Origin of the sequence: Pseudoalteromonas fenneropenaei (genome assembly GCF_042643375.1) — a bacterium.
Classification (GTDB): Bacteria; Pseudomonadota; Gammaproteobacteria; order Enterobacterales; family Alteromonadaceae; genus Pseudoalteromonas; species Pseudoalteromonas fenneropenaei.
Genome location: NZ_JBHRSD010000023.1, coordinates 56,617 through 106,562 on the forward strand (window position 1 = coordinate 56,617; position 49,946 = coordinate 106,562).

At 46.1% G+C, this 49,946-nt stretch carries 44 protein-coding genes and 1 riboswitch (1 of these 45 running past the window's edge); of the genes, 19 read left to right on the top strand and 25 right to left on the bottom strand.

Annotation, left to right across the window (positions count from 1 at the left end):
• The 10 genes from ACFOEE_RS13520 to ACFOEE_RS13565 all read right to left on the bottom strand — a co-directional run.
• On the bottom strand, positions 1-796 hold the 5' portion of the coding sequence (locus ACFOEE_RS13520) for a hypothetical protein (protein ID WP_377125122.1). It extends 110 nt beyond the left edge of the window; 796 of the gene's 906 nt are visible here — the first part of the coding sequence; it begins with the start codon at positions 794-796; its stop codon lies off the left edge, out of view.
• Position 797: 1 nt separating this feature from the next.
• Positions 798-1,409, bottom strand: a complete 612-nt coding sequence (locus tag ACFOEE_RS13525; RefSeq protein WP_377125124.1) for a hypothetical protein — start codon at positions 1,407-1,409, stop codon at positions 798-800.
• On the bottom strand, positions 1,402-1,938 hold the full coding sequence (locus tag ACFOEE_RS13530) for an RNA polymerase sigma factor (RefSeq protein WP_377125126.1): 537 nt from the start codon (positions 1,936-1,938) through the stop codon (positions 1,402-1,404). The genes ACFOEE_RS13525 and ACFOEE_RS13530 overlap by 8 nt, the downstream gene beginning before the upstream one ends.
• 133 nt (positions 1,939-2,071) lie before the next feature.
• Positions 2,072-2,980: a hydrogen peroxide-inducible genes activator gene (locus tag ACFOEE_RS13535; protein ID WP_377125128.1), complete on the bottom strand. Its 909-nt coding sequence runs from the start codon at positions 2,978-2,980 to the stop codon at positions 2,072-2,074.
• A gap of 142 nt (positions 2,981-3,122) precedes the next feature.
• On the bottom strand, positions 3,123-4,391 hold the full coding sequence (locus tag ACFOEE_RS13540) for an inorganic phosphate transporter (RefSeq protein WP_377125130.1): 1,269 nt from the start codon (positions 4,389-4,391) through the stop codon (positions 3,123-3,125).
• A gap of 38 nt (positions 4,392-4,429) precedes the next feature.
• A complete protein-coding gene (locus ACFOEE_RS13545) occupies positions 4,430-5,107 on the bottom strand; it encodes a TIGR00153 family protein (RefSeq protein ID WP_377125132.1) in 678 nt (225 codons plus the stop codon).
• A 140-nt stretch (positions 5,108-5,247) separates the two neighbouring features.
• The gene (gene phoU, locus ACFOEE_RS13550) at positions 5,248-5,949 is read right to left on the bottom strand and encodes a phosphate signaling complex protein PhoU (protein WP_377125134.1); all 702 of its coding nucleotides are present in this window, start codon (positions 5,947-5,949) and stop codon (positions 5,248-5,250) included.
• A gap of 41 nt (positions 5,950-5,990) precedes the next feature.
• Positions 5,991-6,818 (bottom strand): phosphate ABC transporter ATP-binding protein PstB, encoded by an 828-nt coding sequence (gene pstB, locus ACFOEE_RS13555; protein ID WP_377125136.1) that lies wholly within the window; start codon positions 6,816-6,818, stop codon positions 5,991-5,993.
• Positions 6,819-6,846: 28 nt separating this feature from the next.
• Complete coding sequence (pstA, locus tag ACFOEE_RS13560; protein WP_377125138.1) at positions 6,847-8,499, bottom strand: phosphate ABC transporter permease PstA; 1,653 nt, start codon at positions 8,497-8,499, stop codon at positions 6,847-6,849.
• Positions 8,500-8,513: 14 nt separating this feature from the next.
• Entirely contained in the window at positions 8,514-10,748 is a 2,235-nt protein-coding gene (locus ACFOEE_RS13565) for an ABC transporter permease subunit (RefSeq protein WP_377125140.1), read from the bottom strand.
• Positions 10,749-11,025: 277 nt separating this feature from the next.
• Here ACFOEE_RS13565 and ACFOEE_RS13570 point away from each other — a divergent pair, with 277 nt between their 5' ends.
• The 3 genes from ACFOEE_RS13570 to ACFOEE_RS13580 all read left to right on the top strand — a co-directional run bounded on the left by ACFOEE_RS13570 (position 11,026) and on the right by ACFOEE_RS13580 (position 15,203).
• Positions 11,026-11,538 carry a glycine cleavage system protein R gene (locus tag ACFOEE_RS13570; RefSeq protein WP_377125142.1) on the top strand — a complete coding sequence of 171 codons (513 nt, stop codon included), beginning with the start codon at positions 11,026-11,028 and terminating at the stop codon, positions 11,536-11,538.
• Between the two features lie 100 nt (positions 11,539-11,638).
• A complete protein-coding gene (ppk1, locus tag ACFOEE_RS13575; protein ID WP_377125144.1) occupies positions 11,639-13,726 on the top strand; it encodes a polyphosphate kinase 1 in 2,088 nt (695 codons plus the stop codon).
• Complete coding sequence (locus tag ACFOEE_RS13580; protein WP_377125146.1) at positions 13,719-15,203, top strand: Ppx/GppA phosphatase family protein; 1,485 nt, start codon at positions 13,719-13,721, stop codon at positions 15,201-15,203. The genes ppk1 and ACFOEE_RS13580 overlap by 8 nt, the downstream gene beginning before the upstream one ends.
• A gap of 68 nt (positions 15,204-15,271) precedes the next feature.
• On the opposite strand, the gene ACFOEE_RS13585 is transcribed toward ACFOEE_RS13580, so the two are convergent.
• Positions 15,272-16,546 (bottom strand): EAL and HDOD domain-containing protein, encoded by a 1,275-nt coding sequence (locus ACFOEE_RS13585; RefSeq protein ID WP_377125148.1) that lies wholly within the window; start codon positions 16,544-16,546, stop codon positions 15,272-15,274.
• Positions 16,547-16,704: 158 nt separating this feature from the next.
• Here ACFOEE_RS13585 and ACFOEE_RS13590 point away from each other — a divergent pair, with 158 nt between their 5' ends.
• Positions 16,705-17,478, top strand: a complete 774-nt coding sequence (locus tag ACFOEE_RS13590) for a transporter substrate-binding domain-containing protein (protein ID WP_377125150.1) — start codon at positions 16,705-16,707, stop codon at positions 17,476-17,478.
• Positions 17,479-17,484: 6 nt separating this feature from the next.
• Here the strand turns inward: ACFOEE_RS13590 and ACFOEE_RS13595 are convergent, their stop codons facing one another.
• Entirely contained in the window at positions 17,485-18,321 is an 837-nt protein-coding gene (locus tag ACFOEE_RS13595) for a 23S rRNA (adenine(2030)-N(6))-methyltransferase RlmJ (RefSeq protein ID WP_377125152.1), read from the bottom strand.
• Between the two features lie 206 nt (positions 18,322-18,527).
• Between ACFOEE_RS13595 and ACFOEE_RS13600 the strand changes: the two genes are divergently transcribed.
• The 6 genes from ACFOEE_RS13600 to ACFOEE_RS13625 all read left to right on the top strand — a co-directional run bounded on the left by ACFOEE_RS13600 (position 18,528) and on the right by ACFOEE_RS13625 (position 22,790).
• A complete protein-coding gene (locus ACFOEE_RS13600) occupies positions 18,528-18,752 on the top strand; it encodes a DUF904 domain-containing protein (protein WP_377125155.1) in 225 nt (74 codons plus the stop codon).
• Positions 18,753-18,789: 37 nt separating this feature from the next.
• Positions 18,790-19,068: a cell division protein ZapA gene (locus ACFOEE_RS13605; protein WP_377125158.1), complete on the top strand. Its 279-nt coding sequence runs from the start codon at positions 18,790-18,792 to the stop codon at positions 19,066-19,068.
• Between the two features lie 148 nt (positions 19,069-19,216).
• A complete protein-coding gene (locus tag ACFOEE_RS13610; protein WP_377125161.1) occupies positions 19,217-20,671 on the top strand; it encodes a LysM peptidoglycan-binding domain-containing protein in 1,455 nt (484 codons plus the stop codon).
• A 42-nt stretch (positions 20,672-20,713) separates the two neighbouring features.
• Positions 20,714-21,199, top strand: a complete 486-nt coding sequence (locus ACFOEE_RS13615; protein WP_377125164.1) for an FKBP-type peptidyl-prolyl cis-trans isomerase — start codon at positions 20,714-20,716, stop codon at positions 21,197-21,199.
• 11 nt (positions 21,200-21,210) lie between these two features.
• The gene (locus ACFOEE_RS13620) at positions 21,211-21,945 is read left to right on the top strand and encodes an SDR family NAD(P)-dependent oxidoreductase (RefSeq protein WP_377125167.1); all 735 of its coding nucleotides are present in this window, start codon (positions 21,211-21,213) and stop codon (positions 21,943-21,945) included.
• Complete coding sequence (locus ACFOEE_RS13625; RefSeq protein ID WP_377125170.1) at positions 21,942-22,790, top strand: amidohydrolase family protein; 849 nt, start codon at positions 21,942-21,944, stop codon at positions 22,788-22,790. The genes ACFOEE_RS13620 and ACFOEE_RS13625 overlap by 4 nt, the downstream gene beginning before the upstream one ends.
• On the opposite strand, the gene ACFOEE_RS13630 is transcribed toward ACFOEE_RS13625, so the two are convergent.
• The 5 genes from ACFOEE_RS13630 to ACFOEE_RS13650 are packed head-to-tail and all read right to left on the bottom strand — an operon-like array spanning position 22,787 to position 26,875.
• Positions 22,787-23,554, bottom strand: coding sequence for a YggN family protein (locus ACFOEE_RS13630; RefSeq protein ID WP_377125172.1), 768 nt, complete (start codon positions 23,552-23,554; stop codon positions 22,787-22,789). The genes ACFOEE_RS13625 and ACFOEE_RS13630 overlap by 4 nt on opposite strands.
• 55 nt (positions 23,555-23,609) lie before the next feature.
• Positions 23,610-24,125 (bottom strand): Lcl C-terminal domain-containing protein, encoded by a 516-nt coding sequence (locus tag ACFOEE_RS13635; protein ID WP_377125175.1) that lies wholly within the window; start codon positions 24,123-24,125, stop codon positions 23,610-23,612.
• 17 nt (positions 24,126-24,142) lie between these two features.
• Positions 24,143-25,789 carry an Lcl C-terminal domain-containing protein gene (locus ACFOEE_RS13640; protein ID WP_377125178.1) on the bottom strand — a complete coding sequence of 549 codons (1,647 nt, stop codon included), beginning with the start codon at positions 25,787-25,789 and terminating at the stop codon, positions 24,143-24,145.
• A gap of 12 nt (positions 25,790-25,801) precedes the next feature.
• Positions 25,802-26,134, bottom strand: a complete 333-nt coding sequence (locus ACFOEE_RS13645) for a hypothetical protein (protein WP_377125181.1) — start codon at positions 26,132-26,134, stop codon at positions 25,802-25,804.
• A 9-nt stretch (positions 26,135-26,143) separates the two neighbouring features.
• Positions 26,144-26,875 carry a DUF2982 domain-containing protein gene (locus ACFOEE_RS13650; RefSeq protein WP_377125184.1) on the bottom strand — a complete coding sequence of 244 codons (732 nt, stop codon included), beginning with the start codon at positions 26,873-26,875 and terminating at the stop codon, positions 26,144-26,146.
• 281 nt (positions 26,876-27,156) lie between these two features.
• On the opposite strand from ACFOEE_RS13650, the gene ACFOEE_RS13655 reads away from it, so the two are divergent.
• From ACFOEE_RS13655 to msrA, 3 genes are read left to right on the top strand one after another with little or no spacing between them, the layout of a single operon-like run.
• The gene (locus ACFOEE_RS13655; RefSeq protein WP_377125187.1) at positions 27,157-28,212 is read left to right on the top strand and encodes an efflux RND transporter periplasmic adaptor subunit; all 1,056 of its coding nucleotides are present in this window, start codon (positions 27,157-27,159) and stop codon (positions 28,210-28,212) included.
• Positions 28,213-28,216: 4 nt separating this feature from the next.
• Positions 28,217-31,306 (top strand): efflux RND transporter permease subunit, encoded by a 3,090-nt coding sequence (locus ACFOEE_RS13660; RefSeq protein WP_377125189.1) that lies wholly within the window; start codon positions 28,217-28,219, stop codon positions 31,304-31,306.
• Between the two features lie 11 nt (positions 31,307-31,317).
• Positions 31,318-31,848, top strand: a complete 531-nt coding sequence (gene msrA, locus ACFOEE_RS13665) for a peptide-methionine (S)-S-oxide reductase MsrA (protein ID WP_377125192.1) — start codon at positions 31,318-31,320, stop codon at positions 31,846-31,848.
• 115 nt (positions 31,849-31,963) lie between these two features.
• Here msrA and ACFOEE_RS13670 read toward each other — a convergent pair whose 3' ends face one another.
• Both ACFOEE_RS13670 and ACFOEE_RS13675 read right to left on the bottom strand, forming a co-directional pair.
• A complete protein-coding gene (locus tag ACFOEE_RS13670; protein ID WP_377125195.1) occupies positions 31,964-33,808 on the bottom strand; it encodes a TonB-dependent receptor domain-containing protein in 1,845 nt (614 codons plus the stop codon).
• Between the two features lie 36 nt (positions 33,809-33,844).
• A riboswitch (cobalamin riboswitch) is annotated at positions 33,845-34,020 on the bottom strand.
• A 96-nt stretch (positions 34,021-34,116) separates the two neighbouring features.
• Positions 34,117-34,599 carry a YajQ family cyclic di-GMP-binding protein gene (locus ACFOEE_RS13675; protein WP_377125198.1) on the bottom strand — a complete coding sequence of 161 codons (483 nt, stop codon included), beginning with the start codon at positions 34,597-34,599 and terminating at the stop codon, positions 34,117-34,119.
• 142 nt (positions 34,600-34,741) lie between these two features.
• On the opposite strand from ACFOEE_RS13675, the gene ACFOEE_RS13680 reads away from it, so the two are divergent.
• Entirely contained in the window at positions 34,742-35,104 is a 363-nt protein-coding gene (locus ACFOEE_RS13680; protein ID WP_377125201.1) for a VanZ family protein, read from the top strand.
• Positions 35,082-35,990, top strand: coding sequence for a ketopantoate reductase family protein (locus ACFOEE_RS13685; RefSeq protein ID WP_377125204.1), 909 nt, complete (start codon positions 35,082-35,084; stop codon positions 35,988-35,990). The genes ACFOEE_RS13680 and ACFOEE_RS13685 overlap by 23 nt, the downstream gene beginning before the upstream one ends.
• Positions 35,991-36,061: 71 nt before the next feature.
• On the opposite strand, the gene thiI is transcribed toward ACFOEE_RS13685, so the two are convergent.
• Together thiI and ACFOEE_RS13695 are read right to left on the bottom strand one after the other, a co-directional pair.
• Positions 36,062-37,534, bottom strand: coding sequence for a tRNA uracil 4-sulfurtransferase ThiI (thiI, locus tag ACFOEE_RS13690; RefSeq protein ID WP_377125207.1), 1,473 nt, complete (start codon positions 37,532-37,534; stop codon positions 36,062-36,064).
• Between the two features lie 176 nt (positions 37,535-37,710).
• Complete coding sequence (locus tag ACFOEE_RS13695; protein ID WP_377125210.1) at positions 37,711-38,367, bottom strand: TetR/AcrR family transcriptional regulator; 657 nt, start codon at positions 38,365-38,367, stop codon at positions 37,711-37,713.
• A gap of 242 nt (positions 38,368-38,609) precedes the next feature.
• Here ACFOEE_RS13695 and coaD point away from each other — a divergent pair, with 242 nt between their 5' ends.
• Complete coding sequence (coaD, locus tag ACFOEE_RS13700) at positions 38,610-39,092, top strand: pantetheine-phosphate adenylyltransferase (RefSeq protein ID WP_377125213.1); 483 nt, start codon at positions 38,610-38,612, stop codon at positions 39,090-39,092.
• Entirely contained in the window at positions 39,089-40,465 is a 1,377-nt protein-coding gene (locus ACFOEE_RS13705) for a capsule assembly Wzi family protein (RefSeq protein WP_377125216.1), read from the top strand. Before coaD ends, ACFOEE_RS13705 begins: the two co-directional genes overlap by 4 nt.
• A gap of 56 nt (positions 40,466-40,521) precedes the next feature.
• Here ACFOEE_RS13705 and ACFOEE_RS13710 read toward each other — a convergent pair whose 3' ends face one another.
• Both ACFOEE_RS13710 and ACFOEE_RS13715 read right to left on the bottom strand, forming a co-directional pair.
• Positions 40,522-42,735 carry a YgiQ family radical SAM protein gene (locus ACFOEE_RS13710; protein ID WP_377125219.1) on the bottom strand — a complete coding sequence of 738 codons (2,214 nt, stop codon included), beginning with the start codon at positions 42,733-42,735 and terminating at the stop codon, positions 40,522-40,524.
• A gap of 84 nt (positions 42,736-42,819) precedes the next feature.
• Positions 42,820-45,024: a putative bifunctional diguanylate cyclase/phosphodiesterase gene (locus ACFOEE_RS13715; protein WP_377125222.1), complete on the bottom strand. Its 2,205-nt coding sequence runs from the start codon at positions 45,022-45,024 to the stop codon at positions 42,820-42,822.
• A 508-nt stretch (positions 45,025-45,532) separates the two neighbouring features.
• On the opposite strand from ACFOEE_RS13715, the gene ACFOEE_RS13720 reads away from it, so the two are divergent.
• A complete protein-coding gene (locus tag ACFOEE_RS13720; protein ID WP_377125225.1) occupies positions 45,533-46,417 on the top strand; it encodes a TIGR03899 family protein in 885 nt (294 codons plus the stop codon).
• 53 nt (positions 46,418-46,470) lie between these two features.
• Here the strand turns inward: ACFOEE_RS13720 and ACFOEE_RS13725 are convergent, their stop codons facing one another.
• Positions 46,471-47,238, bottom strand: coding sequence for a TIGR04219 family outer membrane beta-barrel protein (locus ACFOEE_RS13725; protein WP_377125227.1), 768 nt, complete (start codon positions 47,236-47,238; stop codon positions 46,471-46,473).
• A 6-nt stretch (positions 47,239-47,244) separates the two neighbouring features.
• Positions 47,245-48,231, bottom strand: a complete 987-nt coding sequence (locus ACFOEE_RS13730; RefSeq protein ID WP_377125230.1) for a DUF2333 family protein — start codon at positions 48,229-48,231, stop codon at positions 47,245-47,247.
• 25 nt (positions 48,232-48,256) lie between these two features.
• Between ACFOEE_RS13730 and ACFOEE_RS13735 the strand changes: the two genes are divergently transcribed.
• Entirely contained in the window at positions 48,257-49,933 is a 1,677-nt protein-coding gene (locus ACFOEE_RS13735; protein WP_377125233.1) for a recombinase family protein, read from the top strand.
• Positions 49,934-49,946: the final 13 nt, after the last annotated feature.

Sequence of the window (49,946 nt, forward strand, 5' to 3'; positions counted from 1 at the left end):
CTATTACACCGCGGATCACAAAGCTAATATATTGATCTTTAGGTAAGCTCTTAAGTCCTGCACCATAATCACATAATGACTGACTCAGAACCTTGTCTAGAGTCGACTGAATGGCTTGCTGTGCCGCTTGCTGCTGTTTCTCTTGCATCGCCTTTTGCTCTTCTAAGCGCTTACGTATTGATTGCTGCTCACCATTCAGGGCTTTTTGCTGGCTTTGTAATTGAGTAATTTTCGCTTCTAACTCCTTAATGCGATTTTGCAATTCCGCCTGTTGGTCCTTTTCTTGCAGCCTTTGGTTGAAGCTCAAGTCGCGTTTCTCTCGTTCTAAATCACGAATATCACGCTGCACTTCACGCTCTTGCTCTGCAACTTCACGGACTTGTTCTGCTTTCTCACGCACCGCATCTAAAGCGGCACGGTATGCTTCACGAGACGCCTCAGCAAAGCCTTCACCAAATTCGCTAAACTGCTCAGAGATCACTTCAAAATTTTCTGGGTCGACTTGAATAAAATTGGTTACATCATTGCTATGCTTAAAGGCACTAAACCAAGTTTTGCTCGAAGAGCGCACACTGAGCTCAAATACCACGCCTTGGTTTTGCAGGTAATAGCCATTAATCTGCTTGACAGATTTACCGGTATCATGGCGCAGTGAACTCTCTAACACATTTTCAAAAATGCCCACATCACGGCTCATTTGCTCCATATCAATGTTGTCACTCTTCGCTTTCGCCTGTGCCAATAATGGCAAAGCTAACGAGATAGCCAAAATGGCTGCGGTACGTTGGAAGGTCATGTTACTGCTCCTCTAGCTTGGTCATATTGTTGGCTAAGCTTGTCATCGGCTGCTGCTCAACCTGCTCGGCCAAATCGTTCAATTGTAGTTTTAATAGCGCTTGATCTTGCGCGCGCTGGGTTTGTAAATAAGCCAACAAGCTCGACATATCTTCTTTGCGCTCTTGCCTGCTGGTCGATAACACATGCTGCACGGCTTCCAGCAGTTGCTGATTCTGCGTGCTTTGTTGTGTCTGACGAGCATTCATTAAAGTATCCAAACGAGTCTGCTGTGCTTGCAGAAGCGTTTGTTGTGCGGTCAATTGCGTCATCAAACTCTGATTTTGCTGCCACACCATAACACTCGAAGTGAGCGCCACAGCAGCAACACTTGCCGCTATTGCCAGAGGTAACCAAGTTTGTGTGTTGCGCGCTGACACTGGCGGAATAAACGTTGCCTCACGGTCCCACTCTGGCACAGGCTCTGGTTTAAACTCTGCGCTCATGGCCTGCCAGTTTTGCGCTTCTTCCATCATTTGTGCATAGTCAGGGTTCGCTTGAAGTGCAGCCAGCTCAGTTTGGCTAAGCGGCTGCTGCTCCAGCCATTTCATAAATAAGCGCTCTAAATCAACCATGGATCACCTCCAACTGCCCTTTCATTTTTTTCAATGCACTATATAAACGGGTTTTCACCGTGTTCACTGAGAGGTCGCACATTTGGGCAATTTCCTCAAAAGTAAAATGTTGAAAAAACTTCAGTTCTATTACCTGACGCTGTTCATGGGTGAGCGCCTGTAGAGCTTGGTGCACTTGTTGATTGTCTAACTGCGTTAACAATGCCTCTTCTTCACCTTGCACATGAGCTTCCGGCGCTTCTTCAAGTCCAGTAGTTGGTTTACGTTTACGAAAGTGGTCAACGCACCGGGCATGTGTGAGGCGAAATAGCCAAGTTTTAAATTGGCAATCACCAGCAAACTGTGGCAGCGCTTTAAATACGCTGACGAACACTTCCTGCATTAAGTCGCACGCGTCGTCGCGATTGCCAACCAAACGCAGGCAATGATTAAACACTATGCTTTCATGGCGCTTCACCAATGCCAGCCAAGCTTGTTTATCGCCTTGTTGTGCCTTGCGGATGAGTGCCGCTTCAGATGAAAAAATCACGATTGCCCTTCATTTTTCTTAGTTAGTCGTGACTTTGCTAAAAATAGTTTGGTGGGAAAATAAAAAATATCGCAACTTTTTACATTGCGCTTGAATATGAGCGGCCAGCACTGCGTACCGACCGCATTATAGCTTACGCGGCGCAGCGAGCCTGAACAAAGTCACAGACCTTATCACTGAACAAACGGAAATCACGGATCCGTCCTGTGGTTTTACGCCAGATCAAACCAATGTCACGATAGGCATCCCCTTGCGAGGGTCTTACCACCATGTTTTTACCAGCCAAAATCCCCGCATTAATCGCCATTTGTGGCAAAAATGTCACGCCATTTTGATATTCCACCATGCTCAGCAGAGTATGAAGATTGGCCGCTTCAAACGGGTTAATACACTCACTACGATTTAAATGACAAGCACTTAACGCATGCCCTGTCATGCAATGCTCACGCTCTAGCAAAAACACACTGTGTTCTGGTAGCTCATTAAAATCGACCACAGCTTTGGCTGCATCGTAGTCTTTATGGTGCACTAGCGAGAAGCGATCATGAGCAAGGATTTGGGTATGAAAACGTTCAGTATGGTAAGGTAAAGCCAACATAGCCATATCGACATGACCATGTTCTAGTTTATCTAGCAGGTTATCACTGGTGTCTTCAACCAGAATGAATTTCAGATCAGGAAACACTTCTTTGCAATATTGATAGAGGGGTGCCGCAATAAAACTGGCGATGGTCGGGATCACCCCTAAGGTGAGCTTCCCGCTCAGTGGGTGCTTGTAACTGCGAGTGAGCTCTTTGATGCTCATGGTATCATCAATAATTTTACGCGCCCGTACCACTACTTCTTCGCCCACATCGGTAAACATTAAGCTACGGTTCTCGCGCTCAATCAGCTGACAACCTAAGATCTCTTCAAGATTTTGAATGGCGCTACTGAGCGTCGACTGGCCGATAAAACAGGCAGTTGCTGCTTTACCAAAATGCTGGTGCTGATGCACCGCGAGTAGATATTGTAATTGTTTGATACTTGGAAGGTTATTCACAAATTTTTCGCACCTCAAATAAAAAGACCCCAGCACCAAAGGTGCTGAGATCTTTTCAAGCTAAAAGTCTGTTTAACCCCAACACCTAGCAACAGCTTGCCAGTGCGTGGGTAAGGTAGTCAAGCTTTAACCGCCAAAACCTTTATACGCCAAATACAGTGCGTAGTACGTAGAATATAACAATAGATAGTGCAGCACCAACTGGCAAGGTAATTACCCAAGAAACCACAATATTTCGGATCACCGCCATATTCAGCGCCGCGATACCACGTGCCATACCAACCCCTAATACCGCACCCACTAAGGTTTGTGTAGTAGAGATAGGTAAGCCAGTACCTGATGCAATAACAACCGTTGACGCCGCAGCTAATTCAGCAGCAAAACCTCGGCTTGGTGTTAAGTGAGTGATACCTTCACCAATTGTCTTGATCACACGCTTACCAAGTACTGCAAGACCAACTACGATACCTACGCCGCCTAAAGGTAAGATCCACCAAGCCAGCTCAGCTTTCTTAGCAATTTCACCATTGTGCTCAACAATACTCACTACCGCAGCCAATGGACCAATGGCGTTAGCAACGTCGTTTGAACCATGGGCAAAGGCCATACAACAGGCAGTTAAAACCATTAATACCGCGAATACTTTTTCCACGTTTTGGAACTGTGCTTTCTTGGTAGAAGACGGATCGATCTTCAAACGGCTAATAGCGAATTTACCAACCAATGCTACAACTACAGCAATAGCTACCGCCAGTAAAAAGCCCTCCGTAGTGCCCATTTGTAAGCCTACGTGTTTTAAGCCTTTCTTGATGGTCACTAACGCCATTACAAAGCCAGCTAAGCCCATGTAAATAGGAACGAAGCGTTTGGCGTTTTGCAGTGGTGCATCAGTATCAAAAATCAGCTTTTGCGCACTCATAAAGATGAGATAAGCAATAAATCCGGAGATAGCTGGGGTAATGATCCAGCTACCGACGATACCGGTTACTTTGTCCCATTGTACCGCGTCGCTGCCAACTGCCACCAACGCGAAACCAATAATCGCACCGATGATAGAGTGAGTCGTTGAGACTGGCCAACCTAAATAAGAGGCCAATAGCAACCAGACTCCAGCGGCAAATAGTGCGGAGATCATCCCCAAGACCATCAATTCTGGCACATCGATAAACGGTGTCGAACTGATGATACCGCTGCGAATTGTCGATGTTACTTGCCCACCGGCAAGGTAAGCACCCGCAAATTCAAAGATCATCGCGATAATAATCGCTTGTTTAATTGTCAGCGCTTTAGAACCTACCGAGGTTCCCATCGCATTAGCCACGTCGTTCGCGCCAATGCCGTACGCCATAAAGAAACCAACCACTGCGGCGATGATGACCAGCACAGAGCCATAGGATGCAATGATATCCATTGTATAACCTTAACCTTTTTTAAAAGAACTGCCTGATGTTAGCGAGCTAACATCATCTCTAATCTTGATCCCACACGCTCAGCCTGATCGGCCAGCGTACCAACCCATTCGATGATCTTGTACAAGAACATCGCATCGATGGGGTTCAATTGAGCTTCAATGGTTTGAAGTTCACGGCGGATTACGATTTGCATATCGTCTGTGTCTTGCTCGATTGCATCTAGTTCCACCAACATTTTCTCTACGAAGGTTACTTCACGGCCACGGAAGCCCGTTTCAAGTAGCTCGTCGAGTTCGTTGATAGCTTCTGATGCCATTTTAGTTGCATCAACACAACGTTTTACGTAGTCGAGAAAATCACCTTGGATAGACTCTGGGATCACCATTTCGCGACCAATAACACGGCCTGCGATGTCTTTCGCTTTGTTGGCAATTTTATCCTGATGGGTAATAAGGTCGAGCAGATCCGTACGCTCAACTGGCATGAATAAGCCACGTGGAAGTTGTAGGCGGACGACGCGTTTGAGCTCATCGGCTTCGCGTTCTAGGTTTCGAATCGTCTGATGTAATTCAGAAGCTTCTTTCCATTCACCTTTGAAGACATGTTCAAAAAATGGCACTAAGGTTTCTGACGCCTGGTGCACAATTTTGATATGCTCTTCGATTGGTTTAATAGGAGACTTAGCAAATACTCCTAAAAACGCATTTGTCGGCATAACTGACCCTTAAATCATATTTATATGCTTGCAGCATGAATTTTACAGCATTCAACCGGAATTTGAACGCTTTTTCTTAGGCGCTTTAGCCTACACTGCGCGAAATAAGCTGTTTTGATTTCGCGCAGGCCTTCATAACATCACAAAAACTTTTCGATATCTTCTTGAGATGTATGACGAATATCTTTGCCATTAACAAAATAAATGACATATTCAGCAATGTTTTGGCAGCGATCACCAATACGTTCCAAAGAGCGTACTGACCAGATCAAATCCATGATTTTTGGGATTGAACGCGGGTCTTCCATCATATAAGTCATTATTTGACGGGTTAATGCCTCGTATTCGCGGTCAATTTTAACGTCTTCTTTATGCACTTCGAACGCACGGCGGGCATCCATCCGAGCGAATGAATCCAGTACGTCATGCAGCATTTTCGATACCTGACGCCCCATATTCTCAACATTCACCAACAAATCTTGCTGATCTTTGGTGAATGAATCGAGTGCCACTTTGGCAATGCGCTCCGACTCATCGCCAATACGCTCGAGGTCTGCGATGGTTTTTGCAATCGCCACCACCAGACGCAAGTCACTGGCCGCTGGCTGACGCTTGGCAATAATGCGCGTACATTCTTCGTCAATGCTCACTTCCATGGCGTTGACGCGATAATCGTTTTCAGCAACCCGACGCGCTTTTTCTGCGTCATTACCAACGATAGCATCCAATGCTAAGTTCAGTTGCTGCTCAACCAAGCCACCCATACTGAGTACATGGTTACGAACATTTTCCAGCTCTTCGTTAAAGCGCCCAGAAATGTGTTTATTGATATTGTGTTCCATTTTCCAACCCCTTACTGATTGTACTTTTCAGGCTGAATGGTTTAACCGTAACGACCAGTGATATAGTCTTCAGTTTTCTTTTTCACTGGTGTCGTAAATAGCGTATTGGTGTCTGAATATTCAATCAGTTCACCCATATACATAAACGCAGTTTGATCTGACACACGCGCAGCCTGTTGCATGTTGTGTGTCACTATCACGACTGTGTATTTATTTTTTAAATCGTTGATCAGCTCTTCGATAACCAAAGTCGAAATAGGATCAAGTGCTGAAGTTGGCTCATCTAATAATAGCACTTCAGGCTCAATCGCTATAGAACGGGCAATCACTAAACGTTGTTGTTGACCACCCGATAAACCAAACGCACTGTCATGTAGACGGTCTTTAACTTCGTCCCACAGCGCAGCACCGCGCAGTGACTTTTCCACCACTTCATCAAGCTTACGTTTGTCTTTGATCCCTTGTAAACGCAGGCCATACACCACATTCTCATAAATAGACTTAGGGAATGGGTTAGGACGTTGGAATACCATCCCAACGCTACGACGCAAGGCCGCAACATCAACGCGCTTGTCGTAAATGTTTTCGCCATGCAGGTTGATTTCACCTTCGACACGGCAACTATCAACCAAATCATTCATACGGTTGATACAACGCAACAAAGTCGATTTACCGCAACCAGATGGCCCGATAAATGCCGTCACTTGGCCTTTCGGGATCTTCATATTGATGCTTTTCAGTGCCTGTTTATCACCATAGTAAAGATCTAAGTTTTTGATCTCTAATGCAGTCAGCTCAGGACTTAAATTCTCTAAATCAAGCTTTGTCTGACCGTTGGCTTGATTCACATGAGGCGCTACTGTAATCATTCTGAATACCTACTTAAATACTTTACGCTTAGTGTTCTAGAGCACGGAATTTTTCACGCAAGTGATTGCGGATCCCGATAGCTGTAATATTGAGTGCCACAATCACTGCTACTAATAGGAATGCAGTGGCATAAACCAGCGGACGCGCCGCTTCAACGTTTGGACTTTGGAATCCCACATCGTAAATGTGGAAACCTAAGTGCATAAATTTACGGTCTAAATGCACAAATGGGAAGTTACCATCAATAGGTAGCGTAGGCGCCATTTTGACCACGCCCACCAGCATCAAAGGAGCAACCTCACCCGCGGCACGGGCAACGGCTAAAATTAAACCTGTCATAATCGCAGGGCTTGCCATCGGTACGACGATACGCCATAAGGTTTCTGCCTTAGTCGCACCCAGCGCCAATGAGCCATGACGCACCGCACTTGGAATACGCGATAAACCTTCTTCTGTTGATACAATGACCACAGGCAGAGTTAGGATAGCTAAAGTAAGTGCCGACCAAATCACCCCAGGTGTACCAAAGACTGGACTTGGTGCCGCTTCTGGATAGAACAATTCATCAATTGAACCACCTAACATATAGACGAAGAAACCTAAACCGAACACCCCGTAAACGATAGACGGTACACCCGCAAGGTTAATGACCGCGATGCGGATCATTTTCGTGATGGCGTTTTTCGCTGCATACTCGTGCAAGTAAATCGCGGCTACGACACCAAAAGGCGTCACAATCACCGCCATTAACAGCACCATAAACACTGTACCAAAAATCGCTGGGAATACCCCACCTTCAGTATTGGCTTCACGCGGGTCGTCGCTGACAAACTTGCCTAACTGGACCACATAATGACCTAGCTTTTGCATAAAGCTCATGTCATTTGGGAACCACACGTCAAGTACTTGGTATAACGGTAAAGTGACTTCTTCACCACGCATATCACGCACTACTACTTCATCGCGCTTAGCCGCTTTACGCAGTTCAAATAACTGCTGCTCTAGCGCTTTATACTGCTCGCGTAGTGATGCACGTGCTGCCGCCAGTTCTGCGACGCGCTCATCAGTGAGCGCTTCATCTAACAAATAGCCACGCTCTTTTAAGCGCAAACGCTCAAGTTCATAGTTAATATGACCAATATCACCGTTTTGCAAATCAAGCGCTTTGTCGTTTAAATCTACCGCACGCGCGACCAATTCGTGTAACGTCTCAATCGGCTGGTCGGTGACAACTTTGCCATCGGCAATAACACGCTCAACGTAACCATAAAAGTTACCGTTTTTGCTACGTTCAAACACAGCCAAGGCTTTTGGCACGTTAAACGAAGCGATATCGGTGGTTAATACCCAACGGAAATCCAGTTCCACGTATTCGCGGTTACCAGTTTTTACCAATAAACGCTCAACGTGCTCTGCCTGATAATCACCCAGTTCAATGCCCGCTGCTTGCAAACGGCTGGTCGGCACCAGCTCTCGGTCATACACTTCACCGATCACTGTGTGCTTGCTGCCGTTATTGTCGTTGATCTGAATTTCAACCACTTGTGATGGCCAGAAAAACGATAAACCACGCCAGGCAATCATAATAAGTAGCCCAAGGACCGAAATTAAGCTGATGCTGACCGCGCCACCTGTCATCCAAATCCAAGGAGAGCCTGACTTAAACCACTGCTTTACCATGTCATGTCACTCCATTACATTGAGCTGTATTTTTCACGCAGTTGCTGACGCACAAACTCAGCGACTGTGTTGAAGATAAACGTGAAGACGAATAGTACGAAGGCCGCAAGAAAGAGGATACGGTAGTGCGAACTGCCCACCTCTGATTCCGGCATTTCAACCGCAATGTTAGCGGCCAACGTACGCATACCTTGGAAAATACTCCAATCCATAATCGGCGTGTTACCCGTTGCCATAAGCACTATCATGGTCTCACCCACAGCGCGCCCAAGGCCCATCATCACTGCTGAGAAAATACCTGGGCTAGCTGTTAGTAACACTACTCGGACTAGGGTTTGCCACTGTGTTGCTCCTAATGCCAATGAGCCATTAGAGAGGTGCTTAGGCACGCTGAAGACCGCGTCCTCAGCAATTGAGAAAATCGTCGGGATAACCGCAAAGCCCATTGCAATACCCACTACCAAGGAGTTACGTTGGTCAAAAGTAAGACCTAGTTCGTTGGTTAAATACAAGCGCACATTACCACCAAACAACCAAAACTCGAGTGTCTCGCTCATTGCAAATGACATCCAACCGATAAACAACACCACAGGAATAAGTACAATCGAGTGCCAGCCTTCTGGTACAACATGGCGCAAGTTTTCAGGCAATTTGGTCCAAGCAAATGCAGTTGCCAAGATCCCCAAAGGCAGCAAGAGTAGAATCGCCACTATCGCCGGTAGATTTTCTTCAATTAATGGTGCTAACCACAAACCCGCTAAGAAACCTAAAATAACTGTCGGCAAAGCTTCCATGATTTCAACGGTAGGTTTAACTACGCGACGTAATTCACTGGACATAAAATAGGCCGTGTAAATGGCCGCTGATAGCGCTATCGGCACAGCAAACAGCATCGCGTACATCGCCGCTTTAATGGTGCCGAATGAAATTGGCACTAATGAGAATTTAGATTCGAAATCATCGCTGGCTGAGGTCGACTGCCAAATGTAATCAGGCTCTGGGTAACCCTCATACCAGACTTCTTGCCATAGCGCAGACCAAGTCACTTCTGGGTGCTCATTATGGATAGTGAATACTTTTAAGCTGTCGTCGGCAATTAATACCGCTGCATTCGCGCGCGGAGCAACCGCAAACTGAGTAATCGCACCTTCACTGACTTTACCTTGCCACAAGTGTGCTTGACTGGTGGTGTAATACACGCCCAGTTCACCTTTGTTGGTCGTAGTAAAGAAAGTACGGCGATAGAACTCACTGTTAATGGCAATCTTAGCTTTTTTACTGCTTTCAAATGCACGTGCTTTAGTAAACTGACGTCCTTCATCACCATTTACTTCAAACCACTGTGACACTTCGCCATTATCATTGGCTATCATCAAAGAGTTTGCACCCGCTAATAACGACATCGACACCAAATTAGCATTTTCTTCGTTAGCAGCGAGCACTTGTAGTAATTCAACGTCACTGACATCACGGCTATTGAAAATATAAATCTGGTTAGCTGAGCGCACAAAAGTACGACTACCATCTGGACTAATGACAAGCTCATCAACTCGACCATCAATACTAAGCTCAGTGCGCTCCGCCAACCATTCAACTTCACCGCTGAACATGTTCTCTTCTTGCGTGAACGCAGCTAAGACCACGCGCTTATCGGCAGTTTGCGCAACCACTGCGGCACGCTCTTCAGTTAGCGTGAACGCCAACTTATTGATGGCATTAGCGCTATCATCAACCACCAGCGCTTGTTCCGCCAATGGATAACGTAAGGTCGGCGTCAACACACGTTTGTTATTTGGGAAAGTCACCAAAAAAGCCGGTTTAACAATTTGCACCTGACCATTATCTAGACCATAAGCAAACAATCCTTGATGCGGTGCTGATTTTGCGAAGCTCGTGATTTTGCCATCAAACTTAGCTTCCACCGACTGCAATAGTTTGCCTTGCTCTTTGCCGGCGACCGCATAAAAGTCAACCCTACCTTGGTTAGATAGCAAATAAGCAACTTCGGTCTGCTCTTCAATACCAATACCAACGTACTGAGTCGCATCCGTCAAACTGATCTCACTGCGCTTTTCCACTTTCGCTGATTCGAAAATCGGCTCAACCACATAGAGTAAGTAGAAAAAGATCAACAACAAGGCCACCAACACAAGCAACCCACCAGCAGAAATGCCGTACTGGGCAAAGCGGTCTTTGATTAGACGGCTTCTATCCGTTGTAAAAGACGGTTTAAGCGGATTGGAAGTCATCAAAACACCCTATTCTATGAAAACTGCGGCCATTATATTTCACCAAGATGACAGTTATGTTACAAGCGAGGTTTTATACGCTTTCTTCGTCCCTTTTTCTTCACTAAATAAATATTCAATTTTGTCGCATTTTATTTGCACTTTTTCTACATTAAGCCCTTAAATAAATTGGACAAAGTGCCGTCTCATGCTAATACTGAAAAGGCGCTAAGTACGCAATCTGCTGGCCTCCATACTCATCAAGGCCACGAATAATAATTAAATAGAGACACGCATCATGAAGCAGTTAGTTTTAACCATCATAGGGAAGGACCGCCCTGGGCTGGTGGAAGAAATTTCCACGGTCATTTTGCATCAGCACGGTAACTGGCTTACAAGTAACCTTAGCCATTTGGCAGGTCACTTTGCTGGGATTGTGCAGGTGGAGGTCGCCGAAGAGCATCTACAAGGACTACAAACCGCATTAGGGCAGTTAAGTGACCTTGAGATCAGGGTAGAAGCTGGAGAGCAAGACGTTCAGTTAGGCCAAGAGCTAGAGCGTTTAAATCTGGTGATCACAGGTAACGACAGACCAGGAATAGTGCAGGAGCTTGCTTCTGTGATCCGCCATAAAGGCGCCAATATTACACAACTGAGTTCCAAACAACGCAGCGCACCTAATTGGGGCGTGCCCATCTTCAGCGCCATGGCAACCGTCACTTTACCCCCAGGTATGAATAAAGATGCAGTTATCGACGCGCTTGAAAACATTACCAGTGACCTGATTGTGGATGTGGAAGAACAAGTTTAGGGTAAAAACGAGCACAAACGCGGTTAGTACCCGCGTTTGTCACAAAAGTGTCACGATTGACACCTAAGATGACATTGCGTGTAGTATCATGGACAGTAATATGAATGTCTCAACCCCTGCCCCCCTTGCCCACAATTATTTTGCCAAGGAATTAAGTTGGTTATCCTTTAACGAACGGGTATTACAAGAAGCTAAAGATCCAGTGAATCCGATTATCGAACGGATCCGTTTTCTCGGCATATTTTCCAATAATCTCGATGAGTTTTTCCGCGTTCGTGTTGCGGATATCCGGCGACGAATTTTATTAAATAATTTGCCTGAAACCAATTTCGACGAGGACGAAGTACTGATGGCAGCAGTACAAGAGAAAGTCCTTGAGCTTGGCAAAAAGTTTAATCAGATCTATCAACAGATCTTACTCGATATGCACGAGCACAATATTCACGTGGTATTACCCGATGAACTATCGGAGTATCACCTAAATTGGCTCAAGCGCTTTTTCCATGATCATGTGTTACAACACATGGCACCCATTTTGTTGACAGAAAATATCGATTATTCTGATCACATCAACGACACCATGACCTATTTGTTCGTGGAGATGATAAGCCAGAAGAATCACTATGCGTTTTTAGAGATCCCCACCGATCGCCTTAATCGCTTTATCGTGTTACCGCCAGAGAAAACCCGCCGTCATAAAACCATAGTGATGCTTGACGATGTGATTCGCTATTTTTTGGCGGACGTATTCAATAGCTTCTTCGAATTTAGCAGCATTCAAGGCTATTCGATTAAACTGACGCGGGACGCAGAATACAATCTCGACGATGAAATTGAGGAAGGTCTATTAGATAGAATGTCAAAAGGCCTCAAACAGCGGGTTTACGCAGAGCCTGTGCGGCTGGTGTTTGAACAGAATATGCCTGAAGAAATGCAAAGGGTGATGAAAAAACGCCTTGGCATTACCACTCACGATGCCCTCATCCCAGGCGGGCGTTATCGCAATTTCCGTGATTTTATCAGCTTTCCCAATGTCGGCCGCGGCTACCTTGAAAACCAGCCACTACCCGCATTACAGAGCACTGCGTTTGGTAAACATCCGAGCGTGTTTAAAGCCATTTCGGAGCAGGATATTCTGCTTTATTACCCATACCACACTTTTAACCATATGTTGGAGTTTGTTCGTCAAGCGGCGTTCGACCCCGATGTCACGCAGCTGAAAATCAATATTTATCGCGTAGCGAGTAAATCGCGTTTGATTTCATCCCTGTTGAATGCGGCCAAAAATGGTAAAAAAGTTACTGTGATGGTGGAATTGAAAGCCCGTTTTGATGAACAAAACAACATCGAGTGGGCCAAGATGCTGAGTGAAGCTGGGATCAAAGTGCTGATGGGGATCCCTGCCTTAAAAGTTCACTCTAAACTTTGCGTCGTGCACCGCAAAGAGCAGGGCCACATCGTCAAATATGCACACATTGGCACTGGCAACTTCAACGAGAAAACTGCCAAAATATATACTGATTTCAGCTTATTTACTAAGCATCCAGAATTAAGCGAAGAATGCGATACGGTGTTTCGCTATATTGAAAGCAGCTACCGCCAATATCACTTTGAGCATTTGATGGTATCACCAATCAATGCTAGAGAAAAAATTGGTCGCTTGATAAAGCATGAGATCAAAGCCGCAAATGAAGGCAAAACGGCGAAAATCACACTAAAGATTAATAACTTGGTGGATAAAGAGTTAGTCGACCAACTTTATGAAGCAGGCCGTGCTGGGGTAAAAATACGCATTATTGTGCGTGGCATGTGTTCATTATTGCCGGGCATTGCCAAGTTTAGTGACAACATTCGTGTCATTAGTATTGTTGACCGCTTTTTAGAACACCCCCGCGTGATGGTGTTCCATAATCAGGGCGATCCGCAGGTTTATATCTCTTCCGCCGATTGGATGACCCGCAACTTAGATCACCGTATTGAAGTGGGTACACCGATTTTTGACCCTAAGCTTAAGCAAGTGATTATTGATATCCTAGAAATGCATTTTAAGGATAGAATGAAAGCTCGAGTGATTGACGCAGAGCAGCGTAATAGTTATGTGCGCCGCGGTAATCGCAAGAAAATTCGCTCACAAATAGCCATTTATGACCTTCTGAAAAAATGGGAGAACACCGATCACCATGTCTGATTATCCAGCCATTGCCGCCGTTGACTTAGGCTCAAATAGTTTCCATTTAGTGGTTGCACGTGAGGTTGACGGCCAACTGCAGTTATTACACCGCGAAAAGCAAAGGGTGTTTCTTGCTGCCGGTTTGGATGAAAATGATAACTTGTCGCTCGAAGCCATTGAGCGGGCGGTGGCTATTCTCAATCAGTTTGCCGCTACTTTGCAGGGCTTCCCAGCAGAAAACGTTAAAGTGGTGGCGACTTATACTTTACGTAAAACTCGCAATATTCAGCAGTTTCTTAACTTGGCTGCAAAAGTCTTTCCGTATCGAATTGAAGTGATCTCTGGGCAAGAAGAAGCGCGACTAATTTACCAAGGCGTAGCACGCAATCTTCATGATACCCACCACCGGCTGGTGGTGGATGTCGGCGGTGGCAGCACTGAGCTTATCATTGGTAAACACCAGCAGCACGCGCTGCTGTCGAGTCGCAACATTGGCTGTGTAACCTTAAGCCAACGCTACTTTCAAGACGGCCGCATCAGCGACAAACGTTTTAGTAAGGCAGAGATTGCCGCAGAGCAAGAGCTTGAATCCATTGCTGCCAAATACTGTCAGCATGGCTGGCAAGTTTGTTACGGCACATCGGGCACAGTCAAAGCCATTAGTTTAGTATGTCAGGCGCTTTGGCAAGATCCCACTATTACGCTTGAACGACTCCTCGCCATCAAAGCCCAGTTGGTTGAAGCCAAGTTGCTCTCTGGCGTTGAATTAAAAGGCTTAGTTGCAGAGCGCGTTGCGACTTTGCCAGGCGGGTTAGCTGTGCTTATCGCGGTCTTTCGCCAACTGCGAATGAGCGAAATGCACTATTGTGATTTTGCCCTGCGCGAAGGCTTGCTCCATGATATGCAGCAATCTTTCCATGCGGTGGATATTCGCGCCAACACTATCAATACCCTAAGTGAGCGTTATGCCGTCGATAAGGCCCATGCGGAGCAGGTCTGTATGAGTTTGGAAACGCTGTTTAATCAGGTAAGTAGCACATGGGCGTTACAGCGCAGTGACCTTAAACTGTTAAAGTGGGCTGCTCAACTGCACGAGGTAGGGTTATCTATTAATTCATCGGCGCTCCACAAACACAGCGCCTATATAGTGAGTAACACCCAACTACCCGGCTTTACGCAAGAACAGCAGCAAATCTTAAGTGGCCTAATTCGCTTTTATCGCAAGAAAATCAAAGTCAGTGAAATTCCATTTTTCCTTGGTATCACTGCAATACATTTTTATCGCTTGCTGATGCTGTTTCGCTTCGCGGTGCTACTTAATCAAAAACGTCAGGCCGAGCTTCAGCCGAGCTGCACGCTTACCGCCGCTGAGCACAGTTTACATGTGAGTTTTCAATCGCCCGAGTGGCTCGCTGAACACAGCTTATTTGCCGCCGATTTAGCCCGCGAGCAGGATTATTGGTTGAGCGTCAATCTAAGTTTTAGTTACAGCTAACATCAGCCTGTTAGTAACAGGCTTTATATTGCGTTGTGTTCTGCGGCATCGGGCTGAGCGATGACGAATTAACGAATCTCCGTTACCACCGCAAAAATATCGTCGGCATAATCACGCGACACCAATGCCATATGGAACAAAGCACTAACCGGTGTCGCTGGCCGAATGGCAAGGAGAATATTCTCTGCTTCTTGCCAATCATTACGCTCTACCGCCTGTGCCAATTGTAAGCTACCACCAAGCATGCCTTGGTAGTTTAGTAGCGCACTCGATAACGAAGAATCAAGCGAGAACTCCTGTACAATTGCGGCTAGCTCCACTTCTAAAATAGCATCTAGGATAGACATTAAGCCCATCAAATAACCTTGCTCAGCCATATCATTGCCACCTGGCTCTAAAAATAGCTGCAAGAAGCGCGCACGGGTAAGGCCCATGCGCGTCAATTCTGCTGGTCTGTCTACACCCAATTCACTGAGCGCCAACACCCGCACAAACTGGCGAATGGCATCTTCACCAAGATACACCACAGCTTGCGAGATAGACTTCATCTCGACGCGCTCTTCACCTGCTTTGGCGTTCGCCATTTTCAGCACCCGAGCAGTCAAGCTGAGGTCTTTTGCCACGCGGTCTTGGATTTCTTTAAAGCATAGGTTGGGCTTTGCAGTACAGCGCAGCAGTTCAAACACAATCAGTTTTGATGGCTCGATATTGCCATGATTCAGCATTTCTGGACGTGCAAAATAATATCCTTGAAACAAGTCACAACCAGCGGCTTTAAGATATTGATAGGTTCGCTGATCTTCAATACGCTCAACAATAATTTTCACATCTGGAAAATTGCGTTTGAGTTTCTTCAGCGCCATAGTAGTTTTTATCAAAGGCTCCAGCACTTCCAGCTTGATATAATCCATTAAGGGTAACAACGGCGCCCATTTCTCATCACCATCATAATCGTCTAACGCAAACTTATAGCCTTTTTCGCGTAACTTAGTCACGGTTTCCACGAGTGATGGAATGTTTTGCGAACGCTCCACTATCTCAATGACGAGATTGGTCGGTTTAAGTAGTCTGGGTAATTCCTGCAACAAAGATTCATCGGAGAGGTTGATAAAAGCGCGATGACCCGCAGCTAAGCGGTCGACACCGATAAACATCAATGAATTAAAAAATAATCGACCTGTTGCCTGTCCATCACTGACTCCAACCGGAAAAGCGTTATTGTGCGAGTCTCGATACAACAGTTCGTAGGCAAAAACGGACTGATCAGCGTCAAGGATCGCTTGCCGCGCGATGTACTGCACCGCAGTGTTTTTTACTTTAGCTACTATCCCACTCATTAACATCCCGTTCCTACTTAGGTATAAAAATACTTAACCTATGTAAAAAGCATACGGTAACTAAGGGTGTTGAGCAAACCAAAAAATTCACGCCTAGGGAAAATTTTTCGTGTCTAGGCAAACGGATTTTGCAATGCAGAAAAAAACTGCGTTATGATGAAATCATGAAGCGATATTTAACCTGGCTTACGCTACTGATGTTGCTGTGTGGATGGCAACTGACTCAGGCAAATAATCTTGATAATGCGGCTCCGGTACTAAAATACAGTCTGAGCGGTTCGGGTAACTATTTTCCGTATTATACTCACGACCCAGTCCACCCAGGGATTTTCCCAGACAGTATCAGCGCCATCTTAGCTGCTGCTGCACTTAAAGGCGAAAACCTAGTGCTGCCCGCCAAACGCACCGTTTACTACCTCGAATCCGGCCAACTTGATTTTGACGTGTTAAGTCCTGATTGGCTGAGCGAAACACAGCGCCAAAACAAGCTATTTGTGTTTTCCGAGCCTTTTTTAGCCATCAACGAATATGTTGTCACGCGCCCTGATTTTAATCGCAACCATCAGCCTTTGCTCGCGGGGCAAGTGGTCGGCACAGTGCGAGGCTATTATTATCATGACGATGCCGAGTTTGAACGGCAGGACTTTAACTCCGAACGTGAATTGATGCAGGCGCTCCACATTGGTCGCGTTGACCGCATTATTATTGGCGACTTACCTGCGCTTTATTGGAGTCAAGAACTTGGTATCCCGTTCCAATATAGCGCCCTGCATTCAAAAGGTGAGCTACATATACGTTTACTTGCAAAGCATCAAAATTTATTACCCCAGCTCAACACCGCCATAAAGGAGCTCAAAGCCAGTGGTACATTTATTGCGATTGAAAAACAGTACGTGAGCAGCTTAGAAAAGCTGCCCACTGTTATCAACGGGCAATAAGCTAAGTTATTCTGGCACGAGTTGCTCTGAGCGGTAAAACCCGTCTTCATCACTGAGTAAAGTCACCAATTCAGGCAAAACTTCGTTCATCGTTGTAGTTAATGTCCAAGGAGGGTTAATCACTATCATGCCTGATGCCGTCATACCGTGCTCAAACGTGTCAGCACTCGTCGCCAACTCATACAAGTGAATATTACGTACGCCAGACGCCTTGAGCTGACTTTCCATCAAATCAATGCGCGCACGGTCTACAACCGGATACCAAATCATGAAAGTGCCAGAATTAAAGCGTTTATAGGCCGCAATTATAGATTCCACTGTGCGCTCATAATCCGCTTTGATCTCGTATGGCGGGTCCATCAAGACACAGGCACGACGACTAGCCGGGGGTAATAGCCCTTGTAAGCCTTTAAAGCCATCTTCAGCACGCACCCGTAACGATTTTTTATGGGCGGTATTTTGCTCTAATAACCTTAAATCACGTGGATGTAACTCAAAAAACCAGCCTTTATCCTCGCGGCGCAAAAACGACTCAGCCACTTTTGGTGAACCAGGGTAAAATGCCAAATTTTTGTTATTAAACGACTTCACTAACGCTATGTAATGTTGCAACGCTGGGTGCTTAACTTTTGCATCCCACAGCTTGCCTATCCCTTGCAGATACTCTTTGGTTTTTTGCGCATCGCTGCCAGCCAGTTCGAATAGCCCAGCGCCTGAATGGGTGTCGATATAATCGAATGGCTTGTCTTTACGTGTCATATATTCAAGGACCTGCGCCAACACCAAATGTTTGATCACATCCGCTGGGTTGCCAGCATGAAAAGAGTGGCGATAACTAAGCATGAAATATCCTCGTTGTGGAGAAAGACACAGCACAAACAGTACAAAAATTCAGCAATCACTGAACCGCATGTGAATAAAATTTTTTGAATAGACTATTATCACTGATTTTTTGCTAAAAATCAGTACAAAGTCACGTAAATACTGGCATCACAGCACAGTTTGCATTACATTGGCGACTCCAATCACAGTGATAAGAGCGCATTTTTATGAACGATATTCTTCCTCAACTCGAACAACTGATTGAACAGCTTTTACAAAAAAACCAGCAGTTAAACCAAGAAGTTCAAACGCTACAAGAACAGGTCAGTAAACTCATTGACGAAAATGAAACGTTACAACTAGAAGTACTAGACAACGAAGAAAAGCAAAAAGACACCAGCACCGCCCTCGCGGGTTTACTGGCAAAATTACAAAGCGCACAACAGGCCTGATAGCCCGCTGTCGCACTGACTTGCAAAGCGAACCACCATGGCCGATAAATCTGTGCAGGTGTCTGTCGAACTGCTCGGGAAAACCCAGCAGTTCACCTGTGAATCCGGACAAGAGCACATTCTGTTAGAAGCGGTCAGCTTACTCAATACCCGAGTTTGTGAGATGCGCCAGCGCGCGACCGTCCGCAATGATCATAACGCTTTACTGTTAGCCGCATTGCACCTTTGCCACGAGTACAATGCGTTACAGAAAGAGCAGAAAAATACCAGCCACACCCTACAAATGCTGTGTGAGAAGTTGAGCCAAGCCAAATAATCAGGCACACTATGGCGAAATTTTGTACGCCGCAGAGCAGCTTTGACAATACGCTGCTATACTCATGGACGAGCGCGAGGAAGTGTGGATGTCTCAAGTTAAGTTATTGTTTTCTATATTCTCTGTCCTTTTATTGGGAGCATGTCAAATGCTCCCTGCGTCGCTGCAAGCAAGCTCCGCCAATCAGCAACTGAGCACAACAGATGACGTAACGCCGAATACCGCACTAAATGAAGCATCCCTCAATACCAGCTCCCCTGAGGTAATTGCTGCAGCGCTTGTCATGCCACCAAGTACAAGCAAAGTGGCAAGCGCGCCGCCAAAAGCCAAACCAAAAGTCAGTTACGATGACCTTTGGCAAGAGTTACAAGCAGGTCTGCGGCTTAACGTTGCTGATCACCCAAGGCTACAAAAACGCATCGCTTGGTACCGCAAGCAACCGCAATATTTAGTGGTTGCCAATAAACGCGCTGCGCCGTTTTTGTATCACATAGTGCAAAAGGTAAAACAGCAGGGGCTGCCAATGGAATTAGCCTTATTGCCCTTTGTTGAAAGTGATTTTCGCCTCAATGCCCGCTCATCCGAGCAAGCGATAGGGGTGTGGCAATTAATGAGCAGTACCGCCCATCATTTTGGTATAAAACAAAACCCTTGGTACGATGGTCGACTGGATGTGCTGGCTGCTACGGATGCGGCACTGGCCTACTTAAAATATCTGCACCAAAAATTCGATGGCGATTGGCTACATGCGCTCGCAGCCTATAACAGCGGTGAAGGCCGTGTGATGGAAGCGATTGCTAACAATCGCAAACTGAAAAAAAGCACCCACTTTTGGCATCTAAAACTGCCTAAAGAAACCGCGGAATACGTACCTAAACTTTTAGCGCTTAGTTCTTTACTACGGCATCCTAATGCCGGCATCACGATTCCGAGCTTACCGAATCGTGCCACGACAACACCGCTCGATATCGCTCAACCATTTGATTTTGCGGTGTTTGCCAAATTAAGCGGACTCGATAAACAGCGCCTGCACGCGCTCAATCCTGCGTACCTACGCCATCGCAGCGCGCCACAAGGGCCACACACCTTGCTACTCCCCTACACTGCCACAACCTTGGTACAACAAGCCTTTTATCGTGATTATTTTAGCTTGCAATATCAGGTCAAACCCGGTGATACCTTGTACTCGATTGCCAAACGCAGCAAAATCTCAGTGGCGCAGTTAAAGTCGCTTAATAGTAAGCAGCAAGACATGATCCGCGTGGGTGAAACCTTGCTCATCAGCCAGCCGAATAAACATCATAATCTGCTACAACAATTTGAGATAAGCCCGTATGTAGCGCAAACCCAACAAAAAAAACCTGAGCTGGACGACCATCAACATGTGGTCACAAATGGCGAATCTTTGTGGTCGATAAGCCGCCACTATGGTGTCGCGATGCGCGACTTATCAGATTGGAATCACTTAGGTAAACGCACTAAACTTAAGTTGGGTCAAAAACTATTGGTCAAGCTACCTAAAGCCGCTGTCGTTCAAGACGATTTTATTGATCCGCTAGACAATCTTAAACTCAGGTTGAAACAAAATAGCCAACCGCTGTAGCGTGGCGTAGAATAGCGGTTTTTAAAACATCGAGACATCAACATGCAAATCGCAAAAGACTCTGTGGTTGAATTCCACTACACCCTGACTGAAGCGGGTACGCAAATCGAAAGTAGCGCAGACAGTGATCCACTTGCGTATATCCATGGCAACGACAGTATGCTGCCTGGCCTAGAAGCCGCAATGGAAGGCAAAGCCGCTGGCGATAAATTTGCCGTGACGCTTGAGCCAAAAGATGCCTACGGTGAGCGCCAAGAAAACTTCGTACAACGTATTCCTCTTAAGCACCTACAAGGCGCTAAAGTATGGAAACCAGGTATGACTGCGATTGTTGAAACCAATCAAGGCCGTCACCAAGTACAAATCGTTAAAGTTGGCCATTTCAATGCTGATTGCGATTTAAACCACCCATTGGCAGGCAAAACATTAACGTTTGACGTTGAAATCGTTGCGGTACGTGCAGCAACTGCTGAAGAGCTAGCGCACGGCCACGTTCACGCCGCTGGCGGCTGTGGTCACAACCACTAAGCGCTCAGCCAATGATAAGTAAACGTGTTGCGATTGTAACGGGTGGCAGTTTTGGCATTGGCCGCGCGATTGTCGAACGCCTCTTGGCAGATGACTTTGTAGTTTTCAATCTCGATATTACTGCTAGCGACTGTGGCGAATACCGTCATTGTGACGTCAGCCAAGTGTCGGCAGTCCATGCCGCCATTGCAGCGATTGTGACTGAAACGGGACGCATTGATGCCTTGGTATCCAATGCTGGCAAGCATTTAAGCGCGACCATCGAACAAACTGATGAAGCCACTTTTGATGCGCTGTTTGCGCTGAATGTTAAAGGTGCGTATGGCGCTATCCAAGCTGTACTGCCAGTGATGAAAGCACAGCAGCAAGGCGCGATTGTGCTCATCGCGTCGGATCAGGCCCTAGTTGCGAAACGCAACTCGTTTGCTTATAACCTCAGTAAAGCGGCATTAGCGTCGATGGCAAAAACCACCGCGCTTGATTACGCCAGTTTTAATATTCGTGCCAATGCGGTATGCCCCGGCACCATAGAGACACCTCTGTTCCATCGCGCTATCGACAACTACTGTGCCCGTAGCGGTGCAGACAAAGCAACGATTGTTGCCGAAGAAGCGGCCTTACAGCCTTTAGGGCGTTTAGGCCAAGCCAGTGAAGTCGCTGCGTTAGTGGCATTTCTCGTCAGTCCAGAGGCAAGCTTTATCACCGGCAGCCTCCAAACAATAGATGGCGGTTATACCGCACAATGACAATACGCACGCCGATCATTGACCCTCACCTGCATTTGTTTGATTTAGCCAAGGGCAATTATCATTGGTTAAAGGGCGACAATCCACCTACGTGGCCGCATCTTGAACGTATTCGCAAAAATCATAGTGCAGTGGAACTACTCCAAGCGCTGCCGCACTTGGCGGGATTTGTGCACATTGAAGCAGGTTTTGATAACGACTCCCCTGAGCGCGAATTGGCTTGGCTTGCAGAGCATGTCACTGAGCTACCTTATAAAGCCATTGCTTATGCATGTATCAGTGCAGCACCCGAGCGTTTTGCCGAGCAATTAGCACAGCTGCAGCAAGCGCCAAACCTCGTTGGGATCCGTGATATTACCGAAGGCGAAGACGGGCTACGCTTGAGCGCGGCGGCTACACAGCAAAATTTGGCGTTGCTTGCTAAACACCAGCTGATTTTCGAAGCGCAAGCCAATTTTGCCCACCCTAGCTACCGTGATGCAATTTGCCAACTTGCCGTACAGCTACCGGATTTAACCTTAGTGCTGTGTCACGCAGGTTTACTCAGCGCAATGGATGATTGGCAGGAGATCCTAAGCAGCTTCGCGCCCTACGCTAACATTTTAGTGAAATTCAGTGGTCAGGAAATGTTGGCAAAGCCGCTTGCAATACAACCAGCATTTCAAGTACTACTCGATACGCTGGGCGCAAAGCGAATTATGCTCGCCTCAAATTATCCGGTATGTTTACAACAGTGGCAGTACGATGAACTATGGCTGCGATATAAGCAGTATTGGCCAGATCCGCACAGCTGGAATTCAGTGAGCTACCAAAATGCTGCCGACCTGTACGGTCTCAAGGTTTAAGAGCGGATCTTAACCAAATCGTATTTGTTGAGTTGGGGCACGATTGCCTGTAAGCGAGATTCTGTTTTATCTAACGTATTCAAGCACTCACAATATTCAGCCGCTTTGGCTTCAAGTTGATGTGCTTTTTTCTGCAGTGATTTATCGATTTCGCGCGAAATGATCTCCATGCGCTGTCCCATATCATTGATCCTATCTTCGATATTGCCTTCGCGGGATTTAAACGCATCACCGAGCGACACTAAGATGGCCCCTAACGAACCATGCACCGCAGAATGAATTTTTTGACTGATCTCTTTGGTAAAGAAATCATCTATTTTCGATAAAGATTGCGGAGCAATAAAAAAGAAATCGTCGCCACGTTTGAACTTGTCCATCAGCGCGCGCTCAACGTATTGCAGCTGGGTTTTTAACACTTCAGGTTCTTTGTCTGACATACTTTCGACCACTTGTTCAATCGCCGAAAGCCCTAAATTCACCCCATCAGTGGCCAGCTCTACTAGCTCTGGCACAGTATTGCGGATCCCAAGTGAGTATTCTTTGAGGACTTGAATTTCTTCGCTATTGAGATCGATCCAATAACCACCAATCAATAGCTGTTCATCATGATTAATTTGCACCCGCGTTTGGCCGTTATCCACAATCCGAATAACATCATCTGTGATGATAAGGCCGTGACCCAATTCCACGTCACATTTGGTTGCAGCCTGCGCTGCGCCACAGCAAAGTGCTAATGTAGAGATCAGATGAATTACGCGCTTCATGAAGCCCCCCTCAGTTTGGGCTTCGAGCGTAGCAAAATTTAGCGATGTGGCAAAGTTATTTCGCAAACCGCACTAGGCGCAGATAAAGATCTGAGGTTTTCACTTTAAGGTTGTTTTTACCATCGGCAAACTGATAAACCCAAGCGTGATCTTGCCGCACTAAATCCCCGGTATTACTCCAGTAATTATCGTTTTTAGCACCCGCAAAAACACTTTCATTGACAGCCGGCAATACACATTGGTGTTCAACAATACTCGCCAGTGCTTTAATATTCGGTACATGCCAGTCATCATGCCCAGCTAAACGGAAGTTCTCTGACGCTTGCAAAGCTTGTTGCCAGTTCACTCGCGTCGCCTGACCGTCACAGCTTTGTGTGCTGGCGTTGTAGCTTTCGCCATAGTTACAGCGTTGCCACATTAAGCCGGTCAGGTTATCCGAGACAGTGCCATCATCATGGGTTGTAAAGCGAGTTGCGGGGGTCGTTTCAGGAATGTTGAGGTAACAATTTTGTGCCAACGCCAACTGCGAGCCTAATAGAGACAATAAAATCAGCACTTTAAACGGTTTCATAAAATCCTCGTCTCGCATTAAGGAGTACGTACTAAGCGCACATAGGCAGTATTGCTTTTTGGGTACGCTAAATCATTACCACTAGCAAAATCAAAGATGTATGCCTGAGATAAGCTTTGCCCATCGGCACTGGTTTGGTTGGTCCAAAAATACAAGTGATTGTTGATACTTTGCGCCGGCATATTGGGGAAGAAACGCGTGTCGAGTAAATGGGTTTGGCCGCGCTTAGCAAAGTCCAACAGCCCCATTAGCTCGACATAAGTTGGCACCCGCCAGTTACTGCCACCACAGTAGTTGGTTGCGTTCACGGCGTCCACATAAGCTTGCAAACCACAATTGACATTACTAGCACAGCTGGTGTTGGCACCGCCTTCTACATTACTCACCTGACCACTTAACGACCAAGTATAAGTATTATGGGCTGCACGCGTTGTCACCGCAGGTATTGTACCACTCACTGGCTCTTTTACTTCCCAGATAAGGCCGCTGACATTGTCACGAATACAGCTGAAACTGCTGCTATCGTTAGGTAATTCGTCGGCAAACGCATCAAGTTTGGTAAAATCAAAGCCCGCTTCGCCAAGGCCAGTTTTATCGAGTAAAGCGGCGAGACTATCACGGCCAAGTTGCGCATCTTGACGTGGAAACTGACTACTGCCGCAGCTGGTACGTTGTTGATTGTCAAAACAACTATTTAAACCGCTATCATGAATTAAGCCATATTTGACAGGTTCAATGGTAATTTGTTTATCATCTGTGGCACTGTATCCAAGTGCATCTGTCACGGTAACTCGCCATTGCTGCACTTGCGTGCCATCAACATCGGGTGCTACAAACTCGGTTTTACAGGCATTGCTATTGGTCGGGGTAATAGTCACACCACTTAATTGCTGCCACACACATTGATAGTTAGCGCTGACACTAACACTCGCTGACGCATCTAATGTCACAGTTTCAAATTCTGTGACGGTGGCATCGTCTCCGGCGTTGGCAAACACTAATTGGTTATTCTTAGCCAAGATCAGGCTAGCCTCGGCGGTGGCCGTTGCCCCTTCATCATCGGTGACAGTCACTTGCCATACTACGGTGGCGGCTTCAGCCAACAATGGATGGCTAAAACTTAAAGTAGCTGAGTTACTATTACTCACCGTCAAAGCCTTGCCAGAGCGCTGTTGCCATTGATAACGCACAATGCCACCGTCTTCATCCGGATCGCTCGATTCTTCTGCACTTAAAGTGATGGTATCGTTGTATTTGCTAGGGAGTTCAGTTGGCTCTGTTTGGCTAATAATGGCAAGCGGGACTTGATTTACTGACCGAACACTGACCGTCACTGAATCTGACACCACGCTGCCGTCAGGTGCCGTATATTCCGCAATCACACTATAAGCGCTGTCGGCCTTAATACTTGGGGCTGTCAAACTGACTGTTTCACCCGTCGTTGGCAATCCTCCAAAACTTGCACCGCTGGCGACGCGCCAAGCAACCGTGCCACCAGCTGGCGATACGAGCGCAGTTAAATCAACGACTTGGCCTTCATCAACTTGCACATCCGCACCGATGTTAATGCTGGCATTAACGGTACTGTTGCCTTCGCCACCACCTCCACCGCATGCACTGAGCCACAGTAAAGAACAAATCGCTAACCAACTACGGTTTTGCATCCCGTTATCCTTTTATAGGTAGCTATCCTGATGAATACGGACAAATAACTTAGTGCCCACCTTGCTGTAATCAACTTTATATTCTTTGCCATCCAATGCCTGAATAAACAACAACCGCTTCATTTCGCCAAATACTTCATTACTAGAGACTTGAACCACCTCCAAGTAACGCTCTTTCGCTTCACGACGATTACGCGGTAGTTCATCTTTGAAAGGTTCAAGCCCGGAGTGAGTCACCTTGATCTTTGGCTGATTATCACCATTGACTATCACCAAATCGATTTTTTTCTCTTTATGAATGATAGTATTACGGCCACTTTTAATGTATGCCCTTTCTATTGTCATCACTTATTCCTAATTACTTCTTGGCAAAGTCTGTTGCGCGTGCAGCTGCTCCATAATACGCTCGGGATCACGCTTCCAGTGATTCAACAAGTTTGCAAATTGCCAGATGTCGCGGTCTAACACATTCGCTGGCAACATCAAATCAAATTCAGTTGCGAGCCTTAAATGTGCCATCCGATTACCAAACATGGCAATTAACCCATGATATTGTTTACCACTTGGCGACTTAAACTCTGAGTCCTCAATTAACCAGTCTTCAGGGCAGTTGCCATTTTTGCAATACATTTTAACAGCTTGTAAAAGAATATGCCGCTGTTCAATTAATAATTTTGCCGCCAAACGGGGCGACAATGCTATTAAAAATTCATCTATGTTATTAATTTTAATACCAACTGCATTTAACTCAAGCTCGGTGTAGTCAAATGTGACTTTTGGTACACCTGCCGAATGCAAATTTGTCCGCGGTAATTGCCATGCACCGAACTTATGCTGATAGGTCAAGCAGTGCGTGTCTAGGCTCATACTGAAGTAAGGTTCCTGACTTTTTAAAAAGCCAAGCCAAATTGCCACCAAGCCAGCACTCACAATTGCGATTTCCAAGATTGAGATAGGTGTCGGTCTTAGGCTGACAAACACCATCACCACTATCACCGCCACCGCGCCAACCAACATACATTCAATACTAAAACGATTTGCAGTGGCACGCAGCATCACTGCGCCTTTGTGTTGAGGTGATGTCATAGCATTAGGTACTCAAATACAGCCAATAGTACAAACCGTACATCAGCACAGTCCAAATTACCAAGCGCCGGATCACACGACAGCGCTGACAAGGTGGTTGTTTCGCCACTTAGACTCCTATACTTATGCTTGGGCTGACATAACAATGCAACCTAATTCAGGTACTTGTGAAATAATTTAGTCGTTTTTACGGTTAATACACAAAATTATGAGACATCCTGTGCGCTGCCTTGGGATGTTTTTCTGTACACTTAAGCTATCACTTTTATTGGTTAAGTATCATGTTGTCACAACAATCCGGCAAAGCGCTGTTTCCTTTTCTTATTTTGGTCCTACTAGGACTGTGTGTATATTTATACCTGCCCAAATCAGCAGGGCAAACCCAGCAAGGTGGCATGAATGCCACTGAAGTGGTGGCACACAGTGTCAGCCAAGACAATCGCGCCGTTTCGGTTGACGCCGTAGGGAGTGCTAGAGCCAATCAGGCGATCAATATTACCAGTGCGCAAAGTGACTACGTCACGGCCATTTATTTCAAAGATGGTGACAGCGTAGCGCAAGGTCAACAGCTCGTGCAACTGCAAGATCAGCAAGAGAAACTTCAAGTTGCCGAGTTAAGTATCAATTTGAAAGAGCAGCGTCGTCAGTTAGAGCGACTCAACGAATTAGCCAAGAGCCAAAGTGCGGCTAAATCGCAACTGGAAGAGCAACGTTCAAAAGTAGACGCGCTACAAGCGCAATTAGATGCAGCACGTACTAAATTACAAGAAATGACTATAACCGCGCCATTCGCTGGGGTTTTGGGTAAACGTTTGGTTTCGGTGGGTGCATACGTGAATACCAATACTGTACTGACCACCTTAGATGATTTAAGTATTATCAAAGTCGATTTTCAGGTGCCAGAAAAATACCTAGCCCAACTTAAGCTAGGGATGAAAGTCACAGCACTGAGCGACGCGTATGCAAATAGTCTTTTTACTGGCGAATTGTCGCATATTGACCCTCGCATTGATGAGCGCACCCGTTCAATCGCAGTCACAGCAAAATTCAAAAATAAAGATAATCGCTTACGTCCTGGGATGCTGCTGTTTACTAAATTACAGCTGGCAGAAGTGACGGCGCTAATGGTCCCTGAAAAAGCCATTATTCCGCTGCAAGATAAGCATTTTGTGTATGCCATCGATGCCAATGGCAAGGTAGAACGCGTCCAAGTTAAGATCCAAACTCGGTTTAATGGCTGGGTGGCGATAGCCGAAGGGCTGCACGAAGGACAACAGGTGATCACTGAAGGCACCTTAAAACTCCGTGTGGGCAGCTCAGTGGTTGTAAAGGGGTAAAGGCGTGAGAATTACCGATACTGCGGTGAAGCGACCGATATTCGCTATCGTAATTAACCTGTTACTGCTTACTTTTGGGATTGTGGCATTTACTATGTTGCCACTGCGAGAATACCCAGATATCGAAACGCCAATTGTTAGCGTCAGCACCAACTACCCGGGCGCCAGTGCTGAAGTAGTAGAAACCAAAATCACCCAAATTATTGAGAACCGTATTTCAGGTATTGAGGGTATCAAAAGCATCTCTTCATCGAGCCGCAACGGTAGCTCAAATATCACCATAGAGTTTAACATCGACCGCGATATCGACGCTGCAGCCAATGACGTACGTGAACGGGTATCACGCACCTTAGACCGCTTGCCTGAGCAGGTACGTCCGCCTGAGGTCTCTAAATCTGACGGTGACGAAAGCCCGATTGCTTGGTTCGTACTCAATAGTCAAACCATGGACTCTCTGCAATTGTCGGACTATGCCCAGCGCTACATAGTTGATCGCTTGGCCGTTGTCGATGGGGTATCAAACGTACGCATTGGCGGTGAACGCCAATATGCGATGAAAATCTGGCTTGACCGTAAGGCCATGGCGGCACGCGGCATTACCAGCGGCGATATAGAACAAGTATTACGCAATGAAAACGTCGAGCTACCGGCTGGCGAAATTGAATCTCTCGATCGCGATTTTGCGGTGCGCATCGCGCGTAGTTATAAAACTCGTGACGATTTTGAAAATTTAGTCTTAAAAAGGGGCGAACAAGGTTATCTGGTCCGCCTTGGTGAAGTCGCGGAGGTCAATCTTGAAGCCGCAGACGATGAAAGCATGTTCCGTGGCAATGGTAAGAACATGATTGGTCTTGGTATTGTCAAACAAGCCAAAGCCAATACGCTAGAAGTGGTCGACAATGCCCGCGCTGAATTAGAACGGATCAAACGTAATTTACCACAAGGCACCACCATTGAAGAGAGCTACGACTCCTCGATTTTTATTCGTGAGTCCATCGACGAAGTATACCGCACCTTAATTATCGCCATGATTTTGGTGGTGTTGGTGATTTATCTATTTCTCGGTAATGTACGCGCCACACTAATCCCAGCAGTGACTGTACCAGTAGCCCTCATCGCCACTTTTATGTTTTTACTGGCCATGGATTACTCTATCAACTTGCTGACGTTATTGGCACTGGTGCTGGCTATCGGTTTAGTGGTCGATGACGCCATTGTAATGCTGGAAAACATTCACCGCCGCATTGAACTTGGTGAGCCGCCGCTACTGGCAGCCTATCGTGGCGCCCGCGAGGTTGGCTTTGCGGTTATCGCAACTACCTTGGTATTGGTGGCGGTGTTCGTACCATTAGTATTTATGGAAGGCCGTATTGGTGCGCTCTTCACCGAATTTGCCATGGCCGTTTCGGCGGCGGTTATTTTCTCGAGTATTACCGCGCTCACCCTTTCACCCGCTCTTTGTTCCAAAGTACTCAAAGCAAACGAAAGTCACTCGCGTTTTAGCCTCTGGATGGACCGCCAGTTTACTAAGATTGAGAGTGCTTATCGGCGCATTTTAGATAATAACATCAACGGTATTTTTGGTCTGAGTGGTGTATTACTGCTAGCGGGTTTTGCAGCGTATTTGCTATTTAAACAAATACCTTCAGAACTCACGCCACAAGAAGACCGCGGCACATTCTTTGTGATGATGAATGGCCCAGAGGGCGCATCATATGAAAATAACGCGGCCAATATGGAAGAAATCGAGAAGCGCCTACTCCCTTACCTTGAGCAAGGCGAGCTGAGCCGCGTGCTAGTACGTGTACCGGGCTGGGGCGGCCAAGGTGGTGTGGCCATCGTCGGTATGGCGGATTGGGACGAGCGAAAACGTTCTACTTGGCAAGTGATGGATGAGATCAGCGGCAAAATGACTGAAGTGACCGACATTCGCGCCTTTGCGATTATGCGCCGCGGTATCGGCGGTGGCGGCAACTCGCGCCCAGTGGAATTTGTACTACAAGGCAATGATTATGCCGAATTAGCCGATTGGCGTGACCGTATCATTGCCAAAGCGCAAAAAAACCCGGGATTGGTGCGCATTGACCACGACTATAAAGAAACCTTCCCACAGTTTTTAATTAGCATAGACAAAAACAAAGCGGCGGATCTTGGCATTTCAGTCAACGATGTCGGTCGTACTTTAGAAACTATGCTGGGTCAGCGCCGTGTTACTACCTTTATCGACCGCGGTGAAGAGTACGACGTGATCTTAAAAGGCGACAAAGCCGACTTTGGCGCCCCAGCGGATATTGCTAATATTTACGTGAAATCACGCACTGGTGCGCTGGTGCCATTGGATAGCTTAGTCACTTTGACTGAGCAAGCGACCGCGGCAAGATTGAATCGTTACAATCGGATGCGCGCCATTACCATCAGTGCCAACTTAGCGGAAGGTTATACCCTTGAGCAAGCACTGGACTTCTTAAATACCGTCGCAGCGCAAGAGAACACCCATGACGGTGCGATAGACTACAAAGGCGAGTCGCAGCTCTTCTACGAAGGCGCGTCGGCAATGACCTATGTGTTTATTCTGGCGTTGACCGTGACTTTCTTAGTGCTAGCCGCGCAGTTCGAGAGTTTTGTACATCCGTTTGTCATCATGCTGACGGTTCCGCTTGGTTTAATGGGTGCAATGCTTGGCCTTTACGCTACAGATAATACGCTTAATATCTACAGCCAAATCGGTATTGTCATGCTGATAGGTTTAAGTGCCAAAAACGGTATTTTGATTGTCGAATTTGCCAACCAGTTACGAGACCGCGGCATGGCATTTAAAGAAGCGGTGATCACTGCGGCAGCACAACGTTTGCGACCTATTATTATGACTTCGCTGACCACAGTGATGAGTGCCATTCCGCTAGTTTTGGCCACCGGTCCCGGCGCAGAAAGCCGTATGGTCATAGGTGTAGTAGTTTTTGCTGGCGTGAGTGTCGCAACCTTGCTAACGTTATTTGTAGTACCTTGCGCCTATATGGCACTTGCGCGTGGTACTCAATCGCCAGAATTTTTGGCCAAACGTCTGCAAGAGCAGGATGATCACCATCCACTATAAGGAAGAGTTATATGAGCCAGTACAGCACAGCCACGTTTGGCGGCGGGTGTTTTTGGTGTATTGACGCGGCGTTTCGTCGCGTCAAAGGAGTAAGCCACGTATCATCCGGCTATATGGGTGGCAGTATCGCCAATCCAAGCTACAAAGCCGTCTGTAGTGGTTTAACCGGTCATGCTGAGGTGGTACAACTTAGCTTTGATGCGAGTGTGATTAGTTTTACCGAGTTGCTGAAGATGTTTTTTGCACTACATGATCCGACGCAATTGAACCGTCAAGGCAACGACGTTGGTACGCAATATCGTAGTGTGGTGTTTTATCATGATGAGACACAGCAGCAAGCTGCACTTGATTTGATAGGTGCATTACAAAGCGAGTATGCCGCACCTATCGTGACCGAAGTTAGTCCAGCAGATACCTATTATTGTGCAGAAAATTATCATCAGGATTATTTTAACCTGAACCCAAATCAAGGCTATTGTAGTGTCATGATAGCCCCTAAACTGGCTAAATTTAGCGAGTATTTTGCTGACTACTTAGACTAACACCTGAGCACTAGCTGCCAGATGCTAGTCACAGGCGCCGCCCCATGGCACGGTCAAAATGAAAAAAAATGCCGTTCAAATGAGCGGCATTTTTCATTCAACCCTAAGCAATCACTTAAAATTCAGCGTTAAAGCTTAAGTAAGCACGGCGACCAGGAGTGTTGTAATAAAATACTGAGCTTGGATCGCCAAACACTTTTACACCCGCATCTACCCCTTGATAGTCGCGGTCAAAGAGATTCTCAACACGGAGCGTCAACACAAAACCTTCAGAAAGCGTGTACCCTGTCACTAAGTTAAACAACGCGTACGACGGCAATTGGGTATATTTACCTTCGCGTTTTCCACGCAATTGCCACTCACCACCAACGCGCCAATCTTGCCACTCTTTGCTAAGCGCCCAGTTTGCACTGTGCTTAGAGACATAGTTCAGTGCTTTGCTGTTATCTAAGTCTTTGGCATCAAGATAGGTATAGTTCCAAGTTGATTTATAACCGTAGAAGCTGTGTTGCTGCGTCAGTTCAAACCCTTCATGACGTGCTTGGTTGACATTCGATGGCAGCCATTTATTTGGGTTACCAGCAGAAGGCGCCCAAGCAATTTTATCTTCGTAGTCGGTTCTAAATACCGCCAAAGTCAAAGACACATCGTCACGCGCTAAAGTTAAACCTAACTCCTGATTGGTTGAGCTTTCTGGGCGCAGTGCTAAATTGCCTGAATTTGGATAATACAAATCGTTAAAAGTCGGCGCTTTAAAACCGGTATTTTGCGACGCGCGCACGGTCAGTAGCTCATTCACACGATAGCCTAGCGCTGTGCTGTAAGTAAACTCGTTACCATACTGCGAATTATGTTCTTCACGTACTACGGCTTCCGCAAGCCAAGCTTGGTACTCATAGGTCGCCCCAGCAAACCATGCTTCAAGGTCGCGCTCGGTCACATCATAAGCAGTTGAAGAACCACCGACATCTTCAGTTACTTTGCTATAACCAAGCAAAGTATTGAGTGCCGTGAGGGGGCTATATTGCACTAATAAATCTTGGCTTTTCCGCTCAGTATAAAATTCTGACGTGTATCCTTCGCCAACATCATCTGATTCATCGGTTGCACGACTTAGTGTCGCACTCACGGTAAGATTTTCTAGCAGCGCTTTTTGCCAGCCCAACGCCCATACTTGATTGGTAAACTCACCTTTGTAGATTTCCGTATCCGCAGAACCAAAACCACTGTCGTAATAGGCTTCACCTTGGCTACGCTGTAGCATAGCTTTAAAATCGCCAAGCTGTTCATCTTGATAAGCTGCATTAAAGCCCACGTTGACGTTTTCATAACCGTCTTCATCTGGTTGCTTGGTTTGCAATACATCAAAACCATCGGTTTTTTGATAACCCGCGTTAAAGGCTAAGGCCAAACCACCAATTTGCGTACCTGTTGCCAAGTCCGCACTGCGGTAGCTATCTGAACCAATGGCAATATCAATTTGACCACCGACTGCGTTACGAGTGATGATGTTAATAACACCCGCCAACGCATCTGAACCATACACCGCAGCGCGTGAGCCTTTCACCACTTCAATACGTTCAATACTGTTAAGCGGGATATTCGCTAGCGTTTTATAGCCTAAGGTGGCCGAGCCAACCCGTACCCCGTCTAACAACACAAGTGTGTGGCGCGTGCTGGCGCCACGTAGTGATACGCCCGCATTTTGACCTAAACCGCCATTGGCATTAACTTGAAAACCCGCTTGCGTTTGCAGCACAGTGACTAAATCGGCCGCACCACTTTGCTCAATCTCCACACGCTCAATGACAGTAACTGACGCGAGGACTTGATTTAGCGGTTGCGCAATTTTATTCGCAGTAACCGTGATGCGCTCTAAAGATGTTGATGAATTATCTGCCAACGCAGAAAACGAAAGTGCCGCAGCGATTGCACTGCAAAGCAGAGATTTATTTAGCATGATTTCCCCTGACCTGCGCCCACCGCACAAGCATGATGTGAATGACAATTCAAGGCCGGTCTCCGGACTCTTAAAGGCAAAACCCTTTAATTACCGTTGCGGGGGCAGTGTTGGCATTGGGGCTTCCTAAGCACCGCACCAAGCTTCCCGATTATCTTAGCGCTGGGTTTTCCTCACCCCGTCATCTAAGCACCTTGAAACGAGGCGCTATTGTGCGAATTTAGCACACAAAAGTCAATGGACGTCTAGAAAGCCAAAAGGTGCCAAAGCACCTTTTGTACGCTAATATCATCGCTTTCTGAAGCAAATTAATCGCGGAAGTTTTTAAATTGGAAAGGTTGGCCTAATTCAGCAGTACGCACTAATTGCATCACTTGTTGCAGGTCGTCACGGCTTTTACCCGTCACGCGTATTTCTTCACCTTGAATGCTAGATTGCACTTTAAGCTTAGACTCTTTGATAAGCTTAGTGATTTTCTTCGCCATATCTTTGTCGATGCCTTGCTTTAACACCACTTTACGAGAGTAAGTACGGCCAGAATGCACCACATCTTGCAAATCAAAGCAGGCTACGTCTAATCCGCGTTTTGCTGCTTTGCTGACTAAAATATCAAACAACTGCAATAATTGATGCTCAGCTTCACCTTTTAGCACCACTTCTTTCTCGTCCAACTCAATCGACGCAGTAACACCACGGAAGTCATAACGGGTTTCTAATTCACGCGCTGCGTTTTCAACCGCGTTTTTCGCTTCAGTCATTTCAATTTCTGACACAATGTCAAAAGAAGGCATACTTTTCTCCTCAAATTGCTTAGCCCTAGTATACCAGCCAATCTTGAGTTTAGGGAAAGGCCATGACAATTTTATCACGGTCGGAATTATTCATGTTGTATCTAGAATTCGATGGTATACTCGCCACACTAAAGTGGTAGAAATGGAAAGAGAAGTGACACGGCGCGTTTATCAAATCATGTTGTTAGGATGTCTGATAGCCTGTACTGCATTATTCGTCAAAGAAGTGAACAGCAGCGTAATTACTTTTGCTAACGCTGACAAAGTTGCCCATTTTCTAATCTTTTTTGGCCTCGCTTTTGTGTTACATCACGCCTTTCGTTTACCTGTATGGCTGCACTTGCTGATGCTCGCCGGTTATGGTGCTGGGATTGAAGTATTGCAATCAATGGTGCCACATCGCCAAGCATCGTTATATGACTTTTATGCCGACTGCTTAGGGGCGCTAAGCTACTTTGCGGGTTATTTTGTGTGGCGCAAATATGTCCGTAAACGCACCGCTTGACATCGCAATTTTAGGCGCAGGTGCGATTGGGCAGCTATTTGCCAAAGCCCTGAGTCGAGACCACCAAGTTACAGTTATCACCCGCAAGCCAAGCACTAAAGCTTGGCTTTACGAATGGCAAACTGAAATCAGCACGCAAACTATCAAAAATGCGACGTTTGCGACCTTAGTCCCTAGCAGCTTGCGTTTTGTATTGGTGTGCGTCAAAGCCTATCAATTACCTGAGGCGCTAGCTCAGCTGCGCCCTTATCTGCATCCAGCCGCGAGCATTGTGATTAGCCATAATGGCATGTCTGATCTCAGCGCATTTAGCGCAACATTGACCCCACAGCACAAACTCTACTTTGCGACCACTTCTCAAGGTGCTTATTTAAAAGGCCCTCAGCATGTGGTGCATCGTGGTGTTGGCCGTACTTGGTTAGGTGCGATAACGTCTGCAGCACAGTCTCGTTGCCCACTAGTTGATGCCTGTTTGACCAGTATTGTGGATGCGCACTGGCATCACAATATTGCGCAAATACGCTGGCAAAAGCTTTTTGTTAATATTGCTATCAATCCGCTTACTGCCCGCGACCAAGTCTGTAATGGCCAACTGCGCGCACCAAAATATGCCACCACAGTCATTGGCTTATTGAATGAAGCTGTACATTTAGCCGCTTTGGAAGGCTATCGCTGTGTGCTGGCAGATGCCTTAAATCAAGCCTATTTAGTGATGCAACAAACTGCCGCCAATCGCTCGTCAATGCTGCAAGATATAAGCCTGGGTCGGCAAACTGAAATCACGGCGATTTGCGGCTATATTGTTGCGCTTGGCAAAAAGCATCATTACCCTACCCCGTTTAATGCCAAGCTGCTAACTGAAATTGAGGCACTGAGCCAAGTGTAAAGCGCCGCGCATTAAGCTGTAAACCTACCCATTAAAATGCAAAAAGGCGCCAGTGGCGCCTTTTTCGCAGTTTAAGCTTGGTTTTTTGCAGGCTTATAAACCTTCACGTTGTTGAAGCCTTTTTCGTGTAAGATCAACGCTTGAAGCTGACTCATCACGCCTTTTTGGCAGTACAGGTAATATTCCACATCCTGCGGTAAATCGCCAAACTGGGTGGCTAAACGGAAGAATGGCAGGTGTTTCACAGCAATACCATCAAGCTCAAGTGGCGCTGCATCCTCTTCCTCTGGGGAACGAATATCTAGCACCACAGCCCCTGGTGGTAAGGCAGACACTGACTCAGCTTCTTTCACTTCCTGTTTTGCTTCTACTTCGATATCACGAATATCCATGACTTTGGCATTCGCCACGACAGTGTTGAGGATATCAAAGTCGAACTTTTGTTCTTCCGCAACTATGCTTTCAAGCTTAGTTTTTACGTTAGGCTTTTTCGAGATCACGCCACAGTATTCTGGCATGGCTTCAGCCATTTCCAAGGTGCCAATAGCACGCGCGGTGCGGATGATCTCTTGTTTGTCCAAGTGAATCAGTGGACGCAAAATCAAGGTTTCGGTCACACGGTCAATCACACTTAAGTTCACCAAAGTTTGGCTCGACACCTGACCGATACTTTCCCCTGTCACTAGCGCCGGAATATTCAAACGTTCCGCGATTTGGCTGCCAGCACGCATCATCATACGCTTTAATACCACCCCCATTGAGCCGCTTTCGATGTTTTCTAAGATCTCTGCGACTACAGGTTCAAAGTCCACACTGATAAATTTTACTTTGTGGGTCGAACTAAATTGCTGCCACAAGTAATGACTCACTTGTTTTACGCCAATTTCATGCGCCGCACCACCGAGATTAAAGAATAAGAAATGCGTACGCGCCCCCTTACGGATCATGTGATAGGTGGCGACACCTGAGTCAAAACCACCAGAAATCAGGGACAGCACATCGTCTTGCGTTGGCAGTGGGAAACCACCTAAACCACGGAACACTTGGCTAAAAATATAAGCACGCTGATCTTTAATCTCAATCTTCACGGTCACTTCTGGGTGAGCCAACTTAACCGATGCAGAGGGAATGTTTTGATTTAAACCACCACCAACATAACGCTCTACTTCTGTAGAGGTAAATTCGTGTTTACCCTGACGCTTAACGCGCACGCAGAAAGTCTTACCCACCAATGAATCACGCAGTAAAGGGAAAGCACTTTGATAAATATCATCTAAGGTGGAGAAGTGAGTTTCAGTGACCTCAATTACTTGTTCAATACCTGGAATACGCATGAGTTCATCAATAAAGGTCAAGCGCATTGCTTCATCTGTAGTGTGACTGGTGATAGCTATGTTATCCCAGTGATTTTTCACTTCGACCTGCTCATCAAAACGACGCAAGATCATTTTAATGTTACGCTCAAGCATTAAAGTAAAGCGCTTACGCACAGATTTACTTTTAATAATGATCTCGGGATGCAATTTAATGATGAATTTTAACATACGACTCACTCGGCTACTGTTCGGTGCTGAATAATCCGTCAGCCTATGAAAATTAGGCTTTTACGGTTAGCGAGAGCTTACTTAAAAATAAAAATCCCGCGCCCAGCAATAAGGCGCGGGATTATAGCAAAACACTCAGCAGCAAGAAACTGCTGTTTTTTTACCCAACCCTAAGTTTAAGCTATGCTAGGTAAAGATTCATCCGCTAAGGTTTGGTAATGCTGTTGTAAGGTATTGATTTTTTCTCGGCTCATCGCAGTGCAATAGGGTTTAAACAACATCAACACCTTCACGATACCGTTATAAATATCTTGCTGCTCCAGCATGCCTGTCATGCGCCTTGCTTTGACATACGGCGTCCAAAAGCTCACCGTCATTTTCAACATATGCGCTAACTCTTTGGCGTCGCCGTCATCAATTGCGATTACGTTTGCTTCGCGCAGCGCAATCACCACAGCTTTTACTTGCTCGTACAGATTTGACTGAAACGTGATGTAGTCTTTTTTCAGCTGGGTATCACGGGCCAATATTTCGGTGAGATTGTCGTAGAAAAAGTGATACCGCCACATCAAGTCAAACAATGAATCAAGGTATTGTGTGAGTTGCGCTAAAGGATCATCACCTAAATTTAGCGGCTTGAAATGCGTATTAAGATGCTCACTATAGAGAGTGAAAATTTGTCGAATGATGTCTTCTTTATTTTTAAAATGATAATAGAGATTGCCTGGACTTATACCTAAACTAGCGGCGATATGGTTAGTCGTCACCGCCCGCTCGCCGTTTAGGTTAAACATAGCAATACTAGTGCGAATGATTTTTTCCTTGGTATTCATAGCCCAGTCTCACAGGTTAATGCTCACTTCGCGAGCGATAATGGCGGCAGTATAGCCAATTCATTCTAGCAGTTATAGCACTATGAATTTATCTCGGGAAAAAACCCCAGAATCTATACGGAATTGAATTGTATTCACGTTAGATAAGTTTCCTTTATGCAACGATTTGTCGCCTACAACGGCTGATATTCTTAATAAAGCTTGCTAAGATATCCGATAATCTCGCAAAGTAGAAAATCACTATGAAGGTCATTGCCTTATACCCTGGAACCTTTGATCCTTTAACCAATGGTCATACCGATTTAATTCAGCGCGCCGCAAAAATGTTTGACACTGTGGTACTTGCGATTGCGCATAATCCCAGTAAAAAACCGTGTTTTAGCCTAGATGAACGCGTTGCTTTAGCCAAGGAAATCACCAAAGATTTACCGAATGTGCAGGTGATTGGCTTTAGTGGTTTACTGGTAAACTTAGCCAAAGAGCAACAAGCCAATGTGCTTATTCGCGGGATCCGTGCTGCTTCCGACTTCGATTACGAGTTTCAGCTTGCCAACATGAATCGTCGTCTCAATCCTGATCTGGAAAGTGTCTTTCTTACGCCAGCAGAAAAAAATTCTTTTATCTCATCAACTTTAGTTAAAGAAGTGGCATTACATAACGGTGATGTCAGTCAATTTGTGCACCCTTTGGTTGCCAAAGCATTAGAGGAAAAATTACACGGATGAACTACCGACTGTGGTGTGCGCTTGGCGCGCTATTCGGCTCCCCTGCCATCGCCTCACCTTGGATTGCAGCGGGCGAGCAGCAACTAAAACATTCTATTGATTTACTCGCCAGTTATGGCGTTATTAGCCATCCAGTTAATCAATATCCGCTGATGTGGCAAGCGCTAGCTCACGATATCCAACAGGCCGACAGCAGCACCTTACCGGCGGATGGGCAATTCGCCCTGCAACATTTACAGCACGCCTTGAGCCAAGCGAAGCGCGAACGTTATTCCTCAGTGCGCGCGTATTACTCGAGCGACCCCGACCTTAAACAAGGTTTTGCTGAGCGCGATAAAGCCAAAAGCGGGATTGATAGTTTTGGTGTAATCACCGGCGATGTGGTCAGTGCTAAAGTGGCGGTCAATTACCAAAGTGATGGCCTTGACGGCAAACAACTCAACCACGATGGCAGCCACCTTGCGGTGCTATTTGATAACTGGGCACTCAGTGCTGAACGCTTATCTTATTGGTGGGGGCCAAGCAACGATAACGCACTACTGCTTTCTAACCACGCTCCGACTATGACAGCAGTGCGAGCAACTCGCGCCAATAGCCATCTTGGGCCATCGTTTTTATCCTTTTTAGGGGCATGGCAAGTGACCGCACTAGTTGCCAAACAACGCCCAACTCAGGCTAATCCACAAGATGGGCGCCTTTGGGCGCTGCGCTTCGCCGCCACACCTATAACTGGGCTTGAACTTGCCACCAGCACCTTAAGCAGCGCTTTTGTATTTGACCAAGAGCGTCAGATTGCAGTGAGCGAGTATGATAAGCAAACCTTACAAAGCCTTGATGTGAAATACTCGACTCACCTAAATCACATCCCTTTTGCTGTTTATGGTGAATGGATGGGGCACAATCAGTCTGGATTATTACCTCACGACCCGATTATGACGCTAGGTGTAGAAACGTTTACAGGCAGCCAACATAGCCGCAGCAAATGGTATCTGGAATACAGCGACCAAACATTTGACTGCGATAGCAACAGCCAAGCCATTGGCTGCCCTGCGGTGAGTCAACCCTTCAGTCAATTTACGCAACGTGACTTTTGGCTGGGTGCCGCCAATGGCCCACAAACCCAAGTGTGGAGCGCGGGTTGGCAACGCTTTGAAGCGGATGGCAGAGGCTATGGCGTAACGCTACGGCATAGCGATGGTGAATACGGTAACGATAGACAAGAAGCCAAGCTAGAATATCAGCAAGGCTTGTTTAATGGTCTACTGCAAGTCTCAGCACGTTATATCCGCAGCGACGTGAAAAATACTGACAGCAGCGAGATTAGCACAGAGAACAACAGCGCCTTTAGCGTCAGTTGGCAGTACCAGTTTTAACCTGAGCGAATGCAGCGCGATAAGAAAAAGGCAAGCTTGACGCTTGCCTTTTCTCATTAACGACTTGCCTGCCTCTTGGCTTGGCTTTGCCCGTCGCGCGTGGGTGCGCCACGTTTTTTGTTGTCGCCAACACGCGGTTTGGTATTGGCCTTTTTAAACTGCGAAAAGCCAGTATGTTTGGTCAGGGCTGGACGCCCTTTACTCGCTGGTTGTTTCTCATTGCGCCCTTCTTCTGGCACCAAACACTGCGGGCCTTTACCAATCAAATTGGCTTTGCCCATAGCACGTAGCGCTTCACGAATAATCGGCCAACCTGACTCGTCATGATAACGCAACAAAGCTTTATGCAAGCGACGTTGGCGTGCGCCTTTTGGCACAGTAACACGCTCAGTGTTATTTTTTAGATTACGCAGCGAGTTCATTTCAGTGTGGTAAATGGTCGTTGCATTGGCCATCGGCGATGGATAGAAATTCTGCACTTGATCCAATCTGAAGTCCTGCGACTTCAACCACAAGGCCAAATTCACCATGTCTTCATCCGACGTACCCGGGTGCGCAGAAATGAAGTAAGGGATCAAATACTGCTTCTTACCGGCTTCTTTTGAGTATTGTTCAAATAACTCTTTAAAGCGTTGATAAGCGCCCATCCCCGGTTTCATCATCTTAGATAATGGGCCTTCTTCGGTATGCTCAGGCGCGATTTTGAGATAACCACCGACGTGATGGCTAACTAACTCTTTGACATAACGCGGATCTTGTATCGCTAAATCGTAACGCACACCCGAAGCAATCAGAATTTTCTTCACCCCATCGACTTTACGGGCTTTTTGATAGAGCTCGATAGTCGGGGTGTGGTCGGTGTCCATATGTTCACAAATCGACGGATAGACACAAGACAAACGGCGACAGGTGCTTTCGGCTTTTTTATTCTTACAGCGCAAGCCGTACATGTTAGCAGTTGGGCCACCTAAGTCAGAAATTACGCCAGTAAAGCCGGGCACTTTGTCACGAATTTGCGCAATTTCATCCAAGATAGATTCTTGCGAGCGGCTTTGGATAATACGGCCTTCGTGCTCAGTAATAGAGCAGAAACTACAACCACCAAAGCAGCCGCGCATGATGTTCACCGAAGTTTTGATCATGTCATAGGCTGGGATTTTCGCATTGCCATACATAGGGTGAGCAATACGTTGATACGGCAAACCAAAGACGTGGTCCATTTCTTCAGTTTCTAATGGAAATGCCGGAGGGTTAACCCACACGTAGCGGTCGCCATGGCGTTGGTATAATGCCCGCGCACAGCCTGGGTTAGTTTCTTGGTGTAGAATTCGTGAAGCATGAGCATAAAGCGGTTTGTTGACACTCACTTGCTCAAACGCTGGCAGTTTTACGTAGGCCTTTTCCCACGGTTTTAAACGTGGCGGTTGCACTACAATCGGCTTAGCGGCTTCGGCTGCTAAATCTATTCCAGCTTGGGCAAATTCAGATTTACTACAACCAACATCGTCCGCACCATAAGGGTTTGGGATAGGGTCAATTTTACCGACTTTATCAATCGCGGTGGAATCACTGCCACGCCATCCCGGCAATGGCGTCTTGCGGATCACCGCCGTACCACGTACGTCTTGAATGGTTTCGACGCTTTCACCACCAGCAATACGATGCGCCACTTCAACCAGTGGACGCTCGGCGTTACCGTAGATCAGGATATCAGCCTTGGCATCAAAAATAATACTGCGACGCACTTTTTCTTGCCAATAATCATAATGGGCAATACGGCGCAAACTGGCTTCAATACCACCAATCACAATCGGCACATCACTGTAGGCTTCTTTACAGCGTTGGCTATAAACAATAACGGCGCGATCTGGACGCTTGCCGCCTTCATTACCTGGCGTATACGCATCATCATGGCGAATACGTTTTTCAGCCGTATAACGGTTGATCATCGAGTCCATGTTGCCCGCGGTAATACCGTAAAATAGGTTTGGTTTGCCAAGCGCCATAAAGGCGTCTTTGTTTGACCAGTCCGGTTGGGCAATGATCCCCACCCGGAAGCCTTGTGCTTCAAGTACACGGCCAATTACCGCCATACCAAAGCTTGGGTGATCGACATAAGCGTCACCTGTGACAATAATAATGTCGCAGCTGTCCCAGCCTAATTTGGCCATCTCAGCACGGGAAGTAGGTAAGAAAGGCGCAGGACCGTAGCATTCAGCCCAGTACTTAGGATAGGAAAATAACGAACGTTCAGCTTTTAATCCGCTCATGGTCACCGTCGGGTCAAATCGTGGCTAAAAAAGGAGCGAATTATACACGTCTTAACAAAGAAAAACAGCGTCAGAACTGATGATTCACACCTTACACGCTTTGTGTTGTTGCAAAAAAATCAGGAGTTCGTCAGCTTTCATGGGTTTCGCATATAAAAACCCCTGCACTTCATCACAACCAAGCTGTTTAAGGATAGCTGCCTGAGCTTCAGTTTCCACCCCTTCAGCAATGGTTTTAAGGCCTAAACTCTTACCCAGTGCAATCACCAATGACGCAATTGCGCCACTATCGGTTTCGGGAATATCTTTAATAAATGCACGGTCGATTTTTAGTCGTGCCAAGGGCAGCTTTTGTAAATAACTGAGTGATGAGAAGCCAGTACCAAAGTCATCAATGGCCACCTCAACACCAAACTCTTTGAGCTCCTGCAGAGTTGCAACCACCCCACCAATATCGTCCATCACCACGCTTTCAGTGACTTCAAGCTCAATTTTATTGGCTGGGATCTGATGTCGAGTGAGGGTTTCTTTTACGCGCTCGGCATAATGGGGCACTTTGAATTGTGGCACTGAGACGTTTACTGCCACACTAATATCACAACCCACACTGGCGAGCTGACGTTGCTGCAAACATGCTTGCTCTAACACCCATTGCCCGATATCAACAATCAAGCCAGCATCTTCAGCCAAAGGCACAAACACCGCAGGCGAGATATAATTGCCATTGCCGGAGGGCCAGCGTAACAAGGCCTCACAACCGATAACTTGCAAGCTTTTAAAGCACAATTGCGGCTGATACCATACTTCCAACTTATGGTGCTCGAAGTCTTGCCGCAACTGCCGGATTATCCCTAAGCGCCAAGCCATTTTTTCTTCAAGATCCGGTGAATACCGACCACTGCTGACTTTCCCTATTTTCGCTTGGTTGAGGGCAATATAGGCCATTTTCAACGTCTCTAAGCCTTGGCGGTGGAAATCTTGTTGCTCACACACCCCAATATGGAAATGCACAGATAATACATGTTCGCCAACCGCGTAGGGGAACATCAAAGCGTCAAGAAACTCCCCTTCGTCGAATGGTGCGCGCGGCAACAGTAACGCGAATACGTCCGCGCCAATTCGCGACAACAGTTGTGCTTCAGGGCATTCCAACCTTAAGCGCTCCATCACCGCCTGCAACAATAAATTGCCCACTTCCTGACCTAAACCGTTGTTGATATCCGAAAACTGCGCAATATCTAAAATCACCAACACCAATTCATTCTGGTTGGGTTGATAAAAGAGTTCGATTTGCTCAACAAAATTGGCACGATTGGGGAGTTTAGTGAGTTGATCTTTGTAAGCAACATCGCGCAGTTTGTTAAACAGCCGCACATTGTCCAAGCCAACACTGACGTTAGTCAAAAATAGCTCAGCAAATTGTAATTGCGCAGCATTAGGCGTGCATTCTAATTCCAAATAAATTGCTGCGTTACGGGATTTACTTCTTAGCGCAAAGGTCGCTTCATGTTCGGTACGTAAATGGCAAAGGCAGTCAAAGCAGTTTTGCACTTGCATGATAATGCGGCCATTATCAAGCTGCTCCAAACCAAGGCCAAAGTACTCTTCATATTCGTGACTACCACCGAGCACATTAATGCGTTTTTCGTCCGACACCATACCGCACAAAATACCGCGCGGTGCAGTATCAAGGATTTTTGCTAGCTGATTGATCACAGCTGCACTGTAGGCGCGAATATCGGTATGACCTAAAATGGCCTTGGAGGCATCCAAAATACTGGCTAAAGAATCATTGTGCGCTTCGAGTTGCACGAGTTGGTCGTAAGAACGAATAGCGGTCATCAAAGCCGTCACTAATTTACTGCGGGTGAGTTCAGTTTTAGTTTTGTAGTCGTTGATATCATATTCGCGAATAACATGCTCTTCCGGCGCGTAGCCTGGCTGGCCGGTACGTAAAATAATGCGCACAAAGTGGTTTTTTAACTCATCGCGCACCCGCTTCACCACTTGCAAGCCAGCATCGTCAGTTTCCATCACCACGTCGAGCAATAGCACACAAATACTGGGGTTTTCTTTAAGAAGTGCGATAGCTTGCTGACCCGAAAATGCATCATGAAAACGCAACGAACGATTCCAAAATGTCACACCTGACAAAGCCAGTTTAGTCACCGAATGGATTTCCGGATCATCGTCCACCACCAACACATCCCAACAGCCATGTAATTCCTGAGCAGGCTGAATGTCGTCTTCGTGGTCGGCAAATAGGAAATCGTTTTCTTCTGGTGCCATTCTACTTCCTTCAAGTTTTTACAACATGTGTATTCAACATCACACTCAGGTCTGGCAAGGTTCACTATGCTTTAGCAAAGCAATGATCACAATCAGCTTATCTTAGTTGTGATACATTTTAGTGATGACGGCGAAGTCTTTATTAACAGTCATGAAATATTATAGTAGATGATCTGTACCTTGCGTCCAGTCGCGGCAAAATAAATTGGCAAAGCAAGTGTTTACCCTGTTAGCTTAGGAAACATTAGGGCTTGTTGACCTTTGCAGTTTGTTTTTTCCGCCGTAAGTTAGGTATTTAGGCAAGGCAGGGCTGCCCGCAGGGTTCAAGCAAAGGCTTTCACTACTTTGTCATTCGCAATTTACATAGGCCCACTATGCTAGATTGCTCAGTTCGCGTATTAAAAGCCTTTGATTTGAACAAAAATCATACCTAAAAAGTCAACACGCCCTAGTAACTACCGCGCTGGCATGGTATTAAAAAACATTCTCTTTGTTTGGCAACAACATCATGACGATAAAAAATGCCCAGGCTCGACTCAGTTTGGCTCATATCATTGAAGATAAATTGGGTTATGCCATCAGTAAAAACGATCTACGCCAAGTCGGCAGTAGCAGCGAAGGGGGTTACAATGCCTCCGGTCGTAGTCGTCCTGCATTTGCTATTAATAGCGATGCCAGCATTTTGCGCCGCGCGCTTAAGCGTCAGCAATTGGCAAAAATTCAGCGTCAAAAGAACATCGAAGCCATCATGAGTGAGGCCATGCGGGTGTGCCCAGAAGTCACCAGCGGCGGGCGCCCAGATGCTGACTGGATAGACAAGTTTATTCACCTTGCCGAAGATACCGCCAATGCCAGCATGCAGTTGCTGTGGGCAAAAATCTTAGTCGGCGAAACCATTAACCCCGGTACGTTTTCGATTAAAAGCCTGCAAACGCTAAAACAAATGACCCAGCGTGAAGCCGATGCGCTGCAGCGCTGCGCCGCCTTATGTGGTTATTTGGAAAAAGACGACAGCCATATTATTTTGCTTGGCTACTACAAAAAACCGTCATTTTTTGATTTGTTGCGTAAGGGTAATCGCGAAACCATTAATCTCAGTAAAGCAGGGCTAAGCTTTCCCCATATATTGACGCTAATGGATATAAATTTACTGTATCGGCAGGAAATTGAATCCGCGGAGCTGAAAGCGGAGCAGCAAATTGTGTTGAGCTTTCAACGTAAAAAGCTTATTTTAAACGCCAAAAGTAACGACTTGGTATTAAGTTACTACAAGCTCACGCAAACGGGTGATGAACTGCGCAAATTGATCAGTACCTCGGTCAGTAAACCGTATCGGCAACTACTACAACAGGCATTTGAGGAAGAGTTCCAGCTCAGCTGGCAAGAATCATAAAGCCGCTTGGGCAAGTTGATGACAAGTACATTTGCCATCAACTTTAACTTTGCTTAGAAATGTAGCTGCAAACCAAGGAACGGACCTGAAAAATCCATATCCGTGTCGATATTGTCAACATCATCTAATTCTAATTGCATTGAACGATAGCCCGCACGTAGCGCTACATCTACCGCCATATTATCAATAAACTCCCACGCCACACCGACTTGGTAATCACGAATGCTGCTGTCATCAATGCTGAGCATACTGCCTTCGGCAAATACGCTTAAACCAGTGAAAGGTAAACCAACTTCAGCTTTTAGGTAGCCCATTGGTACATAACCTGAGAATGACACTGTTTCAGATTTAGATTGACCAGTGGCTTGGTCTTCGCCTGTCACTTTTAAATCACCGTCAAACTGCTTAACGTTGATACCAAAATCAAACGACACTAAATCGTTATCAAATAGCTCATAATACAGAATAAAGTCATTGTGACTGAGGTCGGATACTGTGGTTGCGGTGGTGTTAGTACGGTATACCGTATCACCAAATTCAAAGGTTTCAGTCAGTGTAGTGCTACCGGTTAATTCTAACTCGGTATGTTTAATTTTTAAGTTCGGCACTAATGGGATTGGGTGCTCAAGTGCAGCGTAAAAACTACTAAAAGTTTCGTCTTTGAAATTGAAGTTCTGCAAATTACCACGCTCAGCGAAGCTACCTTCATTGTCCGCTTTCCAACCTTCAGCTCCAATATAAAAACCTAACAAGGTGTCTGCATGAGCAACAGGCGCCATGCTTGCTACCGCTAACGCAGCTGCCAAAGTGAGTTTTTTCATCAAAAATTATCCTTGCGCTAAGAGTTCACTTAATTCAATCAGTGCCGCATTGGCACGCGAAATATAATTAGCCATAACCAATGAATGGTTTGCTACTAGACCAAAACCACTGCCATTTAAGATCATTGGGCTCCACACGGTATCTTGGGTCGCTTCCAATTCACGTACGATTTGGTGCAAACTGACACGGGCATTTTTCTTATCTAATACATCGGCAAAATCGTATTCAACCGCTTTTAAAAAATGCAGCAGTGCCCAAGTTGCCCCTCTGGCTTCATAGAATACATCATCAATTTGCCACCAAGATGTTTTAATTTGATTACTACCGGGTGCAAAAGTCGCTTGATGTGCCGCGCTATCGCCCGCTAAATCGGTATTCACCCGATCTTGCCCAACACTGGCACTCAAACGTTGGCTCAAACTACCTAAGCGTTTTTCGGCTTCTTTTAACCAACCTCTTAAGTTATCTGCACGCGCATAAAACTGGCTATTGATATCCTGCTGATTGGCTATTTGAGTGCGGTATTCGTAAAGGTACTTTATCCCTGTCCGGTATTCACCCTCAGCACTTGGCCACATCCATGCGGTAGAACTAATGTTAAACTGTGGTTGGGCTTTTTTCAGGCTCGGATGTTCTGTCGATTGCGACTGCGAGCGGCTGAAATCTTTGCGCATAGAAAGCGACATATCCCGCACCATTTCTAATGCACCAAATTCCCATGCAGGCATGTTGTCCATCATCACACTAGGTGGCAAGACATCATTGGATGTATATCCAAATGCCTTATGTAATAATGTATCTACTACGTGAATAAGTGCGGTAGTCGTAACATACCCGGTCACCATCTGTTGGCCGGGTTTAAGTTCAGACTTCGCGACCTCAAGAGGGTCAAAAGGCTCAGGCTCTATCGATGCCCATAAAGTGACAGCATACAACATTACGACTACTGCTGCGAAACCTGCCAACACTGTTTTAAAGTTTAGTAGATTCATCTCATATCCAGAGTTACGGTGACTTATGCAATATGAATATAAGCCAAAAATATACAGTTATGTCCGCTTTAGTTCTGCCAAGCAGGAGCGAGGACACTCCAAAAAACGCCAAACTGAAATGCTAAATGAGTGGCTTGCAGATAACCCTAACATCAACATTCCTCTAGACCAAACCTTAGATATGCAAGACTTAGGGGTTTCCGCATGGAAATCATACAAAAATAACCTCTCAGATAATACTGCTCTAGGTGGATTTTTGTCGATGGCGGAACAGGGACGTATAGCACCGGGAAGTATTTTAGTGATTGAACAATTTGACCGATTGTCGCGTGATGAAATCGTTGATGCGATGGCAGTCGTTTTAAATATCTTGAAAAAAGGTATTGAGATAGTCTCACTCGCTGACCGACAAAAATACACACGACAATCGGTTAATGAAAACACCACAACATTAATGCTTGTTATTCATCAATTAGCTTTGGGGCATGGAGAGTCGCAGAAAAAATCAGACCGATGCAAACGAGCATGGCGCAATAAAAAGGAACAGGCATTAGAGCACGGAAAAGCATTAGGTAACAGAGGACCATCTTGGCTAAAGTATGATAGAAGTTCGGAAACCTACATTGAAATCCCGGAATATGCTGATGTCATTCGAATAATTTTTGATTGGATAATCAATCGGGGGTGGAAGATTCATAAAGTCATATCAGGACTTAATGATATGGACATCAAACCGTTTGGCCTATCAAAAACATGGAACAAGTCATTCATCCAATCATTACTTCGAACCCGGCGTGTATGTGGCTATTACGAACCACACCATTTAGTTAAGGGTAAACGAGTTATATGTAACGACTTGCCTGAGGTCAAATTATACCCAGAGACAGTGAGCGAGAGTGATTGGGTTAAAGCCAACAAATTGATTCAACCAAATGACATAGGCAGCAACTCGGGTAAAACTGGCAAAGCTTCGAACTTGTTCCGAGGATTATGCACATGCGCCTCTTGTGGCTCTATGATGCAATTTGAAAACAAAGGCGCTGGCAATTCATATTTAGTTTGCAAACAATCCTTGATGAACGGCCCATGTCAGCCACGAGTTTCATTCCGCTACCCTGAATTTGAAAAAGCATTCTTCAAATATTGCTCTGAACTAAACTGGCATGCTGTTCTAATACCCGAAAAGTCGCTTTCTCTATCAAAATCATTACAAACCGAACTAGATGTTCTTTCAAGTCAAAGAGAGCGGAACAAAACAGCATTTGAACGCTTATTAATGCTGGATGGTGAAAATGACATGGTTATCAAAAGGCTGTCCGCTTTAACAACTGAAATCGAAAAAATTGACCAAGAAGCCGCTAGGCTAAAAGCTAAAATTGATGAGCTTAACAATACAGGAATGATGGCCCCTGAAATGATTCGTGATGAGCTAACTGCTGCCATAGCGGACATAAATTCCATGTCAGATGATGAGTTAATAGATGTAAGAATCAAAATTCAGAGACAATTGAAACTGATTATTCACAGAATTTCTTTTGGATACGCCAACGGGGATAAAGATAAGCCTCTTTGCACTATTGGTTATACTTCCGGGGTTAATATCCTCTTGACTTTAGATAGTAAATCCTCGCGAGCAGTAGAGGTTATGGAATCTGACGATGGCAAAGTTGTATATCGAAACCTTACCCAGACTCCTACATGACGAAAGCCCCGGA

Coding starts and splice junctions, on each gene's coding strand:
- ACFOEE_RS13635 (WP_377125175.1), bottom strand. CDS start 24,125: ATGAAACCGTTTAAAGTGCTGATTTTATTGTCTCTATTAGGCTCGCAG.
- ACFOEE_RS13540 (WP_377125130.1), bottom strand. CDS start 4,391: ATGGATATCATTGCATCCTATGGCTCTGTGCTGGTCATCATCGCCGCA.
- ACFOEE_RS13545 (WP_377125132.1), bottom strand. CDS start 5,107: ATGCCGACAAATGCGTTTTTAGGAGTATTTGCTAAGTCTCCTATTAAA.
- ACFOEE_RS13525 (WP_377125124.1), bottom strand. CDS start 1,409: ATGGTTGATTTAGAGCGCTTATTTATGAAATGGCTGGAGCAGCAGCCG.
- ACFOEE_RS13655 (WP_377125187.1), top strand. CDS start 27,157: ATGTTGTCACAACAATCCGGCAAAGCGCTGTTTCCTTTTCTTATTTTG.
- coaD (WP_377125213.1), top strand. CDS start 38,610: ATGAAGGTCATTGCCTTATACCCTGGAACCTTTGATCCTTTAACCAAT.
- thiI (WP_377125207.1), bottom strand. CDS start 37,534: ATGTTAAAATTCATCATTAAATTGCATCCCGAGATCATTATTAAAAGT.
- ACFOEE_RS13585 (WP_377125148.1), bottom strand. CDS start 16,546: ATGTTAATGAGTGGGATAGTAGCTAAAGTAAAAAACACTGCGGTGCAG.
- ACFOEE_RS13705 (WP_377125216.1), top strand. CDS start 39,089: ATGAACTACCGACTGTGGTGTGCGCTTGGCGCGCTATTCGGCTCCCCT.
- phoU (WP_377125134.1), bottom strand. CDS start 5,949: ATGGAACACAATATCAATAAACACATTTCTGGGCGCTTTAACGAAGAG.
- ACFOEE_RS13625 (WP_377125170.1), top strand. CDS start 21,942: ATGACAATACGCACGCCGATCATTGACCCTCACCTGCATTTGTTTGAT.
- ACFOEE_RS13710 (WP_377125219.1), bottom strand. CDS start 42,735: ATGAGCGGATTAAAAGCTGAACGTTCGTTATTTTCCTATCCTAAGTAC.
- ACFOEE_RS13580 (WP_377125146.1), top strand. CDS start 13,719: ATGTCTGATTATCCAGCCATTGCCGCCGTTGACTTAGGCTCAAATAGT.
- msrA (WP_377125192.1), top strand. CDS start 31,318: ATGAGCCAGTACAGCACAGCCACGTTTGGCGGCGGGTGTTTTTGGTGT.
- ACFOEE_RS13680 (WP_377125201.1), top strand. CDS start 34,742: ATGGAAAGAGAAGTGACACGGCGCGTTTATCAAATCATGTTGTTAGGA.
- ACFOEE_RS13620 (WP_377125167.1), top strand. CDS start 21,211: ATGATAAGTAAACGTGTTGCGATTGTAACGGGTGGCAGTTTTGGCATT.
- ACFOEE_RS13610 (WP_377125161.1), top strand. CDS start 19,217: ATGCTCCCTGCGTCGCTGCAAGCAAGCTCCGCCAATCAGCAACTGAGC.
- ACFOEE_RS13670 (WP_377125195.1), bottom strand. CDS start 33,808: ATGCTAAATAAATCTCTGCTTTGCAGTGCAATCGCTGCGGCACTTTCG.
- ACFOEE_RS13640 (WP_377125178.1), bottom strand. CDS start 25,789: ATGCAAAACCGTAGTTGGTTAGCGATTTGTTCTTTACTGTGGCTCAGT.
- pstA (WP_377125138.1), bottom strand. CDS start 8,499: ATGGTAAAGCAGTGGTTTAAGTCAGGCTCTCCTTGGATTTGGATGACA.
- ACFOEE_RS13685 (WP_377125204.1), top strand. CDS start 35,082: ATGTCCGTAAACGCACCGCTTGACATCGCAATTTTAGGCGCAGGTGCG.
- ACFOEE_RS13570 (WP_377125142.1), top strand. CDS start 11,026: ATGAAGCAGTTAGTTTTAACCATCATAGGGAAGGACCGCCCTGGGCTG.
- ACFOEE_RS13715 (WP_377125222.1), bottom strand. CDS start 45,024: ATGGCACCAGAAGAAAACGATTTCCTATTTGCCGACCACGAAGACGAC.
- ACFOEE_RS13590 (WP_377125150.1), top strand. CDS start 16,705: ATGAAGCGATATTTAACCTGGCTTACGCTACTGATGTTGCTGTGTGGA.
- ppk1 (WP_377125144.1), top strand. CDS start 11,639: ATGAATGTCTCAACCCCTGCCCCCCTTGCCCACAATTATTTTGCCAAG.
- ACFOEE_RS13645 (WP_377125181.1), bottom strand. CDS start 26,134: ATGACAATAGAAAGGGCATACATTAAAAGTGGCCGTAATACTATCATT.
- ACFOEE_RS13720 (WP_377125225.1), top strand. CDS start 45,533: ATGACGATAAAAAATGCCCAGGCTCGACTCAGTTTGGCTCATATCATT.
- ACFOEE_RS13630 (WP_377125172.1), bottom strand. CDS start 23,554: ATGAAGCGCGTAATTCATCTGATCTCTACATTAGCACTTTGCTGTGGC.
- ACFOEE_RS13650 (WP_377125184.1), bottom strand. CDS start 26,875: ATGACATCACCTCAACACAAAGGCGCAGTGATGCTGCGTGCCACTGCA.
- ACFOEE_RS13725 (WP_377125227.1), bottom strand. CDS start 47,238: ATGAAAAAACTCACTTTGGCAGCTGCGTTAGCGGTAGCAAGCATGGCG.
- ACFOEE_RS13600 (WP_377125155.1), top strand. CDS start 18,528: ATGAACGATATTCTTCCTCAACTCGAACAACTGATTGAACAGCTTTTA.
- ACFOEE_RS13735 (WP_377125233.1), top strand. CDS start 48,257: ATGCAATATGAATATAAGCCAAAAATATACAGTTATGTCCGCTTTAGT.
- ACFOEE_RS13695 (WP_377125210.1), bottom strand. CDS start 38,367: ATGAATACCAAGGAAAAAATCATTCGCACTAGTATTGCTATGTTTAAC.
- ACFOEE_RS13730 (WP_377125230.1), bottom strand. CDS start 48,231: ATGAATCTACTAAACTTTAAAACAGTGTTGGCAGGTTTCGCAGCAGTA.
- pstB (WP_377125136.1), bottom strand. CDS start 6,818: ATGATTACAGTAGCGCCTCATGTGAATCAAGCCAACGGTCAGACAAAG.
- ACFOEE_RS13615 (WP_377125164.1), top strand. CDS start 20,714: ATGCAAATCGCAAAAGACTCTGTGGTTGAATTCCACTACACCCTGACT.
- ACFOEE_RS13675 (WP_377125198.1), bottom strand. CDS start 34,599: ATGCCTTCTTTTGACATTGTGTCAGAAATTGAAATGACTGAAGCGAAA.
- ACFOEE_RS13605 (WP_377125158.1), top strand. CDS start 18,790: ATGGCCGATAAATCTGTGCAGGTGTCTGTCGAACTGCTCGGGAAAACC.
- ACFOEE_RS13565 (WP_377125140.1), bottom strand. CDS start 10,748: ATGACTTCCAATCCGCTTAAACCGTCTTTTACAACGGATAGAAGCCGT.
- ACFOEE_RS13595 (WP_377125152.1), bottom strand. CDS start 18,321: ATGCTTAGTTATCGCCACTCTTTTCATGCTGGCAACCCAGCGGATGTG.